General features: G+C 60.1%; 56 protein-coding genes (1 of these 56 running past the window's edge). 29 read left to right on the top strand and 27 right to left on the bottom strand.

From position 1 onward, the window contains the following. The 5 genes from BM110_RS25995 to BM110_RS25975 form a co-directional block, all read left to right on the top strand. Window positions 1-891, top strand: the 3' portion of a protein-coding gene (locus tag BM110_RS25995; protein ID WP_071488502.1) for an EAL domain-containing protein. 273 nt of this gene lie to the left of the window's left edge; the window shows 891 of its 1,164 coding nt (coding positions 274-1,164); the start codon falls outside the window, past its left edge; it ends in the stop codon at window positions 889-891. 71 nt (window positions 892-962) lie between these two features. Continuing rightward, window positions 963-2,294 (top strand): deoxyguanosinetriphosphate triphosphohydrolase, encoded by a 1,332-nt coding sequence (locus BM110_RS25990; protein ID WP_058427944.1) that lies wholly within the window; start codon window positions 963-965, stop codon window positions 2,292-2,294. 171 nt (window positions 2,295-2,465) lie between these two features. Continuing rightward, window positions 2,466-2,867, top strand: a complete 402-nt coding sequence (locus BM110_RS25985; RefSeq protein WP_093123269.1) for a response regulator — start codon at window positions 2,466-2,468, stop codon at window positions 2,865-2,867. A gap of 250 nt (window positions 2,868-3,117) precedes the next feature. Beyond that, window positions 3,118-3,744: a response regulator transcription factor gene (locus tag BM110_RS25980; RefSeq protein WP_092247732.1), complete on the top strand. Its 627-nt coding sequence runs from the start codon at window positions 3,118-3,120 to the stop codon at window positions 3,742-3,744. An 8-nt stretch (window positions 3,745-3,752) separates the two neighbouring features. Beyond that, window positions 3,753-7,388, top strand: coding sequence for a transporter substrate-binding domain-containing protein (locus tag BM110_RS25975; protein WP_093123274.1), 3,636 nt, complete (start codon window positions 3,753-3,755; stop codon window positions 7,386-7,388). A gap of 24 nt (window positions 7,389-7,412) precedes the next feature. Here BM110_RS25975 and BM110_RS25970 read toward each other — a convergent pair whose 3' ends face one another. Continuing rightward, window positions 7,413-7,895, bottom strand: coding sequence for a GAF domain-containing protein (locus BM110_RS25970; RefSeq protein ID WP_092247726.1), 483 nt, complete (start codon window positions 7,893-7,895; stop codon window positions 7,413-7,415). Continuing rightward, window positions 7,892-8,782 (bottom strand): ATP-binding protein, encoded by an 891-nt coding sequence (locus tag BM110_RS25965; protein WP_071488507.1) that lies wholly within the window; start codon window positions 8,780-8,782, stop codon window positions 7,892-7,894. The genes BM110_RS25970 and BM110_RS25965 overlap by 4 nt, the downstream gene beginning before the upstream one ends. A 163-nt stretch (window positions 8,783-8,945) precedes the next feature. Here BM110_RS25965 and BM110_RS25960 point away from each other — a divergent pair, with 163 nt between their 5' ends. Continuing rightward, window positions 8,946-11,255: a hybrid sensor histidine kinase/response regulator gene (locus BM110_RS25960; RefSeq protein WP_071488508.1), complete on the top strand. Its 2,310-nt coding sequence runs from the start codon at window positions 8,946-8,948 to the stop codon at window positions 11,253-11,255. Here the strand turns inward: BM110_RS25960 and BM110_RS25955 are convergent. The 3 genes from BM110_RS25955 to msrB form a co-directional block, all read right to left on the bottom strand. Continuing rightward, a complete protein-coding gene (locus BM110_RS25955; protein WP_092247723.1) occupies window positions 11,209-11,688 on the bottom strand; it encodes a MarR family winged helix-turn-helix transcriptional regulator in 480 nt (159 codons plus the stop codon). The genes BM110_RS25960 and BM110_RS25955 overlap by 47 nt on opposite strands. After that, the gene (locus BM110_RS25950; RefSeq protein WP_058427952.1) at window positions 11,685-12,170 is read right to left on the bottom strand and encodes a glutathione peroxidase; all 486 of its coding nucleotides are present in this window, start codon (window positions 12,168-12,170) and stop codon (window positions 11,685-11,687) included. The genes BM110_RS25955 and BM110_RS25950 overlap by 4 nt, the downstream gene beginning before the upstream one ends. A gap of 151 nt (window positions 12,171-12,321) precedes the next feature. Then, window positions 12,322-12,714 carry a peptide-methionine (R)-S-oxide reductase MsrB gene (gene msrB / locus BM110_RS25945; protein WP_071488511.1) on the bottom strand — a complete coding sequence of 131 codons (393 nt, stop codon included), beginning with the start codon at window positions 12,712-12,714 and terminating at the stop codon, window positions 12,322-12,324. 202 nt (window positions 12,715-12,916) lie between these two features. On the opposite strand from msrB, the gene BM110_RS25940 reads away from it, so the two are divergent. Together BM110_RS25940 and htpX are read left to right on the top strand one after the other, a co-directional pair. Continuing rightward, entirely contained in the window at window positions 12,917-14,128 is a 1,212-nt protein-coding gene (locus tag BM110_RS25940; RefSeq protein WP_016978462.1) for a pyridoxal phosphate-dependent aminotransferase, read from the top strand. Between the two features lie 303 nt (window positions 14,129-14,431). Continuing rightward, window positions 14,432-15,319 carry a protease HtpX gene (gene htpX / locus BM110_RS25935; RefSeq protein ID WP_058427954.1) on the top strand — a complete coding sequence of 296 codons (888 nt, stop codon included), beginning with the start codon at window positions 14,432-14,434 and terminating at the stop codon, window positions 15,317-15,319. Window positions 15,320-15,460: 141 nt separating this feature from the next. On the opposite strand, the gene BM110_RS25930 is transcribed toward htpX, so the two are convergent. Beyond that, window positions 15,461-16,117, bottom strand: coding sequence for a thiopurine S-methyltransferase (locus BM110_RS25930; protein WP_093123289.1), 657 nt, complete (start codon window positions 16,115-16,117; stop codon window positions 15,461-15,463). Between the two features lie 103 nt (window positions 16,118-16,220). Between BM110_RS25930 and BM110_RS25925 the strand changes: the two genes are divergently transcribed. Continuing rightward, window positions 16,221-16,988 (top strand): DODA-type extradiol aromatic ring-opening family dioxygenase, encoded by a 768-nt coding sequence (locus BM110_RS25925; RefSeq protein ID WP_092247717.1) that lies wholly within the window; start codon window positions 16,221-16,223, stop codon window positions 16,986-16,988. A gap of 75 nt (window positions 16,989-17,063) precedes the next feature. Here the strand turns inward: BM110_RS25925 and BM110_RS25920 are convergent, their stop codons facing one another. Continuing rightward, entirely contained in the window at window positions 17,064-18,737 is a 1,674-nt protein-coding gene (locus BM110_RS25920; protein ID WP_058427958.1) for a DEAD/DEAH box helicase, read from the bottom strand. Between the two features lie 423 nt (window positions 18,738-19,160). Here BM110_RS25920 and BM110_RS25915 point away from each other — a divergent pair, with 423 nt between their 5' ends. Further along, window positions 19,161-19,952, top strand: coding sequence for a crotonase/enoyl-CoA hydratase family protein (locus tag BM110_RS25915; RefSeq protein ID WP_071488514.1), 792 nt, complete (start codon window positions 19,161-19,163; stop codon window positions 19,950-19,952). 120 nt (window positions 19,953-20,072) lie between these two features. Here the strand turns inward: BM110_RS25915 and BM110_RS25910 are convergent, their stop codons facing one another. Next, entirely contained in the window at window positions 20,073-20,828 is a 756-nt protein-coding gene (locus BM110_RS25910; RefSeq protein ID WP_092247711.1) for a spermidine synthase, read from the bottom strand. 124 nt (window positions 20,829-20,952) lie between these two features. Between BM110_RS25910 and BM110_RS25905 the strand changes: the two genes are divergently transcribed. Continuing rightward, the gene (locus BM110_RS25905; RefSeq protein WP_071488516.1) at window positions 20,953-22,299 is read left to right on the top strand and encodes a class II 3-deoxy-7-phosphoheptulonate synthase; all 1,347 of its coding nucleotides are present in this window, start codon (window positions 20,953-20,955) and stop codon (window positions 22,297-22,299) included. 67 nt (window positions 22,300-22,366) lie between these two features. Here the strand turns inward: BM110_RS25905 and BM110_RS25900 are convergent, their stop codons facing one another. Beyond that, entirely contained in the window at window positions 22,367-23,632 is a 1,266-nt protein-coding gene (locus BM110_RS25900) for a winged helix-turn-helix domain-containing protein (protein WP_093514410.1), read from the bottom strand. A gap of 45 nt (window positions 23,633-23,677) precedes the next feature. Next, window positions 23,678-23,884 (bottom strand): DUF1127 domain-containing protein, encoded by a 207-nt coding sequence (locus tag BM110_RS25895; protein ID WP_256572969.1) that lies wholly within the window; start codon window positions 23,882-23,884, stop codon window positions 23,678-23,680. Between the two features lie 70 nt (window positions 23,885-23,954). Between BM110_RS25895 and BM110_RS25890 the strand changes: the two genes are divergently transcribed. Further along, on the top strand, window positions 23,955-24,836 hold the full coding sequence (locus BM110_RS25890; protein ID WP_071488519.1) for a LysR substrate-binding domain-containing protein: 882 nt from the start codon (window positions 23,955-23,957) through the stop codon (window positions 24,834-24,836). Here BM110_RS25890 and BM110_RS25885 read toward each other — a convergent pair. Beyond that, a complete protein-coding gene (locus BM110_RS25885) occupies window positions 24,826-25,575 on the bottom strand; it encodes a sulfite exporter TauE/SafE family protein (protein WP_071488520.1) in 750 nt (249 codons plus the stop codon). The genes BM110_RS25890 and BM110_RS25885 overlap by 11 nt on opposite strands. Window positions 25,576-25,684: 109 nt before the next feature. On the opposite strand from BM110_RS25885, the gene BM110_RS25880 reads away from it, so the two are divergent. From BM110_RS25880 to BM110_RS25865, 4 genes are all read left to right on the top strand, one after another. Continuing rightward, entirely contained in the window at window positions 25,685-26,635 is a 951-nt protein-coding gene (locus BM110_RS25880) for a LysR family transcriptional regulator (RefSeq protein ID WP_071488521.1), read from the top strand. Between the two features lie 80 nt (window positions 26,636-26,715). Continuing rightward, window positions 26,716-27,168, top strand: coding sequence for a MarR family winged helix-turn-helix transcriptional regulator (locus BM110_RS25875; protein WP_071488522.1), 453 nt, complete (start codon window positions 26,716-26,718; stop codon window positions 27,166-27,168). Window positions 27,169-27,309: 141 nt separating this feature from the next. Further along, a complete protein-coding gene (locus BM110_RS25870) occupies window positions 27,310-27,729 on the top strand; it encodes an organic hydroperoxide resistance protein (RefSeq protein WP_092247702.1) in 420 nt (139 codons plus the stop codon). A 28-nt stretch (window positions 27,730-27,757) separates the two neighbouring features. Continuing rightward, entirely contained in the window at window positions 27,758-28,774 is a 1,017-nt protein-coding gene (locus BM110_RS25865; RefSeq protein WP_092247699.1) for an alpha/beta hydrolase, read from the top strand. 65 nt (window positions 28,775-28,839) lie between these two features. Here the strand turns inward: BM110_RS25865 and BM110_RS25860 are convergent, their stop codons facing one another. Next, the gene (locus tag BM110_RS25860; protein ID WP_003172723.1) at window positions 28,840-29,412 is read right to left on the bottom strand and encodes an elongation factor P; all 573 of its coding nucleotides are present in this window, start codon (window positions 29,410-29,412) and stop codon (window positions 28,840-28,842) included. Window positions 29,413-29,461: 49 nt separating this feature from the next. Continuing rightward, window positions 29,462-30,595 carry an elongation factor P maturation arginine rhamnosyltransferase EarP gene (gene earP, locus BM110_RS25855; RefSeq protein WP_093514409.1) on the bottom strand — a complete coding sequence of 378 codons (1,134 nt, stop codon included), beginning with the start codon at window positions 30,593-30,595 and terminating at the stop codon, window positions 29,462-29,464. A 132-nt stretch (window positions 30,596-30,727) separates the two neighbouring features. Here earP and BM110_RS25850 point away from each other — a divergent pair, with 132 nt between their 5' ends. Beyond that, window positions 30,728-31,096 carry a hypothetical protein gene (locus BM110_RS25850; RefSeq protein WP_092247693.1) on the top strand — a complete coding sequence of 123 codons (369 nt, stop codon included), beginning with the start codon at window positions 30,728-30,730 and terminating at the stop codon, window positions 31,094-31,096. Between the two features lie 5 nt (window positions 31,097-31,101). Further along, window positions 31,102-31,584, top strand: a complete 483-nt coding sequence (locus BM110_RS25845; RefSeq protein WP_093123384.1) for a GreA/GreB family elongation factor — start codon at window positions 31,102-31,104, stop codon at window positions 31,582-31,584. Window positions 31,585-31,593: 9 nt separating this feature from the next. On the opposite strand, the gene cysB is transcribed toward BM110_RS25845, so the two are convergent. From cysB to BM110_RS25820, 5 genes are all read right to left on the bottom strand, one after another. Beyond that, entirely contained in the window at window positions 31,594-32,568 is a 975-nt protein-coding gene (cysB, locus tag BM110_RS25840) for an HTH-type transcriptional regulator CysB (RefSeq protein ID WP_012722988.1), read from the bottom strand. A gap of 103 nt (window positions 32,569-32,671) precedes the next feature. After that, window positions 32,672-33,172 carry a universal stress protein gene (locus BM110_RS25835; protein WP_071488527.1) on the bottom strand — a complete coding sequence of 167 codons (501 nt, stop codon included), beginning with the start codon at window positions 33,170-33,172 and terminating at the stop codon, window positions 32,672-32,674. A 52-nt stretch (window positions 33,173-33,224) separates the two neighbouring features. Next, window positions 33,225-34,130, bottom strand: coding sequence for a 5'-nucleotidase (locus BM110_RS25830; RefSeq protein ID WP_071488528.1), 906 nt, complete (start codon window positions 34,128-34,130; stop codon window positions 33,225-33,227). A 15-nt stretch (window positions 34,131-34,145) separates the two neighbouring features. Further along, on the bottom strand, window positions 34,146-35,108 hold the full coding sequence (locus tag BM110_RS25825; protein WP_092247690.1) for a putative 2-dehydropantoate 2-reductase: 963 nt from the start codon (window positions 35,106-35,108) through the stop codon (window positions 34,146-34,148). After that, window positions 35,105-35,491: a YbbN family protein gene (locus BM110_RS25820; RefSeq protein ID WP_092247687.1), complete on the bottom strand. Its 387-nt coding sequence runs from the start codon at window positions 35,489-35,491 to the stop codon at window positions 35,105-35,107. The genes BM110_RS25825 and BM110_RS25820 overlap by 4 nt, the downstream gene beginning before the upstream one ends. On the opposite strand from BM110_RS25820, the gene BM110_RS25815 reads away from it, so the two are divergent. Continuing rightward, window positions 35,490-35,924, top strand: coding sequence for a PilZ domain-containing protein (locus tag BM110_RS25815; RefSeq protein WP_093514408.1), 435 nt, complete (start codon window positions 35,490-35,492; stop codon window positions 35,922-35,924). The two genes, BM110_RS25820 and BM110_RS25815, sit on opposite strands and share 2 nt — an antisense overlap. A gap of 131 nt (window positions 35,925-36,055) precedes the next feature. Then, window positions 36,056-37,132 (top strand): 3-deoxy-7-phosphoheptulonate synthase, encoded by a 1,077-nt coding sequence (locus BM110_RS25810; RefSeq protein ID WP_058427976.1) that lies wholly within the window; start codon window positions 36,056-36,058, stop codon window positions 37,130-37,132. 65 nt (window positions 37,133-37,197) lie between these two features. Here the strand turns inward: BM110_RS25810 and BM110_RS25805 are convergent, their stop codons facing one another. Then, entirely contained in the window at window positions 37,198-37,479 is a 282-nt protein-coding gene (locus tag BM110_RS25805; protein ID WP_003189869.1) for a GNAT family N-acetyltransferase, read from the bottom strand. Window positions 37,480-38,089: 610 nt separating this feature from the next. Here BM110_RS25805 and oprI point away from each other — a divergent pair. Continuing rightward, window positions 38,090-38,341 carry an outer membrane lipoprotei OprI gene (gene oprI / locus BM110_RS25800; RefSeq protein WP_003172710.1) on the top strand — a complete coding sequence of 84 codons (252 nt, stop codon included), beginning with the start codon at window positions 38,090-38,092 and terminating at the stop codon, window positions 38,339-38,341. A gap of 134 nt (window positions 38,342-38,475) precedes the next feature. Here the strand turns inward: oprI and BM110_RS25795 are convergent, their stop codons facing one another. From BM110_RS25795 to BM110_RS25785, 3 genes are all read right to left on the bottom strand, one after another. After that, entirely contained in the window at window positions 38,476-39,444 is a 969-nt protein-coding gene (locus tag BM110_RS25795; RefSeq protein ID WP_092247681.1) for a L,D-transpeptidase family protein, read from the bottom strand. A gap of 72 nt (window positions 39,445-39,516) precedes the next feature. Further along, window positions 39,517-39,810, bottom strand: coding sequence for a hypothetical protein (locus BM110_RS25790; RefSeq protein WP_010211879.1), 294 nt, complete (start codon window positions 39,808-39,810; stop codon window positions 39,517-39,519). A 58-nt stretch (window positions 39,811-39,868) separates the two neighbouring features. After that, window positions 39,869-40,474 (bottom strand): arylesterase, encoded by a 606-nt coding sequence (locus tag BM110_RS25785; protein ID WP_092247678.1) that lies wholly within the window; start codon window positions 40,472-40,474, stop codon window positions 39,869-39,871. Window positions 40,475-40,484: 10 nt separating this feature from the next. Between BM110_RS25785 and BM110_RS25780 the strand changes: the two genes are divergently transcribed. Then, a complete protein-coding gene (locus BM110_RS25780; RefSeq protein WP_059397119.1) occupies window positions 40,485-41,168 on the top strand; it encodes an ABC transporter ATP-binding protein in 684 nt (227 codons plus the stop codon). Continuing rightward, window positions 41,168-43,678, top strand: coding sequence for an ABC transporter permease (locus tag BM110_RS25775; RefSeq protein WP_093514407.1), 2,511 nt, complete (start codon window positions 41,168-41,170; stop codon window positions 43,676-43,678). The genes BM110_RS25780 and BM110_RS25775 overlap by 1 nt, the downstream gene beginning before the upstream one ends. A 45-nt stretch (window positions 43,679-43,723) precedes the next feature. Here BM110_RS25775 and greB read toward each other — a convergent pair whose 3' ends face one another. Both greB and BM110_RS25765 read right to left on the bottom strand, forming a co-directional pair. Continuing rightward, a complete protein-coding gene (gene greB, locus BM110_RS25770) occupies window positions 43,724-44,197 on the bottom strand; it encodes a transcription elongation factor GreB (protein ID WP_092248076.1) in 474 nt (157 codons plus the stop codon). A gap of 113 nt (window positions 44,198-44,310) precedes the next feature. Further along, a complete protein-coding gene (locus BM110_RS25765) occupies window positions 44,311-45,297 on the bottom strand; it encodes a hypothetical protein (RefSeq protein ID WP_092247672.1) in 987 nt (328 codons plus the stop codon). 217 nt (window positions 45,298-45,514) lie between these two features. On the opposite strand from BM110_RS25765, the gene BM110_RS25760 reads away from it, so the two are divergent. The 3 genes from BM110_RS25760 to BM110_RS25750 are packed head-to-tail and all read left to right on the top strand — an operon-like array spanning window position 45,515 to window position 48,906. Then, entirely contained in the window at window positions 45,515-46,441 is a 927-nt protein-coding gene (locus BM110_RS25760; RefSeq protein WP_093123345.1) for an ATP-binding cassette domain-containing protein, read from the top strand. Beyond that, on the top strand, window positions 46,438-47,163 hold the full coding sequence (locus BM110_RS25755; protein ID WP_093123348.1) for an ABC transporter permease: 726 nt from the start codon (window positions 46,438-46,440) through the stop codon (window positions 47,161-47,163). Before BM110_RS25760 ends, BM110_RS25755 begins: the two co-directional genes overlap by 4 nt. A gap of 15 nt (window positions 47,164-47,178) precedes the next feature. Next, complete coding sequence (locus BM110_RS25750) at window positions 47,179-48,906, top strand: Gldg family protein (protein ID WP_093514406.1); 1,728 nt, start codon at window positions 47,179-47,181, stop codon at window positions 48,904-48,906. 4 nt (window positions 48,907-48,910) lie between these two features. Here BM110_RS25750 and BM110_RS25745 read toward each other — a convergent pair whose 3' ends face one another. The 3 genes from BM110_RS25745 to BM110_RS25735 all read right to left on the bottom strand — a co-directional run bounded on the left by BM110_RS25745 (window position 48,911) and on the right by BM110_RS25735 (window position 51,428). Further along, window positions 48,911-49,219, bottom strand: a complete 309-nt coding sequence (locus tag BM110_RS25745; RefSeq protein ID WP_092247660.1) for a hypothetical protein — start codon at window positions 49,217-49,219, stop codon at window positions 48,911-48,913. Window positions 49,220-49,469: 250 nt separating this feature from the next. Then, window positions 49,470-49,904, bottom strand: coding sequence for a DoxX family protein (locus BM110_RS25740; protein WP_071488540.1), 435 nt, complete (start codon window positions 49,902-49,904; stop codon window positions 49,470-49,472). Between the two features lie 102 nt (window positions 49,905-50,006). Next, a complete protein-coding gene (locus BM110_RS25735) occupies window positions 50,007-51,428 on the bottom strand; it encodes an MltF family protein (protein ID WP_093514405.1) in 1,422 nt (473 codons plus the stop codon). Between the two features lie 236 nt (window positions 51,429-51,664). Here BM110_RS25735 and BM110_RS25730 point away from each other — a divergent pair, with 236 nt between their 5' ends. From BM110_RS25730 to BM110_RS25720, 3 genes are all read left to right on the top strand, one after another. Further along, window positions 51,665-52,471, top strand: coding sequence for a TatD family hydrolase (locus BM110_RS25730; RefSeq protein WP_071488541.1), 807 nt, complete (start codon window positions 51,665-51,667; stop codon window positions 52,469-52,471). A 96-nt stretch (window positions 52,472-52,567) separates the two neighbouring features. Next, window positions 52,568-54,049 carry a methyl-accepting chemotaxis protein gene (locus BM110_RS25725; protein ID WP_058427988.1) on the top strand — a complete coding sequence of 494 codons (1,482 nt, stop codon included), beginning with the start codon at window positions 52,568-52,570 and terminating at the stop codon, window positions 54,047-54,049. Window positions 54,050-54,247: 198 nt separating this feature from the next. Next, on the top strand, window positions 54,248-55,982 hold a 1,735-nt coding region (locus BM110_RS25720), incomplete at its 3' end, for a DUF6531 domain-containing protein (protein ID WP_256575462.1).

Below are 55,982 nucleotides of genomic sequence, written 5' to 3'. Positions count from 1 at the left end.
CCGGGCCAAGCCCTGCCGAGCCTGAAACAGATTCACAGCCATGGTGTCGACCCGCGACGGATCGTGTTCGAGATCACCGAACTGGGTGGCGACATCCAGCGCCTGGCTGACGTGGTCGCGCGTTACCGCGAGGCCGGTGCGCGTATCGCCATCGATGACTTCGGCGCCGGCTATTCCCAGCTCGACCGGGTGCTGGCATTGCAACCAGACATTCTCAAGCTGGACATGCGCCTGTTCCAGGAAGCCGCCCGCGGCGGGCCGAGCAGCGAAGTGGTGCGGGCGCTGGCGCAGATGGCCGAGAAAACCGGCTGCTGGATCATTGCCGAAGGCGTGGAAACCGAAGCACAGTTGAGCTTCGCCCTGGAGTGCGGCTCGCGTTATGTGCAGGGCTATCTGTTTGCCCAGGCACAGTTGGACTGGTTTGCCGCCGACGCCTTCGTGCCGCGTTTTGCAGAGTTGCGCACCGCCTACGTTCAGCAAAAACTGGCGGAACGCGGGCGCATCATGCAATTGCGCCAGCAATTGGCCGAGCTGATGAAAATCCTACAAACCTGGGCCCAGGCACAGGCGCCGCTGAGCCAATTGCCCCAACTGCCGGCGTTCCCCTGGCTGCTGCGCTTCTACCAATGCGACCGACACGGCACTCAGCTGACGCCCAATTTCGAATGGCGCCAGGACGCCTGGCAGGCCGACAGCCTTTATCTGGGCCATAACTGGTCGTGGCGCCCGTATTTCTATCACCTGTTGGCCGAAGGGTGGGACGAGCGTCGTCTGACCCTCTCCTCGACCTACCGCGACGCGACCACCAACCAGTATTGCCTCACCGCCGGACAGTTCTTTGATAACGGTCAGCGTTTGCTGTTAATCGATATCGACGCGGCCGGGCTGTAGATTTTCGCTTGCCCAGCCCGCGCTGAACCGGGAAGCTGGGAGGGTCATTCACCGCACGGAGAGTACCCGCCTTGGATTGGCCCACCCTGCTGACTCGCGAACGTCTAGGCAAACCGCTGCACAGCCCGGAAGAACTGGGCCGTAGCCCGTTCCACAAAGACCATGACCGTATTATCTTCTCTGGCGCATTTCGCCGCCTGGGCCGCAAGACCCAAGTGCACCCGGTCTCCAGCAACGACCACATTCACACCCGCCTGACCCATTCCCTGGAGGTGAGCTGCGTAGGCCGCTCCCTCGGCATGCGCGTCGGCGAAACGTTGCGCAGCGCCCTGCCCGACTGGTGCGACCCGAGCGACCTGGGCATGGTGGTGCAATCGGCCTGCCTGGCCCATGACATCGGCAACCCCCCGTTCGGGCACTCCGGCGAAGACGCCATCCGCCATTGGTTCCAGCAGGCCGCAGGCCGCGGTTGGCTGGATGACATGAGCAGCGCCGAGCGTAATGACTTCCTCAATTTCGAAGGCAACGCCCAAGGCTTCCGCGTGCTCACCCAGCTTGAATATCACCAGTTCGACGGTGGCACGCGGTTGACCTACGCCACCCTGGGCACTTACCTGAAATACCCTTGGACCGCCCGCCACGCCGACTCCCTGGGCTACAAGAAACACAAGTTCGGCTGTTACCAGAGCGAACTGCCGATCCTCGAGCAGATCGCCCACAAGCTCGGCCTGCCGCAACTCGAAGAACAGCGCTGGGCCCGGCATCCGCTGGTGTATCTGATGGAGGCAGCAGATGACATCTGCTACGCCCTGATCGACCTGGAAGACGGCCTGGAAATGGAGTTGCTGGAGTACACCGAGGTCGAGTCGCTGCTGCTGGACCTGGTAGGCGATGACCTGCCGCAGACCTATCGCCAACTCGGCGCGCAGGACTCCCGGCGGCGCAAGCTGGCGATCCTGCGGGGCAAGGCTATCGAACACCTGACCAACGCGGCCGCGCGGGCCTTTGTCGAACAACAGGATGCCTTGCTCGCCGGTACCCTGCCCGGCGACCTGGTGGAGCACATGCACGGCCCGGCCAAGCGTTGCGTGCTGGACGCCAAGGACATGGCGCGCAAGAAGATCTTCCAGGACAAGCGCAAGACATTGCATGAAATCGGCGCCTACACCACCTTGGAAATTCTGCTGAACGCCTTTTGCGGCGCAGCCCTGGAGCAGCATGGCGGGCGTACGCCGTCGTTCAAGAATCGGCGCATTCTCGACCTGCTGGGTAACAACGCGCCAAATCCCCAATGGCCTTTGCACGCCTCGTTCCTGCGCATGATCGACTTCATCGCCGGCATGACCGACAGCTATGCCACCGAAATGGCCCGGGAAATGACCGGGCGCTCCAGTCCCCAATGACGAGTACGATCAAGCCGCCTGTTATCCGAGAGGAATCGACCTACGAAGGGAACAGAGCGGCCTGATCGAATTCGCACAGGCACCTGCTGAATAATCACGCACGCTCCGGGCGACCCAGGCGAACAGTTCCTACGCGCCCTCCATCGACGCTTGACTCACCGTGTGCCCCCAATGCCCAGTTATCCGCTTCGTATCCTGCTGGTGGAGGATCATCCCTTTCAACTCCTCGCCACCCAGTGCCTGCTCAGAAGCTTCGGCTTTGCACGGGTAACCCCGGCCGAGAACGCCGAACAGGCTATCTGTTTGATGTCGCGGGCCGAGATACCCTTCGACATCATCCTGTGCGATCAATGCCTGCCCGACCTGCCGGGACTCGAGCTGATTGAAATCGCCAGTCGCCGACGCTTTACCACAACTGCCATCCTCCTGAGCGGACTGCCCGCGACAGAACTCGCGGCCCTGATCGCCCAAGCGGTGGACCGTGGCCTGCCATTGCTCGGCTATTTGTCAAAGCCGCTGAACAAAGATGAGCTGGCACGTTTGATCTGCCCATTACTCAGATCGCACATGTAGGATTTTAAACGTCAGGGCCCGAAGAAAAAGCTCTGTGCCGAGCCAGCTAATTCTATAGCGGCACCATTTAATTCATTCACCTCACAAGCGCAGGCATATCACTTCGCACAGCCTGAGCAACGTGTAGGTATTTACCTTTTTTAATGTAGGAACTTTCCTGTTTTATATCTACTCCCCCCTGAGCTCATGCTCCTGCCTCCCCTTCTGAGCTAATGTGCCCGCTTTATTTGCACTTGCACGGAATGTGATCATGAACTCAGTTTTTATTATCGATGACCACCCGGTTATACGGCTTGCCATCCGAATGTTGTTGGAACACGAAGGTTACAAAGTGGTGGGAGAAACAGACAACGGATGCGATGCCATACAAATGGTCCGCGAATGCTTGCCTGACCTCATCATCCTCGATATCAGCATCCCCAAGCTCGACGGGCTCGAGGTGCTCTGCCGGTTCAATGCCATGAACACGCAGATGAAAACCCTGATCCTGACGGCCCAATCCCCCACCTTGTTCGCCACACGCTGCATGCGCTCGGGCGCCGACGGCTACGTGTGCAAGGAAGGCGACCTGAGCGAATTGCTGAGTGCCATCCGCGCGGTGTTGTCCGGCTACAACTACTTCCCCAGCCAGGCGCTGAACAGCAGCGGTGCAGACGGCGTCGAGTCCCAGGAACTTGAACTGTTCAAGAACGTCAACGACCGCGAACTTATGGTTTTGCAACTTTTTGCACAAGGCCGCACCAACAAGGAAATTGCAAAAGGTATGTTTCTGAGCAACAAAACAGTAAGCACTTACAAAAAGAGGCTGATGCAAAAACTTCAAGCCAAATCCTTGGTAGAACTTATCGAGATGGCAAAACGAAACGCGCTAGTGTGAGAAAGCGGATGCCCAGGCGTATAAAGGACTATCTGATTATATTGAGTGCCGGTTTGTGCTTCAGCACCGCCGTGCTCGCGAACCATCAAACGGGCCCGGAACATTTCACCTTGTTGAGCCGTGCAGGCTCCGTTCAACTGGAAACAAACCTTAACAAGACCCAGCGCCAATGGCTGCAAAACAAGCGCGAACTGGTGTTGGGCACTGCGGCCCCTGACTATCCTCCATTCGACCTCACGTCCAGCGGTCGCGACTACGAAGGACTTACCGCTGATTACGCCGGCCTGTTGGCCAAGGCGCTGGCCTTGCCAGTGAAGGTACTGCGCTACCCTTCCCGTGAAGCGGCCATCCGTGCGCTCGAAATCGGGGATATCGATTTACTGGGCTCCTCCAACGGCTTCGAGGCGGCGAACCCGAATCTCACGCTGTCCGAACCCTATGCCGTCGACCAACCGGTGCTGGTCACCCGCGAAGGTGAAACCCGCAGCCTGAACGATGGCCTGGCCGGCATGCGCCTGGCCCTGGTCTACCACTACCTGCCCTTGGCGGAAGTGGAAAAGCTGTACCCCAAGGCAATCATCCGTGCCTACCCCTCTTATCAAAATGCCCTGAATGCGGTGGCGTTCGACCAGGCAGACGTCTTCCTTGGCGATACCATTTCCACCCATTACATGATCAACAAGGGTTACCTGAAGAACATCCGCATGGCCAACTTCGGTAAACACGAAGCCTACGGGTTCAGCTTCGCCATGTCCCAACATCAACGCACCCTCTTGAGTATTGTCGACGCGGTTCTGACCACCGTGCCCATGAACGAACGGGAAATGATCGCCAAGCGCTGGAGTGCCGGCAGCGACATCTTGCTGTCCGACCAGAAGCTGCAACTGACCCAACGTGAAGAGCGCTGGTTGAAAGACCATCCGGTAGTCAAGGTGGTCGTGAATGAAACCTTCGCACCACTGACCTTTTTCGATGCCGATGGCAACTTCCGCGGCATCACCGCCGACCTGCTGGAATTGGTCCGCCTGCGCACCGGGCTGCGCTTCGAGATCCAGCGCGAACGCGACGTCAACGCAATGATCGAGCAGGTGGACACCGGCAAGGCCGACATCATCGGTGCCATCGTGCCCAGCGCCGAGCGGGAGGCGCAACTGAACTTCAGCCGCCCCTACCTGGAAAACTCCTATGTCCTGCTGACACGCAAAGAACCCAATGCACCCTCGAACCTGGAGCAGATGGCCGGCAAACGCCTGGCAATCACGCCAGGCAATCCTCTGGAGGCTATTCTTCGTCGCGATTTTCCCCAGGTCCAACTGGTCAAAGCCAGCGACACCTTCAAGGCTTCGGAACTGTTGGCCCAGGGACACGTGGAAGGCGCGGTGAACTCCCTGGTAGTCGCCAACTACTTCCTGTCGTCCCAGGTGTTCCAGGACAAGCTGCAGATGAGCACGAGCATCGGCACCTTCCCGGCCACGTTTGCCCTGGCCACATCCCGTAGCGCCACCGAACTCAGCTCGATTCTCGACAAGGCCTTGTTGAGCATCGCTCCGGATGAACTGGGGGTGATCAACAGCCGCTGGCGGGGCTACACCGCCGCCTCCGACAGTTATTGGCGCAACTACCACCAACTGATAGCCCGTATCATCATCGGCACCGGGCTGCTACTGCTGATCTCCCTGGCCTGGAACGCCTACATGCGCCGTCAGATCAAGCACCGCAAGATGGCCGAGCGTGCCCTCAACGATCAGTTCGAATTCATGCGCGCGCTGGTCAATGAAACCCCGCACCCCATCTATGTGCGCGATCGTAAAGGCCTGCTGCAGACATGCAATGACAGCTACCTGCAAGTGTTCGAAGTCAAACGGGAGGACGTGATCGGCAAAAGTGCCCTGCAGATGAGCGAAGCCCTCGAGACGGACGCGGAGCAGTACCATGCCGACTACCAGCGGGTAATGGCCGAAGGTAACCCGCTGATCCTGGACCGCACCCTGCATATTCGCGGGAAGAAACTGACGATCTATCATTGGATTCTGCCCTACCGCGACTCTACCGGGGAGGTGCAGGGAATCATCGGTGGCTGGATTGACATCAGCGAGCGCCGCCAATTGTTCGATGAGATCCGCGCGGCCAAAGAGCGCGCCGACGAAGCCAATCGGGCCAAGAGCACCTTCCTCGCTACCATGAGCCATGAAATACGCACGCCGATGAACGCGGTGATCGGCATGCTGGAGCTGACCCTCAAACGCGCCGACCATGGCCACCTGGATCGCCCGGCCATCGAAGTTGCCTACAACTCGGCCAAGGATCTGCTGGAGCTGATCGGCGATATCCTGGACATCGCACGTATCGAATCCGGCCGCCTGAGCCTGGCGCCGGAACGGGTCAACCTGCGCGAGGTGATCGAGTCGGTGGTGCGTGTCTTCGACGGCCTGGCGCGCCAGAAAACCCTCAGCCTGTCCCTAGAGTTCAAGCCCGACCAGGACGACACCGAAGTCCTGATCGACCCGCTGCGCTTCAAGCAGGTGCTGTCGAACCTGATCAGCAATGCCATCAAGTTCACCGAACGTGGCCAGGTAAAAATCCGCGTCGAAGTATTGCGCACCGAACTGGCGCAACAGGTCGAGATGAAGCTGGTGGTGGAGGATACCGGGATAGGTATCAGCCGCGACGATCAGAAACGCCTGTTCGAACCCTTTGCCCAGGCCGACAATTCCGGGCAGCTCGCCAGGAGCGGCGCGGGCCTGGGGCTAGTGATCTGCCGCAGCCTGTGCGCAATGATGGGGGGAGAACTGAGCCTGAGCAGCGTGCCCATGGTGGGCACCCAGGTGCATGTCAACCTGCGAATGCCGCGACTGCTGCCGGAACAGGCAGCCGATGAACAGAAACCCGAGAAGCCCGCAACCACGCCGGTACTCAATGTGCTGGTGGTGGACGACCATCCCGCCAACCGCTTGCTGATGTGCCAGCAACTGGGCTACCTGGGCCACCAGTTCACGGCAGCCCAGAATGGCGCAGCCGGTTTCCAGGCCTGGCGCCAGGAACGCTTCGACCTGGTCATCGCCGACTGCAACATGCCTATCATGAATGGCTACGAGTTGAGTCGTTCGATCCGCGAATACGAACAGCGCGAGCAACTGCCACCGTGCGTGGTGCTTGGGTTTACCGCCAATGCACAGCCTGAAGAGAAACAACGCTGTGCTCAGGCCGGTATGAACGATTGCCTGTTCAAACCCATCAGCCTCACGACTCTGGAGCGACAACTGGCGCAGATCGCCCCTCAAACAGTGGAGTTGCACCTGGACCTTGGCAACTTCGAGGCCTTGACCGGCGGCGACCCACAGCTGAATAGGCGACTGCTGGAGGAGCTGTTGAGCAGCAGCCGGAACGATCGCCAGGCACTGACCGCACTGATAACCGCACACGCCCCGCTTCAGGAGATCATTGAGCAGGCCCACAAGATCAAGGGTGCAGCCCGTATTGTTCAGGCGGCCTCATTGGCCGGGCAGTGTGAAGCCCTCGAACAGGCGTGTGCCCGTGGCGATGACTGGACGTTAATCGAGGCGGGTGCGAAAACCCTGGAAAAGTTCATGTTGGAACTGGAAAGGTTGCTGCAAGTGCAGCTCCACAGCCTAGAGGGTCAGTAAGGGGCATTGCTGCCCCTTGCGTGATCAGCAGTCGGTCAGACGCAGGAAAATCGCCGCCAGCTGTTCAATGCCCGCCTGGTCCTGGAGCGTAAAGCGTGCAAGCGACGGGCTGTCGAGGTCAAGAACGCCAACCAGCTTGCCGTCCTTGACCAAAGGCACCACCAGCTCACTGTTCGATGCGCTGTCGCATGCAATGTGCCCGGGAAACGCATGCACATCCTCCACCCGCTGGGTTTGCCGCGTTACGGCCGCCGCCCCGCAGACCCCGCGACCGAAGGGAATGCGCACACAGGCGATCTGGCCCTGGAACGGTCCGAGCACCAGTTCTTCGTTGCGGTTGAGATAGAAGCCGGCCCAGTTCAAGTCGCCCAGCTGATTGAACAGAAACGCAGAAAACTGCGCACTGTTGGCGATGAAGTCGCGCTCATCGGCCAGCAGCGACTCCAGTTGCGCGCAGAGCATCGGATAGCCATCCAGGTCGGTGCCAGCGCTGTGTAGATTGATCATGGTTGAAGCTCCAACAATTTAAGGCCTACCCAGTAACGGGCAAATTGGTACGCGCAACGGCCGTTGCGGTTACCGCGTCCGGTCGCCCAGCGCACGGCGAGGATGTCGAGGGCTTCATCGCGCTGCCATTGCAAACCAGCCTTGCTCGCCAGCTCGCCGATCCAGTGCTCCACCACATCCAGGAAATGCTCCTGGGTAAACGGATAGAACGACAGCCACAGGCCAAAACGGTCGGACAAGGCAATTTTGTCTTCCACCGCTTCGCTGGGGTGCAACTCGCCATCCACGCGTTTCCAGTTGTCATTGTCGCTTTGGTTCTCCGGGACCAGGTGACGGCGGTTGGAAGTCGCGTACAGCAGTACGTTTTCCGGAGCCTGTTCGAGGGAGCCGTCCAGCACGCTTTTCAGCACGCGGTAATCGCCTTCGCCGGCCTCGAACGACAGGTCATCACAGAACAGGATAAAGCGCTGCGGCAACTTGATCAGTTGCTCGACCACACGCGGCAGATCAGCGAGATGATCACGCTCGATTTCGATCAGGCGCAGGCCCGCCTTGGCGTGCTGGGCCAGCAACGCGCGCACCATGGACGATTTACCCGTGCCGCGCGAACCCCACAGCAGTGCATGGTTGGCGGGCAGGCCATCGATAAATTGCTGGGTATTGCGCGCCAGTGTTTCACGTTGCTTGTCCACGCCAATCAGGTCGGACAGGCGCATGTCCAGGCTCACGTCCAGCGGCAACAGGAAACCACTGCGGCCTTCGCGCTGCCAGCGCGCCGCCAGGCACTGGTTCCAATCGATGGCCTGGCGCGGCGCGGGCAACAATGGCTCCAGGCGGGCGAGCACGGTTTCAGCCCGTTCAAGAAAGGCATTCAATCGAGAGTCCACGATTATTCCTCTGGCAAGTTCTTGCAAAAGATGGCGTATTGGCAACCCTGCGGCAGACCGCACGAGGCTGCGTAAAAAACGATTCATGCCGGGTAAGCCAGAGCTTGTGGATGTTCAGCTATGCTTGCCGGGCGAAGGGAAACGTGAAGTGGTTCAACACTCGATGGATATCAAGTTCGCCCACCGCTTGTCTTATAAACAAGCCAGATTGACTGTGCTGGTCGGTTTCGTCTTGGGAACCTTGCTCAGCCTGATCCAGATCGGTATTGATTATGCCAGCGAAGACGCATCCATCAACCGTGAAATTCGCTCGCTGATCGAAATCAGCCACAACCCCGCGTCACGCATCGCCTACAACATCGACGCCGAACTGGCCCAGGAACTGACCCTGGGCCTTTTGCACTCCCCCGCCATCGTTCACGCCCAGTTGATCGACAACAACGGCGTGGTGCTGGCCGATGTCGACCGACCGCGCAAAGAAAGCACCTACCGCCCTATCAGCGACTTCCTGTTCGGTGCCAACCGTCAGTTTGAGGACCGCCTGTTCCTCAGCCACATGCCCAACGAATCCCTTGGCGTGCTGCGCCTGGATGTGGATACCTACGCCTTTGGCAGCCGCTTTCTGCGCCGTGCCGAGATCACGCTACTCAACGGCTTCGCCCGCAGCCTGTTGCTGACCGGCATCCTGCTGGGCTTGTTCTACGTGATGTTGACCCAGCCTCTGGTGCGCATTATCCGCGAGCTGAGCAATCGCCGGCAGGCCCGCCTGGACTGCCCACCGGGCCACGAGCACGACGAAATCGGCGTGCTCGTGAACGTCGCCAACCAGCAGTTCGAAAACATGGAGACAGAGATCCAGCAACGCCGTCACGCTGAAGATCGGCTGACCGAATACCTGGGGCAACTGGAAGATATCGTCTCTGCCCGCACCCTGGAGCTCAAGGCCAGCAACCAGCGACTGAGCCAGTCCAACGACGAACTGGAAGCCGCAAAGATGCATGCACTGGGCATGGCCCAGGCGCGGGCGGCCTTCCTGGCCAACATGAGCCATGAGATTCGCACCCCGCTCAATGGCCTGCTGGGGATGATCGCGCTGTCGCTGGACAGCCCACTCAACGCCGAGCAACGCCAGCAACTGTCCATTGCCCATGACTCTGGCAAAGTGCTGGTGGAGCTGCTCAACGATATCCTCGACCTCTCCAAGTTCGACGCCGGCCAGTTGGAGCTGGAGCGCATCCCGTTCGATTTGGGCTCACTGGTGGAAGACACCGCCAACCTGTTGTCGCAGAACGCGGCGCCGAGCGTCGAACTGACCTGCCTGATCGACCCGCAGTTTCCCGCCCAGGTCTTGGGCGACCCGACCCGCGTGCGGCAAATCGTCAGTAACCTGCTGTCCAACGCCTTGAAATTCACCCGCTTCGGCCGTGTGGATGTTCGCCTCAGCGCGCAGGAGGGCCGGGTACGCATCGAGGTGTGTGATACCGGCATCGGCATTGCGCAGGAAGCTCAGGTGAAGATCTTCCAACCCTTCACCCAGGCCGGCGCCGGCATCACCCGCCAGTTTGGCGGCACGGGCCTGGGCCTGGCGTTGACGCACAACCTGTGTGAAGCGATGCAGGGCCGCTTGAGCATCAGCTCGGAGGTGGGCTTCGGCAGCCAGTTCTGCGCCGACCTGCCATTGCCGACCCATTTGCCTGCGGTGCAACCGACACCGCTCAAGGGGGAAGTCATCGCCATTACCAGTGCCGGCAGTGGCCTCACAGAGCTGCTCACCACCCTGCTGCCCCACTGGGGGCTGACACCGCACTGCTACACGCAAGACGATGACTTGAGCGGACAAGCCCCGGACCTGCTGATCACCGACTGCCCCGAATGCCTGTTCCGCCTGCGCCCCGCCATTAGCGCGCCGATCCTGCTGGTGACCGCCTATGGCAATTTCATGCCCAGCGAAGAAGTCGCGGCACTGGCGCCGTTGCAGCAACAGGCGCGCCCATTGAGCCGCAACGCGCTGTATCAGATCCTGCAACGCAACCTGCGCAGCGAAGCGCAACTGATCCTCGACCCGATCCAGATGGACGCCGCGCCGCTGATGCACCGGGCGCGCATCCTGCTGGTGGAGGACAACCCGGTCAACCAACTGGTGGCCAAGGGCATGCTCAGCAAACTGGGGTGTGAGGTGATCGTGGCCGCCCACGGTGGCGAAGCACTCAGGTTTCTTGAGGAACAACCCTTCGACATGGTGCTGATGGACTGCAATATGCCAGTGATGGATGGTTACGAGGCCAGCCGACAGATCCGTCGCAGCGGGCGCTGGCCGGACCTGCCGATTGTCGCACTGACCGCCAACGCCCTGTCGGAAGAACGCGAGCGTTGCCGGGCTGCAGGCATGAATGACTACCTGGCCAAGCCATTTCGCCGCGAGGAGCTCAGCGGCTTGCTGGATCTATGGGTGCCGAAGGCGACAAGTCTTTGATCTGCCGGAGCAACTGGTCCAGGCCATCGCGCAACGTGTCGGCCTGGTTCAGGTCGATGCCGCTGTCGCACAGCAGCCGGGTTTTCAGGCCATGGGCCTGGTCGCGCAATTGCACACCGCTTTCGCTCAGGCTCAGGTGCACTTCGCGCTCATCCCTGGCGCTGCGTTGACGCCTGACCCAGCCAAGCTGCTCAAGGCGCTTGAGCAGTGGCGTGAGCGTGCCAGAGTCGAGCATCAGGCGCTCGCCCAAGGCCTTGACCGTGGGTAGCGCCGGCGTTGCGGCGTGCCACTCCCATAGCACCAGCATCACCAGGTACTGCGGGTAGGTCAGGCCCAGTTGATCGAGCATCGGCTTGTAGGCTCGGGTCACCGCCCGGGAAGCTGCGTAGAGCTTGAAACACAGTTGATGGTCGAGCGCCAGGGAGACAGTCATTTGAGCAGGGCTTCGATCTCTTGGGTGAGGTCCTGGGGCTTGGTGGTCGGGGCAAAACGCTTGACCACCTGGCCGTCACGACCGATCAGGAACTTGGTGAAGTTCCACTTGATCCCCTTGGAACCCAGCAGACCCGGTGCCTGCTTTTTCAGCTGTACGAACAAAGGGTGGGCGTCGCTGCCATTCACGTCGATCTTTTTGAACAGCGGGAAGCTGACACCAAAATTCAGCTCGCAGAATTCGGAAATCGCGCCTTCGTTACCGGGCTCTTGCTTGCCGAACTGGTTGCAAGGAAAACCCAATACCACCAAACCCTGGTCCTTGTACTGCTGCCAGAGTTGCTCCAGGCCTTTGTACTGCGGGGTGAAGCCGCACTTGCTGGCGGTGTTGACCACGAGGATGGCCTTGCCGGCGAAATCGGCCAAGGTCTTTTGCTCACCCTTGATGGTGGTGCAAGGAATACTCAGCAGGTTGTTGCTCATGGCAGTGCCTCGGATAGCGGGGAAAGAAGGAAAAAGATAGTCGCCAATTAAATTGCGTGCAATTTAATTGGCGAAATTGATACCTCGCTATTACCCCTCCCTTGCAGGAGCCCGTCTTGCCGGGCTCCTGCAGGGTGCAGCGCGGTTCAATTCAACGCGGAACGAGGTCCAGGCACACCGAGTTGATGCAGTAACGCAAGCCGGTCGGCGGCGGGCCGTCCGGGAACACATGCCCCAGGTGCGCATCGCATTTGGCGCAGGTAACTTCGGTGCGGATCATGCCGTGGCTGACGTCGCGGATCTCGATCATCGCGCTCTCGGCAATCGGCTCGTAGAAGCTAGGCCAGCCACAGCCCGCATCGAACTTGGTGCTGGAATCGAACAGCGGTTCGTTGCAGCAAATGCAGTGGTACACGCCATCCGTGGTGGTGGCGTTGTACTTGCCGGAGAACGGGCGCTCAGTGCCCTTCAGTCGACAGACCTGATATTGCGCGGGGTCGAGCATCTCCCGCCATTCCTCCAGCGTTTTATCCAACTTTTCCATCGGTACACCTCGGCAACTGAAAAAGCCTGATCTGTGTCTTTTCCATGGATCAGGCGGCACGTATGATTGCGCCTCTTCAAAACGCCAGTCTGGCACCCGCGCTACCGGCATTCAAACGTATTTATGGGTGCGGCCTTCGCAGGATTCACAGTACGGTAGTGCCCACACCGTCTGGATCGTTCATTTTCAGGATCACATCGCCATGCAGGTCAGCAAATCGAACAAGCTCGCCAACGTCTGCTACGACATTCGCGGCCCAGTGCTCAAGCACGCCAAACGCCTGGAAGAGGAAGGCCATCGCATCCTCAAGCTGAACATTGGCAACCCGGCGCCCTTTGGTTTCGAAGCGCCGGACGAAATCCTCCAGGACGTGATCCGCAACCTGCCCACCGCCCAGGGCTACAGCGACTCCAAAGGCCTGTTCAGTGCGCGCAAGGCCGTGATGCAGTACTACCAGCAGAAGCAGGTCGAAGGTGTCGGCATCGAAGACATCTACCTGGGCAATGGCGTGTCCGAGCTGATCGTGATGTCCATGCAGGCCCTGCTCAACAATGGCGACGAAGTACTGGTACCGGCGCCGGACTACCCATTGTGGACCGCCGCCGTGACCCTGGCCGGTGGCCACCCGGTGCACTACCTGTGTGACGAAGGCGCCGACTGGTTCCCGGACCTGGCCGACATCAAGGCCAAGATCACCCCGAACACCAAGGCCCTGGTGATCATCAACCCGAACAACCCGACCGGCGCCGTGTATTCCAAGGAAGTGCTGCTGGGCATGCTCGAACTGGCACGCCAGCACAACCTGGTGGTGTTCTCCGACGAGATCTACGACAAGATCCTCTACGATGACGCCGTACACGTGTGCACCGCCTCCCTGGCGCCAGACCTGCTGTGCCTGACCTTCAACGGCCTGTCCAAGTCTTACCGCGTGGCGGGTTTCCGTTCCGGCTGGATCGCCATCTCTGGTCCCAAGCACAACGCCCAGAGTTATATCGAAGGCATCGACATGCTGGCCAACATGCGCCTGTGTGCCAACGTGCCGAGCCAGCACGCCATCCAGACCGCCCTGGGCGGCTACCAGAGCATCAATGATCTGGTATTGCCCCAAGGCCGCCTGCTGGAGCAGCGCAACCGTACTTGGGAACTGCTCAATGCAATCCCGGGCGTCAGTTGCGTGAAACCCATGGGGGCGTTGTACGCGTTCCCGCGGATCGACCCAAAGGTATGCCCGATCCTCAACGACGAAAAGTTCGTGCTCGACCTGTTGCTGTCGGAAAAACTGCTGGTGGTGCAAGGCACCGCGTTCAACTGGCCGTGGCCGGATCACTTCCGTGTGGTGACGTTGCCGCGCGTGGATGACCTGGACATGGCCATCGGTCGTATCGGCAACTTCCTCAAGTCCTATCGCCAGTAAGAGAAACGGCGCCGTACGACCGACAATCGGTCGTACGGCGAGTATCTGGCAACACTTCTCTTCCTCTCCCCTGCCCTGCCACTTCACCGACGCCGCAAAAACCACTCGCCCCCTAAATCAAAGGGCTTCAAGGCAACGATGAACCAATCGAACGATCTTTTCCCCGTCGGAAATTCCCTTCAAGCCTCTACATTCCGGCTGTAGGACACAGTTTGAAATAGTCGCTCGGTTGAATCACCCTATGCGGCACCTTATATACCCCGCAGTACGCGACATATTAAGCATGAGGAGAACTCTACAACCATGATGCGCATCCTGCTGTTCTTGGCCACTAACCTTGCGGTCGTGCTGATTGCCAGCATCACCTTGAGCCTTTTCGGCTTCAACGGGTTCATGGCGGCCAACGGGGTTGACCTGAACCTCAATCAGCTGCTGGTTTTCTGTGCGGTCTTTGGTTTCGCCGGCTCGCTGTTCTCGCTGTTCATCTCCAAGTGGATGGCGAAGATGAGCACCAGCACCCAGGTCATCACCCAGCCACGTACCCGGCATGAGCAATGGTTGCTGCAGACCGTCGAGGAGTTGTCCCGCGAGGCCGGCATCAAGATGCCTGAAGTCGGGATCTTCCCGGCCTATGAAGCCAACGCCTTTGCCACCGGCTGGAACAAGAACGACGCACTCGTTGCAGTCAGCCAGGGCATGCTGGAACGCTTCTCCTACGACGAAGTGAAAGCCGTGCTGGCCCACGAAATCGGCCACGTAGCCAATGGCGACATGGTCACCCTGGCGCTGGTCCAGGGTGTGGTGAACACCTTCGTGATGTTCTTCGCGCGGATCATCGGCAACTTTGTCGACAAGGTGATCTTCAAGAACGAAGGCGGCCGCGGCATTGCCTACTTCGTGGCGACCATCTTTGCCGAGCTGGTGCTGGGTTTCCTGGCCAGCGCAATCACCATGTGGTTTTCGCGCAAACGGGAGTTCCGTGCAGACGAAGCCGGTGCACGCCTGGCCGGTACAGGGGCAATGATCGCAGCGCTGCAACACCTGCGTTCCGAACAAGGCCTGCCGGTGCATATGCCGGACAGCCTGACCGCCTTCGGCATCAACGGCGGTATCAAGCAAGGCATGGCTCGCCTGTTCATGAGCCACCCGCCGCTGGAAGAGCGGATCGACGCGTTGCGTCGTCGGGGCTGACAGGCAACACAAAAAAGGGCGATCTGATCGCCCTTTTTTGCAGGTCTGAAGGCCTCATCGGGGGCAAGCCCCCTCCCACACTTAAAGGTTTTCACAGATCAAAATGTGGGAGGGGGCTTGCCCCCGATAGCGATGGAAAATTCAGCGCCTGGTCAACTGATACACCCGTTCATCCAGCCGCGTGACGCCGTCCTGCACGAACTTCCAGCTCTCGCCCAGGATGTCTTGTTCTTCCAGCACCTCCAAGGCCCAGTGCGCACCCAGCAACACCTTCACCTCGTCATCCGTTACTGCAAACGGTGGTCCGGCTTTTTGCGTCTGGTCGTAATCGAGGGTGATCAACAGCCCCTCGCAACCTGGACGCAACAGACTGTTCAGATGCTCGGCATACCGCACACGCATCAGCGGCGGCAAGGCGATGAGGGCGGCGCGGTCATAAAGCGCAGCGCAATCGGCCAGCGCCTCAGCATCAAGGGTGAAGAAGTCGCCACACCACACCTCGATCAAGCCCGCCTGATACACCGCAAAGGTGCCCCGTTGCGTGATACGGGGCACAAGGTCCTGTTCGTCGAAAAACGCCTCGACCGCCTGCTCCGACAGCTCCACACCCAATACTCGCAGCCCCTGGCTGGCCAGCCACATCAAGTCCAGGCTTTTGCCACACAAGGGCACCAACACCTGCGCGCCCTCGGCCAGGCCCAGTTGCGGCCAATGTCGTTGTAGATACGGATTGACCTTGGGTAGGTGAAAGCCGATCTGGTTGCTTGCCCAGCGGTCCTGCCAAAATTTAGGCTCCATAGATCACCCCGAAAATTCGATCAAAAGGCACTAAAACTTATATTAGATTTAGATCAATGATCTGATTGAAGATGGGCCCATGTTAACGCTCAGGACCCTCCTTATGTTGCCCAGCCTGTTTATCTCCCACGGGTCGCCCATGCTCGCCCTGCAACCCGGCGCCAGCGGCCCGGCGCTGCAACAGCTAGCGGCCGAGCTGCCCCGACCGAAGGCCATCGTGGTGGTGTCGGCGCACTGGGAAAGCCCTGAACTTCTGGTCAGCGGCAGCGCCGCGCCGGAAACCTGGCATGACTTCGGCGGCTTTCCCCGCGAGCTGTTTGCCGTGCAATACCCGGCCCCGGGCGACCCGCAGTTGGCCGGCAAGATTGTCGAGCTGCTGCACGCCGATGGCCTGAATGCGCGCATCGATGACCGTCGCCCCTTTGACCATGGCACCTGGGTCCCGCTGTCGCTGATGTACCCGGCGGCGGATATCCCGGTGGTGCAGGTGTCTTTGCCGAGCCGCATGGGCCCAGCCCTGCAGACCCGCGTCGGGCATGCTCTTGCGGGCCTGCGTGAGCAAGGCGTGTTGTTGATCGGCTCCGGCAGCATCACCCACAACCTGGGCGAGTTGGATTGGCATGCAGGCCCGGAGAGCATCGAGCCATGGGCGCGGAATTTCCGGGACTGGGTGGTGGACAAGCTGGCAGCCAACGATGAAACCGCGCTGCACGACTATCGCCGCCAGGCACCGAATGCCGTGCGTAGCCACCCCAGTGATGAACACTTGCTGCCCCTGTACTTTGCCCGTGGCGCCGGTGGCGAATTCAGCGTGGCGCACCAGGGATTCACCATGGGCGCGCTGGGGATGGACATCTACCGCTTCGGCTAAAGTAAATTTCAGGCAAAAAAAATCCCCGAACCAGTCGGGGATTTTTTATGTGCGATCAATCAGCCCAAGGGCGGATCAATCTTCGCGGTAGCGACGCAGTTTGAGCTGCTTACCGGCAACGCGAGTGTCTTTGAGCTTGGTCAGCAGTTTTTCCAGACCGTCTTCCGGCAGTTCCACCAGGGAGAAGCTGTCACGGACCTGGATGCGACCGATGGCTTCACGTGCCAGACCACCCTCATTGAGGATAGCGCCCAGCAGGTTCTTGGCAGCGATGCCATCACGCGCGCCCAGCGCGGTACGGCAACGCGCACGGCCTTCAGCCAATGGAACCGGAGCGCGACGCTCACGATCACCACGGTCTGGACGGTCGCCGGAACGCTCCGGACGATCACCGCGCGGTGCGCTGTTCGGCACCAGTGGACGTTCTTTCTCGATGGCCGCCAGGGTCAGGGCTTGACCGTTGGTTGCCTTGCGCAGCAGGGCTGCAGCCAGGGCACGCGGGGTGCAACCGATGTCGGCGGTCAGGCGGTCCAGCAGGTCGCCGTGGGTCGATTCAGCGTCAGCCACCAGTGGTGCCAGGCTGTTGGTCAGTTTCTTGATGCGGGCATCGAGGACTGCCTGGGCATCCGGCAGGCGCACTTCAGCGACTTTCTGACCGGTCACACGCTCGATCACTTGCAGCATGCGGCGCTCACGCGGCGTCACCAGCAGCAGTGCACGACCTTCGCGACCGGCACGGCCAGTACGGCCGATACGGTGCACGTAGGACTCCGGGTCGTACGGCATGTCAACGTTGAACACGTGGGTGATACGTGGAACGTCGAGGCCACGGGCAGCAACGTCGGTCGCTACAACGATGTCCAGGCGGCCATCCTTGAGGGAGTCGATCACGCGCTCACGCTGGTTCTGGGCGATGTCACCGTTCAGCGCAGCGGCTTTGTAGCCTTTGGCTTCCAGTGCACTGGCCAAGTCCAGGGTCGCTTGCTTGGTGCGCACGAACATGATCAGGGCGTCGAAGTCTTCGACTTCCAGCAGGCTCAATACAGCCGAGGTCTTCTGGTCAGCGTGAACCAACAGGTGAGCCTGTTCGATCGCGGTAACGGTCTGGGTCTTGGTCTGGATCTTCACGTGTTGCGGATCGCGCAGGTGGCGTTCGGCAATGGCACGGATCGACTGTGGCAGGGTGGCCGAGAACAGTACGGTCTGACGGGTTGGTGGCAGTGCCTTGAAGATGACTTCCAGGTCATCCATGAAGCCCAGCTTCAACATTTCGTCAGCTTCGTCCAGAACCAGGTGGTTCACGGTCGACAGGACTTTCTCGTCACGACGCAGGTGGTCGCACAGGCGGCCCGGGGTGGCGACAACGATCTGTGCGCCATTGCGGATTGCCTTGAGTTGCGGGCCCATAGGCGCGCCGCCGTAAACGGCCACAACGGTTACGCCTGGCATTTGCTTGGCGTAGGTTTCAAAAGCGGTTGCTACTTGCAGCGCCAACTCACGAGTTGGCGCCAGGATCAGGGCTTGCGGTTCGCGCTTGGCAGGATCGATGCAGTGCAGGATAGGCAGGGCGAACGCGGCGGTTTTACCGGTACCGGTTTGCGCCTGGCCAATCATGTCCTGGCCGGCCATGATGATCGGGATCGATTGCTGCTGAATCGCCGAAGGCTCTTCGTAGCCGGTCGCTGCGACGGCTGCAAGAATATTCGGGTTGAGATTAAAAGCGGCGAAGCCGCCGGTTTCCTGGGTCATGGGTCTGCCTCTAAGTGCATCCGCAAAGACCCATGCTCCAAAGCTGCGCATGCCGTGTTGAGACTCAAGAGTCGCCCTGGCTGCTTTGTCGGCGGGGATTTGCGAAAACGAATGAATGAAAAAGATTCGTCAAGGGAGAGTCCGCTGTGCGGACGTGCAGCCGAAGCTGACTTCGGGGAATTGCGCTACCTAAACGCGGCCCGGTTAAAGGCCGGCGCGCACTATACCGGAAATAGCTGAAAAAGGGAGCTTTTTTTATCGCCATGTACCGATAAACCGCGCTGTGTCACAGTCTTTGCAGATAACGCCGGCAGGGTCTATTTTCCAGAGGCCCGGCCCTGCTGGTCATAACGCTTAAACGGTTCACCTGAGCGTTGCGGCCCTTTGGTCCGAAACCTTTCCCCGCGCCCGAGGGCACACCCGATGAATCAAGCCAGCAGCAGCCGCGTCAGCCGTGAACTCCAGGGTCATGTCTTGCTTTTGGGTCTGGACCGGGTGGCCAAACGCAACGCGTTCGACCTCGACCTGCTCAATGAGCTGAGCCTGGCGTATGGCGAATTTGATCGAAATGATGACGCTCGGGTGGCCGTGGTGTTTGCCCATGGCGACCACTTTACCGCCGGGCTGGACCTGGCCAATGTCAGCGGCGTAATGGCCGGTGGCTGGCAGCCGCCTCTGGGCGGTTGTGATCCGTGGGGCGTATTTGCCGGCCCGCGCGTGAGCAAACCGGTGATCGTCGCAGCCCAGGGCTACTGTCTGACCATCGGTATCGAATTGATGCTGGCCGCCGATATCAACTTGTGCGCGAGCAACACGCGCTTTGCGCAGATGGAAGTGCAGCGTGGGATCTTTCCGTTCGGCGGCGCGACACTGCGCCTTCATCAGATCGCCGGCTGGGGCAACGCGATGCGCTGGCTGCTCACCGGCGACGAATTCGATGCCCATGAAGCCCTGCGCCTGGGCCTGGTGCAGGAAGTGATGGCCAGCGAGGACTTGCTGCCCCGCGCCGTCGAACTGGCCAACCGCATTGCGCGCCAGGCACCGCTGGGCGTGCAGGCCACGTTGATGTCGGCACGGCTGGCGCGCATGGAAGGCGAAGCCGTGGCGGCTGAGGCGTTGCCGCCGATGGTGGACAAATTGCTCAACAGTGAGGATGCCAAGGAAGGGGTGCTGGCGATGGTGGAGAAGCGGCCAGGGGTGTTCAAAGGTATTTAGTCGTCGTCAGTGATGGCCTCTTCGCGGGCAAGCCCGCTCCCACAGGGGAATACATTTCAACAGGGGAATGCAGTCCAAATGTGGGAGCGGGCTTGCCCGCGAAAGGGCCAGTTCAGGCAATCAAGTAGCCGGCCGGATCGCCTTGATCAACGCCTGCAACGAATACCCCAGGCGTGGCACCAATGCCTCGGCACGCGCCGTCAACGCTTGCATATCCAGCTCCTGATCCAACTCCGAAGGCACCAGCAAGATCACGTTGCCCTCCTTCACCGGCAGCTCCCAGTAATGCCGGTGATACAACCCGCGCAACAATGCCGCGCCCAACGGCTTGCCGTCATCGGTGGCCCATTGGTTGATCACCAGCCAGCCGCCGGGATTGAGTTTCTTCTGGCAGTTTTCCAGGAAGGTCCAGGCCAGGTGCCCGACGCCGGGACCGACGTCCGTATAGAGGTCCACGAAGATCAAGTCTGCCGATTCGGCGGTTTCCAGCAATTGGAGGGCATCACCAATGCGGATATACAACCGCGGGTCGTCATCCAGCCCCAGGTATTCGATGGCCAGGCGCGGCACGTCGGGGCGCAACTCGATGGCTTCCACATCTTCCAGCGGCAGGAACCTGAGGCACGCCTGCGTCAACGTCCCGGCACCCAGGCCAAGGAACAGCGCGCTCTCAGGCTGTTCATGACACAACGCACCGATCAGCATCGCACGGGTGTAGTCATACTCCAGCCAGCTCGGGTCAGCGGTGAACACGCAGCTCTGCTCGATGGCATCGCCAAACTCGAGAAAACGGTAATCGGCCACTTCGAGCACACGGATCATGCCGAATTCATCATGGACTTCGGCGAGCAGGCGCTCGACACGCTCCTCGGTCATCACAACTCCTAACGGGTTTGCTGCACGGCAAAGGCGCGATTGTCGGCCAACCGGCGGCAACAGGTCACGCACTAATTGCTGATAACATTGGCGCCCCACCGTCAATCAGCCAATCGAGTTCATGATGAGCCAACCCTGGAGCCCCGACAGCTGGCGCGCCCTGCCGATCCAGCAACAACCCCGGTACCCGGACGCTGCACACTTGCTGCAAGTGGAGCAGAACCTGGCCAGCTACCCGCCACTGGTGTTTGCCGGAGAAGCTCGCGAACTGCGCCGCCAGTTTGCCGAGGTGACCCAGGGCCGTGCGTTCCTGCTGCAAGGCGGCGATTGCGCCGAGAGTTTTGCCGAGTTCTCCGCCGCGAAAATCCGCGACACGTTCAAAGTGCTGCTGCAAATGGCTATCGTGATGACCTTCGCCGCCGGCTGCCCGGTGGTCAAGGTCGGGCGCATGGCGGGCCAGTTCGCCAAGCCGCGTTCGGCCAATGATGAAACCATCGACGGTGTCACCCTGCCCGCCTACCGTGGCGACATCGTCAATGGCATCGGTTTCGACGAGAAAAGCCGCGTGCCGGACCCGGACCGCCTGCTGCAGTCCTACCACCAGTCCACCGCTACCCTGAACCTGCTGCGCGCCTTTGCCCAGGGCGGTTTTGCCGACCTGCACCAGGTGCACAAGTGGAACCTGGACTTTATCGCCAACTCTGCGCTGGCCGAAAAATACAGCCAACTGGCCGACCGTATCGACGAAACCCTGGCCTTCATGCGCGCCTGCGGCATGGACAGCTCGCCGCAACTGCGCGAGACCAGCTTCTTCACCGCCCACGAAGCGCTGCTGCTCAACTACGAACAAGCCTTCGTACGCCGTGACAGCCTGACCAACGACTACTACGACTGCTCGGCCCATATGCTGTGGATCGGCGATCGCACTCGCCAACTGGACGGCGCTCACGTCGAGTTCCTGCGCGGGGTGAACAACCCGATCGGGGTCAAGGTCGGGCCGAGCATGAACCCGGATGACCTGATCCGCCTGATCGATATCCTCAACCCGGACAACGACCCCGGCCGCCTCAACCTGATCGCGCGCATGGGCGCGGGCAAGGTCGGCGATCACCTGCCCCACCTGATTCGTGCCGTGCAGCGCGAGGGCAAGCAGGTGCTGTGGAGCTCGGACCCGATGCATGGCAACACCATCAAGGCCAGCAGCGGCTACAAAACCCGCGACTTTGCGCAGATCCTCGGCGAGGTGAAGGAGTTTTTCCAGGTGCACCAGGCCGAAGGCAGCTATGCCGGCGGGATTCACATCGAGATGACCGGGCAGAACGTCACCGAGTGCATCGGCGGCGCACGGCCGATCACCGAGGATGGCTTGTCGGACCGCTATCACACCCACTGCGACCCACGGATGAATGCCGATCAGTCGCTGGAACTGGCGTTTCTGATTGCCGAGACCTTGAAGCAAGTCAAACGCTGAGTTTTCAGTTGCCTTCAGGGCCTCATCGGGGGCGAGCCCCCCTCCCACACTTGAATGTATTCACAGATCAAAATGTGGGAGGGGGCTCGCCCCCGATGAGACCCTGAAGACCAACCCCCATGCTGATCATCGCCACCCGCAGCCGCTCGGCACTCGGCCTTTGGCAATTGAGTTGCACCTGCTCCAGCCCCAGCCAGTCGGCCATTTGCCGCAGGTTTTGCGCCAGCGCCAACATCCCTTGCTCATCCAGCCCCGGCTCTTCTTCGTGCACCGCATGCACCGCCAGGCGCCCATTGGCGCGTTCGGCGCGCAGGTCGACGCGCGCGGCGATCCGCTCGTTGTGCAGGAACGGCAGCACGTAGTAACCGTACACCCGCTTGTCCTGCGGGGTGTAGATCTCCAGCCGGTAACGGAAGTCGAACAGCCGCTCGGTGCGACTGCGCTCCCAGACCAGCGAATCAAACGGTGACAACAAGGCGCTGGCCGGCACTTTGCGCGGCACTTTGGGATCGGGCAGGCAGTACGCCGCCTGTTTCCAGCCTTGTACCTGGCACGTCACCAGTTGACCGTCCTCCACCAGTTCAGCGAGGCGATGGCGGCTGTCGGCCGGGTCGAGACGGAAGTAATCGCGCAGGTCTTTTTCAGTACCGACACCCAACGCGGTGGCGCTGTGCAGCAACAAACCACGCTGGGCCTCGGCTTCGGTCACAGTGGTTTGAAGGATATCGCCGGGAATGACCCGCTCCGGCAAATCATAGAGCCGCTCAAACCCGCGCCGACCGGCGACTGTGACCAAACCAGCAGCAAACAGCCATTCCAACGCGTGCTTTTCGTCGCTCCAGTCCCACCATGGGCCGGCGCGTTCCTCGCGGGTCGACAAGCTGCCGGCACCCAGCGCGCCCTGCTGCTCAACAGTGTGCAGTACACGTTGAATCGTGGCCTGTTGCTCACGCCCAAAACGCGCCATCTGCGAATAAATGCCCTGCCCTTGCCTGGCCCGCTCCATGCGCCAGCGCATCAACGGGAACAATGCCATCGGCAGGAGCGACGCCTCATGCCCCCAGTATTCGAACAGAGAACGCCGCCGCCCCTGGCTCCAGGCAGCCTGTTCGAGCAACAACGGGGAATAGTGACCCAGACGGGAAAACAGCGGCAGGTAATGGGAGCGCACCACCGCATTGACCGAATCGATCTGCAGCACGCCCAGGCGCTCGATCATACGGTTGAGGTGCGCAGCCTTGATCAGTGCAGGCGCCTGGCGCCCGGAAAAACCCTGGGCCGCCAGCGCCATGCGTCGAGCTTGCTTGAGTGAAAACGACTGGTCGGCGGGCATGGGTTTCTCCGTGGGGGCTCGCCGACTACCCTACTGCATCCGCGATCATTTTCGCAGCGGATCTTGCCAGAAATGCAGGTGGAGCTCCTGCTCCACGTCGCCGCGATTGAGGCCGATGTCCTTGAGCGCATCATCGCTCAAGGTCGCCAGCATCTGGCGCTCCTCATGCAGCGTCTGCCAACGGACAATCTTGTGAAGCAGCCCGGTAAACGGACGTTTCGCCAGTAATACAAAACCTCTTTGACCTTTCATCTTCTCGCCCTCCAGTGGGGATGGCGCAAGTGTGTGCGTGGGCTTAAGATCAATCCAACGAATGTTTCTTATGCAATACATCTCGGAGATTGATCAATTGTCCGGCTACCCAAGCATCGACACTGAGGTGCTGCGCACCTTCGTCGCCATCGCCGACCAGGGCGGCTTTACCCGCGCCGGCGAGCTGGTCAACCGCACTCAATCGGCGGTGAGCATGCAGATGAAGCGCCTGGAAGAGGACGTATTGCAGCGCAAGCTGTTCGAGCGCGATGGCCGGCAGGTGCGGCTGACGCCTGAGGGCCAGGTATTGCTGGGCTATGCGCGGCGTATCCTGAAACTGCACAGCGAGGTGTTCAACACCCTGCGCGAGCCGCACATGGTCGGGTTGGTGCGCATCGGCACGCCGGACGACTACGTGATGCGGTTCCTGCCGGGCATTCTCAAGCAGTTCTCCAAGGCGTACCCGCTGATCCAGATCGAGATGCACTGCGAGGCGTCGACGGTATTGATGCAGCGTCGGGATTTGGCACTGACCGTTGTCAGTCGTGAGCCGGGCAATGAGATCGGTGAACTGTTGCGCACGGAGCGCATGGTGTGGGCAGCGGCGCCGTGCTTCTGCGCCGACGAGCACGACGCCCTGCCGCTGGCGATGTCCGGCGCCGATTGCCTTTATACCCAGTGGGCACGCTCGGCACTGGACGCGGCCGGGCGCGATTATCGCCTGGCCTACCACAGCTCCAACGTGTCGGCGATCCAGGCGGTTGTCAATGCAGGCCTGGCGGTGATGGTCAGCATGGAGAGCCTGGTGACCGAAGACCTGCGCGTACTCGGCCGCGACGAGGGTTTCCCGCCGCTGCCGTCAATGAATCTGCATTTGCTGCGTAACCCGCAGATGAATTCGCCCATCACCGACTGCCTGGCGGAATACATCCTCGAAGGTTTCAGACTTTAAAGGTCAACATCACTGCGCACACCACCAGGAAGCCGCAGAACAGACCGCGCAGCACACGTTCCGGCAGTGCATGGGCCACCTTCACGCCCCAACTGATGCTGAGCAAACCGCCCACGGCCAACGGCACACCGATCATCCAGTCCACTTCCTGATGCCAGGCGTAAGTGACCAATGTCACCCCCGTGCTCGGCAAGGCCAAGGCCAGGGACAACCCTTGGGCAACCACCTGGCTCGTGCCGAACACACTGGTCAGCACCGGCGTAGCGACCACTGCGCCGCCGACGCCAAACAAACCGCCCATGGACCCGGAAGCGGCACCGAGCACTCCAAGCCACGGCCAGGAATAGCGCATCTGCGCCGTAGGCGGTGCGTTGCGGGTGAACATGCGCAGCAGGTTGTAGGCAGACAGTGCCAGCAAAAAAGCGATAAAACCGATGCGCATTGCACCCGCGTCCAGCCCCACCGCCCAGATCGAACCCAGCCAGGCAAACGTGAACCCCATGACGCCGAGCGGCAGCGCATGGCGCAACTCGATACGGTTGCGCTGGTGATAGCGCCACAGCGCCAGCATCACGTTGGGCACCACCATCACCAAGGCGGTGCCTTGGGCCAATTGCTGGTCCAGGCCGAACAACACGCCCAGCACCGGGATGGCAATCAACCCACCGCCAATGCCAAACAGGCCGCCCACCGTGCCGAGGGCCGCACCCAAGATCAGGTACATCACTAAATCCAACACCGCTTGTTACTCCGCAATCCCAGGCCTTGCATGCTACGCAGTCGGCTCTGGCGCGGAAACGCACAGCAACGCACAATGGCTGTGCCAATCTCGCATAAGCGACTTTACGATGAACCCCAATCCTCTGACCGATCAACTGAGCCTGTTTCTCGATGTACTGGAGACCGGCAGTTTCTCCGCCGCCGCACGCCGCCATCCGCTGACGCCGTCGGCGGTAGCACGGCGGATCGACAGCCTGGAAAGCTCGGTGGGCAGCCGCTTGTTCCAGCGCAGCACCCATGCCGTGGTGCCGACCCCGGCCGGCCTGGCCTTCGCCGAGCGGGCACGGCGGATCGTCAGCGAGCTGCAACTGGCGCGTGCCGAAGCGGTGTCCCTCAGCCACGCGCCGGAAGGCCTGATCCGGGTAGATGCGCCGGCAGCGTTTGGGCGACGGCATCTGGCGCCGGTGATTGCGGACTTTCTGAATGTCTACCCGGGGCTGGATGTGCACCTGCATTTGATCGACAGCTTTGTGGATATGCAGGGCGCACACCTGGGCAAAGTGGACCTGGTGCTGCGCGCCGGGCATCTCGTCGACACGCGGTTGATCGCCACGCCCTTGGCGAGCATCGTGCGCATCGCGTGCGCCAGCCCGGCCTACCTGAAAAGCCGCGGCACGCCGATCCACCCTCGGGAACTGAGCGAACACGACGGGTTGGACTGGGATGGCCTGGCGCCCACGTTCGCCTGGCGCTTCGAGCTGGATGGGCGCCGCGCTACCTATCGCCCGCAACGCATCCGCATGAGTGCCAATAACGCTGAAGCCTTGTTGTCTGGTGCTTTGGCAGGACTGGGTATCGCTCACCTGCCCACGTGGCTGGCCAGCGAATACCTGGTGCGCGGCGAACTGCTGCCCTTGTTCTGCGAAGACGGCCTGCCCAGCCCCGAGACCACCGGGATCTACGCGCTGCGCCTGGAACAGCAACCCAATGCCCGCAGCCGATTGCTGCTGGAGTATCTGAAATCCCGGTTCAGCCCGGTGCCGCCTTGGGATCTGGCGCTGCAGAGTGGCCTGGTCTAACCATTCGGTCAGAATTATCTGGCGCATTAAAGATTTGCCCGCTAGATTCCAGCCCAGACATGCTTTTTCGAGGTACCGCCATGAGCAAGAACCCTGATCCGTGCGAATCCCTGATGCTGGACAACCAGCTGTGCTTCGCCTTGCACTCCACCTCGCTGCTGATGACCAAGGTCTACAAGCCATTGCTGCAAGCACTTGGCCTGACCTACCCGCAGTACCTGGCCATGATGGTGTTGTGGGAAGAGGATGGTTTGACCGTCGGCGAAATCAGCAGTCGCCTGCTGACCGATCCGGGCTCGCTTACCCCACTGCTCAAGCGCCTGGAAGCCGAAGGTGTGCTCAGCCGTACCCGCAGCCGCGAGGATGAACGCGTCGTGGTTGTAGAACTGACCGAGGCCGGGCGGGCACTGCAGGACAAGGCCCTGGGGATACCGCAGTGCATCCTGGGCGCCAGCGGCCTGGAATTGGACCAACTACGCAAGCTACAAGCTGATTTGATTGCACTGCGCAGCAACTTGCAGAACGCAATTTAGAACGCCCCTCCCACATCGGTTTTGGCTACACGAAAATATTTTATAAATTTATCTTGCGCACTAAACATTAGCGCTATACATTTGCCTCACCAACTACTTAGCGCGCAAACATTTAGCGCTAACGACCAAGAGGAAAACACCATGCAAACGCTCTACACCGCAGTAGCTACCGCCACCGGCGGCCGTGATGGTCGTGCTGTTTCCAGCGACAACATCCTCGACGTCAAACTCTCCACCCCCAAAGAACTGGGCGGTGCCGGCGGCCAGGCCACCAACCCTGAACAACTGTTCGCTGCCGGCTACTCGGCCTGCTTCATCGGTGCCCTGAAATTCGTCGCCAGCCAGACCAAACGCAAAATCCCGGATGACGCCTCGATCACCGCCCACGTTGGCATCGGCCAGATCCCCGGCGGTTTCGGCCTGGACATCGACCTGCACATCAACCTGCCCGGCCTGGCCCAGGACGACGCGCAAAGCCTGGTCGACGCCGCCCACCAAGTCTGCCCGTACTCCAACGCCACCCGTGGCAACGTCGATGTACGCCTGCACGTGATCGTCTAAATGAAACCGGCCGCCCCTGGAGAACGAAATGAACACAATTGGTAAAGCGCTCACCGGCACCCTGCTCGCCTTGTCCATCACCCACGCCTTTGCGGCGACCGGTGAAGTCGAGCACAACACCCAGGCCTTCCTGGATGTGTTGAACGCAGGCAACGGCAAACCGATGGAACAACTGACGCCCAAGGACGCCCGTGCCGTACTGACCGGCGCCCAGGCCGGTGTGAAGCTGACCTTGCCCAAGGCGGATGTGAGCCAGAAGACCATCCAGGTCGACGGCAAGCCGCTGGACCTGACCATCGTGCGGCCAGCCGGGGTCAAGGGCACATTGCCTGTGTTCATGTTCTTCCACGGTGGCGGCTGGGTGCTGGGGGATTACCCGACCCATGAGCGCCTGGTGCGGGATCTGGTGGTGGGTTCGGGGGCGGTGGCGGTATTCGTCAACTACACGCCTTCACCGGAAGCGCATTACCCGGTGGCGATCAACCAGGCCTACGGCGCCACAAAATGGGTGGCCGAGCACGGTAAAGAGATCAATGTCGATGGCAAGCGCCTGGCGGTCGCGGGCAACAGCGTCGGCGGCAACATGGCGGCAGTGGTCAGCCTGATGGCCAAGGATAAGGGCACGCCAGCGATCAAGTTCCAATTGTTGCTATGGCCGGTGACCGACGCCAATTTCGACACCGCGTCCTACAACCAGTACGCCGAAGGGCACTTCCTGACCCGCAACATGATGAAGTGGTTCTGGGACAACTACACCACCGACGCCAACCAGCGCGCCGAGGTCTATGCCTCGCCGCTGCGGGCCACCACCGACCAGCTCAAAGGCTTGCCGCCTGCGCTGATCCAGACCGCCAGCGCCGATGTGCTGCGGGATGAGGGTGAAGCCTACGCCCGCAAGCTGGACGCAGCCGGTGTACCGGTGACTGCCGTGCGCTACAACGGCATGATTCACGACTACGGTCTGCTCAACGTGGTCAGCCAAGTCCCGGCAGTCCGCTCCGCATTGCTCCAGGCCTCGGATGAGCTGAAGCAACACTTGAAGTAAAAAGCAGCGCCCACGAAAAAGCCCGACTCAAGGTCGGGCTTTTTTTCGTATCGGCGGGGCCAGAATTACTTCTTGGCGCGACCTTTGTACGAACCGCCTTCGCGGGTATCGATCTCGATCAGGTCGTCGATTTCGATGAAATCGGCCACTTGCAGTTCGGTACCATTGCTCAGCTTGGCAGGCTTCATCACCTTGCCCGACGTGTCGCCGCGAGCGGAACCTTCGGTGTAGGCCACTTTACGCACGATGGTGGTCGGCAGCTCTACGGAAACCAGGCGCTCTTCGAAGAAAATAGCTTCGCAGACGTCTTCCATACCTTCTTCGATGAACGGCAGAACAGCTTCGATATCTTCAGCGTTCAGCTCGTACATGGTGTAGTCGGTGGTGTCCATGAACGTGTAGGTGTCGCCGCTGATGAAGGACAGGGTCGCTTCTTTGCGGTCGAGGATTACGTCGTCCAGTTTGTCATCGGCGCTGTAGACGATCTCGGTCTTGTAACCGGTCAGCAGGTTCTTCAGCTTGGTCTTCATGATGGCGCTGTTACGACCAGACTTGGTGAACTCAGCTTTCTGAACCAGCCAAGGGTCGTTTTCGAGACGGATCACTGTACCGGGTTTCAGTTCTTTACCAGTTTTCATTGCATATATCCGAAATTTGGATGGGATTTACAAAATTCAAGGTGGCGTATCATATCCAACTTTCATGAAAGTTCACCAGCGCCGTCGCAAGATCGGCCCGCAAGCCCTGTTCCAGACACCACGTTTCGGCGTGCTGGCTGACCTCCGGCCAATGTTCCAGCAGCATTTTCCACGGCTGGGCCATATCGCCCTCCGTGTTCCAGGCTTGCCAGAGCCCGATCAGCGCCGCCCTTGCCGAGGGTGATAAGCCTGCGGTGTACAGCTCCAGGAAGGCATCGAGTTTGTCGAGGTGAATATCTTCGTCCTGTCGATAGATATGCCACAGCAGCGGTCGCCCGGCCCACTGGGCGCGCACGAACGAGTCTTCACCGCGTACGGCATTGAAGTCACAGCACCACAGCAGGCGGTCGTATTGCTCCTGGCGCACGAACGCAATCACCTGCACCGTCAGCGATCCCCGCTGCTGGATATCCCCCGCCACCAGCCGCTCCAAGCCCAACCAACGCTGCACATCGCCAAGAATGCGCCCCTCCGGCACCAATAGATGAGTGGCACGCCCGTCCGTCGATAACACGTCCAGCCAACTTGCGAGCCCGGCATTCTCATAGGCAAACAGTGAGATCAGCCGCGCACCGGCTGTGGGAAACACACCCAAGGTTTGCAGGAAGTCTTGTTGCACGTTCACATCCTGCTGAAAAGCCCGACGCTGTTCCAGCAACCCGGCCTCACGCAAAAGGCCGCCGGTGCCAGGCCGGAATCCGGGGAAGAAGAAGTACTTCTGCACGCCCTTGAACTTCACCGATGGCAGCCGGTGGCAACCGACGACCCATTCCTCGGCGCTGAGATAATCCAGGTTCATCCACACCGGCGTGCGTTCGCGCTCGGCCATGGCCTCCATATACTCAGGTGGCAACTGGCAGGCAAACGCGGCGATTACGACATCCGCTGCAGGCGCGCCCACCCACTCCGTCGGCCAATGACGCACTTCGACACCTTCCTGCCATTGCTGGTCGAGTTGCACATCAATCTCAGGGCACATGCGCTCGAATGCGCGCAGGTCGTCGACCCACAAGCGCACATCACAGGCATGTTCCGCCACCAATTGCCGGGCCAGGCGCCAGGTCACGCCGATGTCGCCGAAGTTGTCGACGACGCTGCAAAAAATATCCCAGCGGGCTTTCATTCCGGGCTCCAACGCTCAAAGGTTCGATTGTCCGCATAAATGCGCGGATGCAGAAGGCTTGATCGCGATTATTCTGCACTGTGGCTGTGCGACAATCGCAGCCACGCCATCAATGCCTGCCAGGAGGGCACCATGTCTGATCGTCCGTTGTCGCTGTTCAAGCTCAGTGCCGCTATTGCGTCTGGCGTATGGCTGGGGTTTATCGCCATCGTGCTGACCACCTGGCTGGCGTCGCGCTACCTGTTTCCCCAGAGCCTGGCGCCAGTGGCCCAGGCCGTACAGCAATTGGGCAAACCTGCTGTGGCGGAGCCTGAACCGCCGAATCGCATGTTCGAGCAATATCAGCAGAACCTGCAGAAGCAGGAACAGCAACAGAGCCTGGAGCAGGCGCGCAACAACGCGCGCAACCTGTCCAACCCCAAATGCCAGTTCTGGCTGCAACAGGACCAGAACGCCCCCAACGAAAAGACCCGGGCCAATGTCCTGCAATTCTGCGATTGATGACCATGAATAAACACGCCGTCCACCTGCTGATCCTGGAAAAGCTCGGCGTCGACCTCGACATCGCACAGCGCGCTGCGCAGACCGCCTACGAAACCGCGACCCACGAAGAAAACATCGCTGAAAACAAATACGACACCCTGGGGCTGGAGGCGTCCTATCTGGCGGCCGGGCAAGCCAAGCGCGTCGAGGAGATCAGGCAGGCGTTGGCGCTGTGCCAGAACATGCCATTACGTGCCTTCGATGATCAGCGCGGCATAGAAGTCGGCGCCCTGCTGGGCCTGGAAGACGAGAACGGTCGCCAGCAATGGCTGTTCCTGGCACCGGATGCGGCCGGTTTAAAGGTGGACGTGGTTGGACAACCGGTGACCGTCATCACCCCGCGCTCACCACTGGGCAAAAGCCTGCTGGGCAAGTTCGAAGGCGATGAGGTGGAGATTCTGGTGGCAGGCGCCCGGCAACATTTTACGGTTACCGAGGCCAAATAAACCGCTGGCTTAATGGACGGGCAATTCAACGCCGTCGAACAGCTCTTCCAGCTCCTGCTTGTTGTGGCACTGGATCGCCTTGGCCATGACTTCGCGGGTCAGGTGCGGCGCAAACTTCTCGATGAAATCGCACATGAAGCCACGCAGGAAGGTGCCACGACGGAAGCCGATCTTGGTCACGCTGGACTCGAACAGCTCGCTGGCATCGAGCACCACCAGGTCTTTGTCGAGGGCCGTGTCGACCGCCATCTTGGCGACGATACCCACGCCCAGGCCCAGGCGTACATAAGTCTTGATCACGTCGGCGTCGGCGGCAGTGAACACCACTTTCGGCGTGAGGCCACGATGGCTGAAGGCTTCGTCGAGCTTGGAACGGCCGGTGAAACCGAACACGTAGGTCACGATCGGGTATTCGGCCAGGGCTTCCAGGGTCAGCTTCGGCAGCTTGGCCAGTGGGTGACCTTGCGGCACGACCACGCAACGGTTCCAGCGGTAGCACGGCATCATCACCAGGTCGCCGAACAGCTCCAGGGCCTCGGTGGCAATGGCGAAATCGACGGTGCCGTCAGCGGCCATCTCGGCGATCTGCATCGGCGAACCCTGGTGCATGTGCAGGGCCACATCCGGGTACTGCTTGATGAAATCACGGATCACCGGCGGCAACGCGTAACGCGCCTGGGTGTGGGTGGTGGCGATGGACAGGGTGCCTTTCTTCTCGTTGGAGAATTCCTGGGCGATCTGCTTGATGCTTTCGACTTTGCGCAGGATCTCGCCGGCGGTGGTGATGATGCGCTCACCGGCGGGGGTGACACGGGTGAGGTGCTTGCCACTGCGCGCGAACACTTCGACGCCCAACTCGTCTTCGAGCAGGCGGATCTGCTTGCTGATACCGGGTTGCGAGGTGTAGAGGCTTTGAGCGGTAGCGGAAACGTTGAGGTCGTGGTGCGCCACTTCCCAGATGTAGCGCAGTTGTTGAAGCTTCATATGTGTCCCTCAAAGCAGATAGACGCCACGGGTATCAGCGACGGTATATAACTATATTAAAGGTTTGATGGATAAATCTAGAACTTTTTATCGTTTTCATCCATCACACGTCATCACTGCGTCGACGTTGCAACGAAGGCACCAGGTAGACCGGCACCGTAGACAGCTGCAGCACCCGTGCAGCGGTGCGACCCAACGGGGTGGCCGCCGCGGTTGCATGGCTATGACTTCCTACGATCAACAGATCCACGGAAAGTTTGCGCAGTTGGTCGAGAATCACCTCGCAGGGGTCCCCCTGGATCACCCGTACCGAGCGAATCAACTTCAGGTCTTGCTCCCCGTCCTCCAATTCCTCGCGAAAACTGTCCAGCACCCGCTGTTCGATCGTCGCCATGACCGTGGTCAGCCCCTGGCTTTGCCATTCACTCAGGGCCTTCTCATCAAGGTAGCTCTGCAACACCGATTCGGCGAACAGGCCGATGGGCTCGACCACATGAATCACATACAGGTCCGCCTTGAACGTTCGGGCCAGCGCCAGCGCATGTTGCATCACATAAGGCGCGTACAGACCGAGGTCCGTGGCGTACAGCATCGAACGGATCATAGAACCTCCTGGACTGCCAGGATGGCGGAGATGAAATCAGCTTAGCAGCGCCCTAGATCTTCACCTCATTACTGATTCCATGGGGCACGTGCCCGGTGGCGACAAATTCCATGGCTTTCTCGCAATGCCCGGCCTGGTCATCGAAAAACACGTCGGCGGCAAACGCTTCCAGGAATGCGGATTTCTCCAGGCCGCCAAGGAACAACGACTCGTCCAGGCGGATATCCCATTCACGCAAGGTGCGAATCACCCGCTCGTGTGACGGCGCCGAACGGGCAGTGACCAAGGCGGTGCGGATCGGGCAGGCCTCATCGGGAAACTCACGCTGCAACAGGTTGAGCGCCGCCAGAAATCCCTTGAAAGGACCGCCGTGCAACGGTTGGCGCGCCGCCTCCCGCTCATTGGCCTGGAACGCGGCCAGGCCACCGGCCTGGTACACACGCTCGGACTCATCGGAAAACAGCACCGCGTCGCCGTCGAAGGCAATGCGCAGTTCTTCGCTGGAAGCGCGGTTCGGGCCGCCTGACAGAATCGTCGCCGCCGCGAACCCCGCATCGAGGGCACTGCGTACATCCTCGGCATGGGTCGAAAGAAACAGATGGCAGCCAAACGCCGCCAGATAAGGATAAGGACTACGCCCGCCTACGAAAGCGGCGCGGGAAATATCCAGGCCGTAATGCTGGATCGAATTGAACACGCGCAAGCCGGTGTCAGCGCTGTTACGCGACACCAGCACCACCTCAACCCGCGCACGGCCCAGGCTGGCGTTCAGGCTCAGCAGTTTCTTGACCAGCGGAAATGCATCGCCGGGTTCGAGGATTTCTTCTTCGTGCTCGATCTGGTACTTGCGGTACGCCTCGACGCCTTGGGCGAGGTAGATCTTGTGGCTGTCACTCAGGTCGAACAGTGCCCGCGACGAAATCGCCAGCACCAGTTTGTCGCCCAATCCCTTTGCCATGGTATGCCCCCCTGCTCAGCGGTTACGCCGATCAATAAAACTCAAGGCCTGATACAGCGCCTGCATCCGTGGCAGCTCACAGCCGGCAGCCCTGGCCGCAGCAAGTGGGCGGGCGTAGATCGCCGCCAGTTCCAGCGGGCGTTTGTGCACGTGGTCGTGGTACATGCTCGGCAGGTAATCGTCCATGGTTTCAGTCAGGGTAAACATCTGTTCGGCGTAGCTTTTGGGAATCTCATGACCACAGGCGTGGGCGCCCTGCACCACTTCGGCCATCAGCGCCTGGATCAGTTCGCGGCTGGATTCGTCCGCCATCATCGCCGTGGTCCCCGCGCCCAATAACACGGACAGGCCGTTATAGGGCACGTTCCACACCAGCTTGTGCCAGCGCGCCAGATGCACATTGGCCATGGCCTGGGACTCGATACCCGCCTGGTGAAACAACGCGGCGCCCGCTTCGACAATCGCTTTCTGGAGGGCGTCATCGTTGGCCGCCGTACCACTGTGATACCCCAGGTTGACCCGCCCCAGCGCCTGGTGCTCGATAACGCCCGGACCCGAACGGTGCACGCCGATATAACACAGGCCACCCAGCAAGTGCAGCGATGCTGGCAAGTGTTCACGCAGGCAATCTTCCACATCGAGGCCGTTTTGCAGCAACACCACCTTGGCATCCGGCGCCGCCACCTGGGCGAGGGTCGGGGCCAATTCGACGTTACCGGTCGACTTGGTGCCCACCAGCAGCCAGTCGCACGGCGGCATATCGGCAGCGCGGGCATAAGCCTGCACGGGATGCAGATGCAATACGCCGTGCACGGTGCTGTTCAAGTGCAGGCCGTGCTCGCTGACCGCCGCGTATTCACTGCGCAACAGAAAGTGCACATCGAAACCGGCACGCGCCAGCATCAGTCCGTAGAAACCACCAATGGCACCGGTGCCGATAATGCCGATGCGGGGTGACTGGAGGTTAACTGCTGTCATGGCAAATCCTCAGGTGAACGGGTGAGTGCCTGTTTTACGGCATCGAAAACGTCATCACGCGTAAGACGTGTCTGTATTTGCCCGAGGAATTGACCCTCGCACACCACGAACAGCGCCGGCAAATGAAAGATCTGGTAGCGCTCGACCGCACCACCGTTGTGCCCGGCGTCCACCCAGCACAACCGGTCCACCGGTAACGACCAGCCCGGCATTTGCTGGCGTGCCCAGCGGCAACTGGAACACCCTGCGCTGGTAAAGATCACCAGAGAAATACCTGGCAATCCCAGCAATTGCTGGTCAATATCCAGGTCGGTCAATTCCAGTTCCTTCACTATACTGCTGCCACCGCCGTCAATTGGACGGTGCTCGGAGTCCGTGTACATGGGTCGTTTTTTACCTCACCCTGATGATGTCGCTGTCGAGTTAATCCAACGTCCCTCTCCCGCTATCCCCCGCCAACGCCTGCACACGATCGGCCTGGGCGGCATCGCCTGCCATTGGCCACGCTCCTGGCGCGAAGGCACGGCGGTTGATCTGCATATCCCGTCCCTGGGTGCCAGCGCGCGTTATCCAGGCTATGTGGCGTGGTGTCGCAAGGTGGAAAACGGCTACCGCGTCGCTGTCTCGTTCACCGATGAACATGCGTTGTTCGGTGCACGCATGGGTGAGCAAGCATGCCGGATAGAACGCTACTGCCGCCAGCACGAAGACGCCGAGCCGACACCCCAGCAACTCGAAGCCCTGGCCCGCGAGTGGGTATCGCGCCATGCCAGCGAGTTCTCCCATGAGGCATTTGTGGCGCCAGCACTGGATTAAAGCGGGCTTTGCCCATTGTCGCGGGCCGGTGTTACGCGCTAAGGTTCCTCCCCCCTGCATTCAAATCATGCTGTGCTCCGCCGCACGGGGATGGCTGGCGGCCGGCACCCGTGACCCTGACGAGTAACACGATGGCTGATTTACCGATCAATGACCTAAACGTTGAATCCAACGAGACCCTGATCACGCCCGATCAGCTCAAGCGCGAAATCCCTTTGAGCGACGCTGCCCTGCAGACCGTCACCAAAGGCCGCGAAGTCATCCGTGACATTCTCGATGGCACCGACCACCGCCTGTTCGTCGTCATCGGGCCTTGCTCGATCCACGATCTCAAGGCTGCCCACGAGTACGCCGAGCGCCTCAAGGTGCTGGCGGCGGAAGTGTCCGACACCCTGTACCTGGTGATGCGCGTCTATTTCGAAAAACCGCGCACCACGGTCGGCTGGAAAGGCTTGATCAACGACCCGTACCTGGACGACTCGTTCAAGATCCAGGACGGCCTGCACATTGGTCGCAAGTTACTGCTGGACTTGGCCGAGATGGGCCTGCCCACCGCCACCGAAGCCCTGGACCCGATCTCCCCGCAGTACCTGCAGGACCTGATCAGCTGGTCGGCCATCGGCGCACGCACCACTGAATCCCAGACGCACCGCGAAATGGCGTCTGGCCTGTCCTCGGCCGTGGGCTTCAAGAACGGCACCGACGGCGGCCTGACTGTGGCGATCAACGCGTTGCAATCGGTTTCCAGCCCGCACCGTTTCCTGGGTATCAACCAGGAAGGTGGCGTGTCCATCGTCACCACCAAGGGCAACGCCTACGGTCACGTAGTACTGCGCGGCGGCAACGGCAAGCCCAACTATGATTCGGTCAGTGTTGCCCTGTGCGAGCAAGCGCTGAACAAGGCCAAGATCAAGCCGAACATCATGGTCGACTGCAGCCACGCCAACTCCAACAAGGACCCGGCCCTGCAGCCGCTGGTGATGGAAAACGTCGCCAACCAGATCCTGGAAGGCAACCAGTCGATCATCGGCCTGATGGTCGAAAGCCACCTGAACTGGGGTTGCCAGGCGATTCCAAAAGACCTGGCCGACTTGCAGTACGGTGTGTCGATCACCGATGCCTGCATCGACTGGGCCGCCACCGAAAATACCCTGCGCAGCATGCACGCCAAGCTCAAGGACGTGTTGCCTAAGCGCAAGCGCACCTGAGTCTGTATCGAGCGCACACAAAAACGCCGGGCTGAGCCCGGCGTTTTTTTCATGCTGTTTATGCCTTACAACTTCGCGGCATGACGCTGGTGGCGCTCCATGTAGCGTTCGACATAGGAGCAGGACGGGATCACCGTGTAGCCCGCCTCCTCGGCAAACTTCAAAGCTTCCTCGGTCAGTGCCGCCGCAATACCACGGCCCCGCAGTGCGTTGGGCACGAAGGTCCGATAGATATCCAGGGTCTGTTTGCCGAGGTCCATATAGGTCAGATAGGCACGATGACCGTCCACATTGGTCTCGAACTGATGACCAGCCTGGTCATGGTGGATGGACAACGCCTCGCTCATCACTACTCCTCGCGGGTCTTGGTTTCTGACCCCTACCTTACCGATGTTTTTCCGGCGAAGGAACATCTACGCCACCCCGTGCCGGTTTCGACAACGAGAAAACCTTGAGCGCTCACACCTGCACGTAGGGAATAGTAGGCACCAATCCTGCAATTGCTCAAGGCGCACTCGTCATCCCCTGCCACGGGTGGATATAGAAAGGGCTTCGATCTACCGATGATCGAAAGCCTGAACATTGCCGGCAGTTGAACCTTGAGACGAACAGGCGCTCTTAAAGTCACCTCTACATGCGCAAAAGATACCGGGCAACGCGAAGCCATGCTGAACGTAAGTGTCAGCGTGGATATATAAAATTTCATCTGTTTACAGGGCTTAACACATGCGGGCCGGCCCTTTCAGCCTGGATCCGATTTGCGCCCGGTTAAAAAAATTGGACAGTTTTTATACAAACCTCAAAAAGATTAGCCAAAATAGATTCGGCACGAGAATTTTTTTTGCTTCTTGCGCTACGTCAGTTTACTTACTACAAGTAATGGGTAGTATGTACGCCGGCTATTGGCTCACTCTGAGATACTAGCCATCTAATAGAAAGTCCTTGAAGGGGAACACGATGAACAACGTTCTGAAATTCTCTGCTCTGGCTCTGGCCGCAGTTCTGGCTACCGGTTGCAGCAGCGTCTCCAAAGAAACCGAAGCTCGTCTGACTGCGACTGAAGACGCAGCAGCTCGCTCCCAGGCCCGTGCAGACGAAGCCTACCGTAAAGCTGATGAGGCGCTGGCTGCTGCTCAAAAGGCACAACAGACTGCTGACGAAGCTAACGAGCGCGCTCTGCGCATGCTTGAAAAAGCTAGCCGCAAGTAATAATCCCTCGGGGTTGTTATCAAGCCGATCCATTTATGGGTCGGCTTTTTTATTGCCTGGGATTTGTGCCTGGATCACGGGCAATAAAAAGCCCGCCGTGGCGCAAGGCCTTGGCGGGCGTTTGATGTCGTGCCTTATTGCTGCAGATCGATCGGCGCGCTGGCGGCGACCGCCGCTGCGCCGGGCACACCGATTTCCGTCGGCAAACCATCTTCCGCCGCGACCACGTCACGTACCTGATCCCAATTGACCCGCAAATTGTTGGCCAGGTCTTCACGCTTGAGCAAGGCGTTGATCACCGCAGTGTGCTTGTCGACCACCGACGGCGTACCGTCATCATTCAACGGCGTATGCGCTTCAAGGTACACCTTGCCGCCACTGCTGCCGAACTTGTAGGCATCGTTGATGATGCGCACCGATGTCCCCACCGGCACCATGCCGGCCATCTCCAGCACATTGTTGTTGAACATGCGGAAGCAGCCGTGGCTTGTACGCGTGCCGATACCAAATTTCATGTTGGAACCGTGGATCAGGTAACCCGGTGTGCCCAGGGTGAACTTGAACGGCCCCAGCGGGTTGTCCGGGCCGGCCGGCACCACGTTGGGCAGCGGGTCGCCGTTGGCGGCGTGCTCGGCCTTGATCGAGGCGGGCGGGGTCCAGGTCGGGTTTGGCGTCTTGGCGATGATGCTGGTATGGGCAATGGGTGAACCCCAGCCTTCACGACCAATTCCCAACGGGAACGTGTAGACCACGTTCTGACCCTTGGGGTAGTAATAGAGCCGGTATTCCGCCAGGTTGATCACGATGCCCTCGCGCGGCCCCGGCGGCAGGATGAAACGCGTCGGCAATACGATCTCGGTACCCGCACCCGGCAACCAGGCATCCACGCCTGGGTTGGCCGCGACCATCTCCGAATAGCCCAGGTCATAGGTGGTGCCCAGGTCGGCAAAGGTGTCTTCGTACTTGGCCTTGATCACCTGGACCTGGCCGACGATGTCTTCACCCGGTGGGGGCAAGGGCAACTGCAAAGCTGACGCAGAACCGGCCGCACATAGCGCAGCGAGAGACAGGCAGCAGGTGACGACGGAAAGGCGCGACAACATCCGGTAAATCCTTCGCAGACGACGGGTAGGTAAACATCGATTGTATACGTGAAGCGCGCTTCTAGCTGCCCCCTACAACTCGAAACGCAGCTCCGGCCAGATCGGCGGCGTGCCGCGCTTCTGGGACTCCAGGATGGCACGGCACAGCGGGCACAGGCGCTGGTCCTGGAAAATCGAACGATCGACTCGCGACCAACGCGGTTGCGCCGGCAACAGGGTGCCGCACAGCGTGCGATCGATAGAGCCCCCCAGTTCCAGTTGACGTGCCACCAGATGCACCCGCACTTCCTGGCAGGCGAACAGATCCAGCTGCTCGTCCGGCTCGATCAGTTGGTAGTTAAACAGGGACCAGGCAGGACGCGACATCAGGGGCTCCAAATCGGGGGGGCGCCACCTTAGCCGAAAGCCTGCCGGTAGAAAAGCGTCATAGCAGCGGTTTTAACGTCGGCCAGACATTTTCCAGCAACTTGCCCTGGGCGCCGACCGCCGGGTGAAGTTGATCGGCCTGCATCAGCTCCGGGTGACCGCCCACACCATCGAGGAAAAACGGCACCAGCGGGACATTCTTTTGCTTGGCCAGCTCGCCATAGACTTCGGCAAACGCGGTGGTGTATCGCGGGCCATAATTGGGGGGCAATTGCATCCCCAACAACAACACCTTGGCGCCACCGGCCCTGGACTGGTCAATCATCGATGCAAGATTTTGTTGCAATTGCGCAGGCGGTTGCCCGCGCAGGCCATCATTGCCCCCCAACTCAATAACCACCACATCCGGCTTGTGCTCTGCAAGCGCCGCCGGCAGCCGCGCCAGGCCTCCGGCACTGGTGTCGCCACTGATGGAGGCATTGACCACTTTATCGTCGAAACCTTCCTGCTTGAGCCGTTGCTGCAGCAGGGCTACCCACCCTTTGCTGGTATCCAGGCCGAAACCGGCACTGATACTATCGCCAACGATCAGGACTGTACCCGCCGCTGCGTTCTGGGCCATGCACATCAAGGCCAGGCCAGCACTCAAAAACCACATTCGCATCGGATTCTCCATGGGCGCAAGCATTCTCACCGCGCGGAACCTTAGCAAAGTGGTTCCCAGCGCGGAAGGTGAACTGACTATCCTGCACGAACTGAGCCTGGAACTGAACAAGGGCGATAGCCTGGCTATCGTCGGCAGCTCCGGCTCCGGCAAATCCACCCTCCTCGGCCTGCTGGCCGGCCTCGACCTGCCCAGCAGCGGCGAAGTCACCCTCGCCGGGCAAGCCCTCAGTGCCCTCGACGAAGACCAGCGCGCGCGCATCCGTGCCGAGCACGTAGGGTTCGTGTTCCAGTCCTTCCAATTGCTCGACAGCCTCAACGCCTTGGAAAACGTCATGCTGCCGCTGGAACTGGACGGCCGCAAAGACGCTCGCGAACGGGCCAGGCACCTGCTCGAGCGCGTAGGCCTGGGCCAACGCCTGACCCATTCGCCACGCCAACTCTCCGGTGGCGAACAGCAACGGGTGGCGATTGCCCGCGCCTTTGCCGCCGAACCGGACGTGCTGTTTGCCGATGAACCCACCGGTAACCTCGACAGCCACACCGGCGAGCGCATCAGCGACCTGCTGTTCGAACTCAATAAGGAGAGCGGCACGACCCTGGTGCTGGTCACCCACGATGAGCGCCTGGCCCACCGTTGCCGACGCCTGATCCGTCTTGAAGCCGGCCTGATGGTCGCGCCCCTGGAGCCTTGATGGCACGTTTGCCGCTGTTGCGCCTGTTCAGCCTGGCAATGCGCCAATTACTGCGCGATGCCCGCGCCGGTGAATTGCACGTATTGTTCTTCGCCTTGTTGGTGGCCGTGGCCGCCAGCACCGCCATCGGTTACTTCGGCGCGCGCCTCAACGGTGCGATGTTGTTGCGCGCCACCGAATTCCTCGGCGCCGACCTGGTGCTTGAAGGCAGCTCGCCAGCCCGCCCCGAGCAGATTCGGTCCGGCACCGAACTGGGCCTGGACCACGCCCGCGTCGTGGAGTTTTCCAGCGTCATTGCCACCGATAACGGCATCCAGCTCTCCAGCATCAAGGCGGTCAACGAGCAGTACCCGCTGCGCGGTGAACTGAAAAGCGCAGCCGCGCCTTTTGGCGATCAAACCCCTGGAGGCGGCCCGAAGCCCGGTGAAGCCTGGGTGGAGGCGCGGCTGCTGACGGCGCTGGACCTCAAGGTCGGCGACAGCATCGATGTGGGCATGAAGACCTTGCGCCTGGCCCGCGTGCTCACCTATGAGCCGGACCGCGCCGGCAACTTCTACAGCCTCACGCCCAGGGTGATGATCAACCTGGCGGACCTGGACGCCACCGGTGTGGTGCAACCCGGCAGCCGCGTCAGCTACCGCGAACTGTGGCGCGGGCCACAGGGCAGCTCAGTGCTGCAAACCTATCGCGATCTGGTCAAGCCGGGGCTCGCCGCCAACCAGCGCCTGCAGGATTCACGGGACGGCAACCAGCAGATCGGCGGCGCCCTGGGCAAGGCAGAACGCTACCTGAACATGGCCAGCCTGGTCGCCGTATTGCTGGCGGGTGTGGCGGTGGCGCTGTCGGCCAATCGCTTTGCCACGCGACGTTTCGACGCCAGTGCATTACTGCGCTGCCTGGGCTTGTCACGACGTGAAGCCATGTTGCTGTTCAGCCTGCAACTGAGCGTCCTGGGGTTTTTCGCCAGCCTGGTCGGCGCCCTGCTTGGCTGGCTGGCGCAGTTTGGCCTGTTCTACTTTCTCCACGACCTGTTACCCGCGGACGTTCCACCCGGCGGGCTGCTACCGGCGGTTGCCGGGATCGGCACCGGGTTGGTCGCCCTCGCCGGCTTCGCCCTGCCCCCGCTGGCCGCATTGGGTCGAGTGCCACCGCTGCGGGTATTGCGCCGTGACCTGCTGCCGATCCCTTCCAGCACCTGGATGGTCTATGGCGCAGCGTTGTTCGCCTTGGGCCTGATCATGTGGCGCCTGAGCCTCGACCTGGTGCTGACCTTCGCCCTGCTCGGTGGCGGAGTGGTTGCGGCACTGGTACTCGGTGGCTTGCTCCTGCTCTTGCTGCAAAGCCTGCGGCGACTGCTGGCCCGCGCCTCCCTGCCGTGGCGCCTGGGTCTGGGCCAACTCCTGCGTCACCCACTGGCGGCGGCCGGTCAATCCCTGGCGTTTGGCTTGATCCTGCTGTCCATGGGTTTGATCGCACTGTTGCGCGGCGAGTTGCTCGACACCTGGCAAAACCAGCTGCCCAAGGACGCACCGAACTATTTCGCCTTGAACATCCTGCCGGCCGACAAGGATGCCTTTGGCGCCCGCCTGCTGGAACTGCAGGCGCAATCCGCACCGCTGTACCCGGTGGTGCCGGGGCGCCTGATCAGTATCAATGGCGAACCGGTACAGGAAATCGTCAGCAAGGACTCCAGCGGCGACCGTGCGGTGCAACGCGACCTGAGCCTGACCTGGGCCGCCGACCTGCCACCAGGCAACGCCCTGACGGCGGGCTCGTGGTGGTCGGCGCAACCTGCCGATGAAATCCCGGGTGTCTCCGTCGAAGCCAAGGTAGCGGAAAGCCTCAAACTCAAGCTCGACGACCACCTGGTCTTCACCGTGGGCGGAGAGAATCGAGAAGCGCGGGTCACCAGCCTGCGCACCATCAACTGGGATAACTTCCAGCCCAACTTCTTCATGATCTTCCAACCGGGTACCTTGAAGGACCTGCCGGCCACCTACCTGACCAGCTTCTATCTGGCGCCCGGGTATGACCAGCAGATCGTCGACCTGTCCCGAGCGTTCCCGGCGGTAACCATCCTGCAAGTCGAGGCGTTGCTGGAGCAATTGCGCAGCATCCTCGCCCAAGTGACCCTGGCGGTGGAGTACGTGTTGCTGTTTGTACTGGCGGCAGGGATGGCGGTGTTGTTCTCAGGCCTGCAAGCCACCCTGGATGAACGCATTCGCCAAGGCGCGCTGCTGCGTGCGTTAGGCGCCGAACGCAAGCTGCTGGTCAAGGCCAGGCGCATCGAGTTCGGTTTGCTGGGTGCCGTCAGTGGGTTGCTGGCGGCGCTGGGCACGGAGCTGGTGACGTTCGTGCTGTACCGCTACGCATTTGACCTGGCCTGGCACCCTCACCCGTGGCTGTTGCTGCTACCGGTGATCGGTGCCGTGCTGATCGGCGGTGCCGGTGTGTTTGGCACCCGCCGCGCGCTGAATGCCAGCCCGTTGACGGTGTTGCGCGAAGGTTGAAATGCGATGGGCCCGGATTCCTTACAGAATACGGGCCCATTTTGCTCACTTCACATATTCGATCCCGGTGATCCACCAGCACACCTCACCGCTTGGGGTCTGCACGATAGCCTCGTCATCCACCTCCTTGCGCAACAGCGCACGGGCCATGGGCGAATCGATGGAGATGTAGTCCATCCGGTCATAAATCTCGTCATAACCGACAATACGAAAACGCTTGGTTTCACCCTGCTCGTTTTCAATATCCACCCAGGCGCCGAAAAACACCTTGCCCTCCTGCTCAGGCATGTACTCCACCACGCGCATGTCTTCCAGGCGTTTGCGCAGGTAGCGCACACGCCGATCAATCTCACGCAACAGTTTCTTGTTGTACTGGTAGTCGGCGTTTTCGCTGCGATCCCCCAGCGAAGCCGCCCACGTCACTTTGCGCGTGGTGTCCGGGCGCTTTTCGCGCCACAGGTAATCCAGCTCCTTTTTCAGCGCTTCATGGCCTTCTTTGGTAATCAGCTTGGTACTCAAACGCTTGCATCCCCAGGCAATGTCCATAGGTGCCGATACGCCTGGGTTTCATGCCCTGGGTTCGGCTGGCTGGCGTTGATGATAAATGAACCGGTGAAAGTAGCCAGGCCGGTCTAGCTGTCCAGCGTGCGATCCAGCTCCAGCAACATGCCCCGCAGGCTTTGCCGCAAGCCCGACACCTGTGACGTCATCACCTTCAAGGCTTCGGTCCTCTGGCTGACGGCAAGCGACTGATCATGCAGTTGAGTGGTGCGCTGTTCCAGCTCTCGAACCTTCTCATCCAGTTGGTTTTGTTCCTGTTGCAGCCGCGCCTGCCACTGCTCAAGTGCAGTCTCCCGCTCGATTGCAGCGAGTTTTTGCTGGGTCAACTCTTGAGCGACACGGGCAAGGTTGGTCAGCGTGCTATCGACTTCGAACAATGTACTGTTGTCGCCTGAAGACATGAACTTCGTTGGCACCGGCGCATCAGGCTCACGTGGAATGGCAGGTGCGGCCTGCGCCATGTCCACTGGCGTGCTCAAGGGTGCCTGCCGGGGCTCCTCAACCGGTTGTTCATGCAGCGGAGGGCGGACCGACTCGGGTGGGCTCGCGCTCTTGGGAGGAGAGATCATTTGTGACGAAAACCGAATGGACGGCACAATCACTGAAGCACTTTCGATCGCTGGCAACGTCGGCGCAGACATGCCCAGGGTGATCACTTTCATCACCAGCGCTTTCTTGATGATCACCGAATGATGATCCTCAGGCCTGGCCGGTGGCAACTTGCAACCTTTCAAATCGACAAAATGATAAGGCACTTGGGTTTCGGTAACACTACCGGGTTTAACGCCCGAAGCGGCTAATGTCAGTATTTGCTTGAAAACATGCAATGCCACCTGCAGGTCTTCCTTGGATTCAACGCTTCCCAGGAAATAACGATCAAGTTTCTTACGCAAGGCCGCGATATAGACCCTGGAACTTCCAGGCTCTATCTCTTCATCCAGGCTATACACAAGGAAGTTTGAGGCCGTCTGACCGACAGCAAACCCACAGAGCAGTGCACCGTTAACCGGAGCATCTTGACCATTGCGTTCAAGAACAAGGGTACGTAGCAGCATCATGCAATCAGGCCTCAATATTCGGAAAGAAAGCTTATATAAACAAAAAATAAACAATCAAAAATTAGACACTCCAAAACACGACACATTGTTTCAGTGGTCCGCCCGCCCTGCACGTAGGACTTGTCTTATTAATGCTGACCGACGTTCCCAAAACCGCGAGCAACCCGTACCCTTTTTTCAACCTCCCTACGTCATACCAAACTTATTCGGTAAAACAATGATCGAAATAAGCAATCTGACAAAACACATGGGTAACAATACTGTTGTCAGCGACTTTTCATTCAGTGCCGGTCAACAGGAATGCCTTGGGTTGTTCGGACAGGATCACACGGCCAAAACAGTCCTGCTCGATGTCATTGCCGGTTCGACACAGCCGTCCAGCGGTCATATAAATATTCAGGGCTTCAACACACAAACCCACCCGCTCGAAGCCAGGCAACTGGTCGGCTATCAACTGTCCAACGACCTCGGCCATCCAACGATGTCGGTCAAGGCGTTCCTGGATTTCATTGCTGCCATTCGTGGCTTTCGCGGTACCGAAAAACGTGACCGCCTGGAACAGTCCGTCGCACGACTGGAGTTGTTTCCGGTGCTCGATGCCCCCCTCGACCTCCTTTCTATCGCCTGGAAACGCAAAGTCGCGATTGCCCAGGCCATCCTGCATGGCCCTGCCCTGTTACTGCTGGACGAACCCACCGAAGGACTCGCGCAGGATCAGAAGCACGCATTCAAGGCACTTATCCAATCATTGACGCAAGAAATGACGGTCATCATTGCCTCGCGTCACTGCGAAGAGTTGTCCGAACTGTGTACACGCGCCCTGGTAATTGCCAACGGTCGCCTGGTGGCCGATACGCCACTGCCCGATCTACAGCGCGACTCGCGTCACTTCCAGGCAGTCACCCTTACCGCCGAGACGCCACTGGACCTGTTGGCACTGGCTGTCCTTCCAGGTGTGGCAGGCATCGAAGAGCATCGAAACGCGCCCGGCACAGTGACGGTTCTCGCCATGCCCGGACACACCATCTATCCCCATATCAACACGCTGATTGCCAGCCGGCGCTGGAAAATCACCTCACTGAACCTGGAGCCAGGTCGCCTGAATGATGTGGTCCACCACCTGACCAAAGAGGCGTCCCATTGAGACTATTGCCCATCATTCTGAGGCGTCAACTCACCAGCTATGCGCGCTACCCCAGCACTTACCTCAACATTGCCATTTTCCTCATACTGTCAGTGACATTAGGGTTGTACGTAAGTCCGTGGCGGGAACAAAACGGCAGTGACTTACAGGTATTTTTCCGGTTCCACCCTTCGCTTTACTTATTGCTGATTCCCGCCCTGACCACTCAACTTTGGTCCGATGAAACCAACGCAGGTTTTTTCAGCCTGATGAAAACCCTGCCCATCACGACGTTGGAATGGGTTGTCGGAAAATTCCTGGCCGCCTGGCTGGTGGCCAGCACCGCCCTGTTTCTGATGTTCCCCCTGGTGATCATTGCGAACTATCTGGGCAACGCCGACAACGGTGTCATTGCCTCGCAATTTCTGGCGAGTTGGTTGCTGGCAGGCAGTTACTTATCCGCAGGCTGTTTTATTTGCGCACTGGTCCATCACCGCACTGTTATTTTCGTATTGACACTGGGCTTGTTACTGACAACAAGTGGCCTTTCTTATGTACTGGACTCACTTGAACACCACACCCCTATATGGCTGATCGACAGCCTGACATCCCTCAGCCCTACCTGGCGATTCAGCAGTATCGATGATGGAAAACTCACACTGCGCAACATACTCTATTTTATTAGCATGATCCTCGCCTTTCTCACCGCGACGACAGTCACACTCAACTACAAACACAGATGAGAAGGGAACCCCTTAATGCGGTCCATTCTGCGCACCGGTATGACGCTTTGCGTCACCTTTTTGCTTTTCCTGGCTTTCAACCTGGTGTGGATAGGTAAACTTCCTGATATACGCTGGGATCTTTCTCAACAAAAAATCCACACTTTATCGCCCCCCGTATATCCACTGCTCGCAACGCTCGAAAGCCCGGTGGACATGTATTACTTCAATTCAAATAACGACCCGAAACGAAGCTACGCCGTGAAACGCTATGGCAAACGTATTGAGGACCTGCTCAAGGAGTACGAAAAGAAGGCTCGGGGCATGATCAACCTGCACGTGATTGAACCCGCTCCCTATTCGGAAGACGCCTATAAGGCACGGCTGTCAGGGCTCGACGAGAACACAGGGTTTCTCGGTCTCATCAGCACGAGCCCCGGTCATGGCGTGCGCCGTATCGGTTCTTTCAGCCTCGAGCGCGAGCCCTTGCTCGAATATGAAATAAGCCACCTGCTCTACAAGTTGCAGCACCCGGAGCGACCGGTTGTTGGGCTGCTGTCGGGGCTGCCGATGGACGAATCCGCAGGTCGGCTCCTGCAGGCGGTGCGGCGAGAATTCGAACTGGTCGCTCTGGAGCCGAATGTCGCTCTAATCCCCGAACACATCAAAACGCTGATGGTTGTACAGCCACGGATACTGCCGGAACGGACCTTGTATGGGATTGAGCAATTTGTCTTGAGGGGCGGTAGATTGATGATGTTCATCGACCCGTTGAGCGAACAACGCTCAACCCCATTCCCAGCCAATAGCCGACTGGACGAGGTGCTTGCCGCCTGGGGTATCCGGATGCCGACGGACAAGCTGGTGGTCGACTCTCTCTACACGCCCTGGGAGACGCCAGATATGCCCAATCGAGTCAGGCTGAACTTGCCACGACAGGCAATGAACCTGAACGACATCAGCACCTGGAACCTCAACAGGGTGACAGTATCGAGTAGTGGGGCGCTGGTGCAGTTGAACAAAAGCCGCACAACCTTCACCCCGATCCTGCAAAGTTCCGAGCAATCCGTGCTGTTGGAGGCCAACCAATCCCCTCGCGCAACAAAGTCCGATTCCGTGATTGAAGAGGCTTCGAGCCGAGAACGGCGCCATGTCATTGCTGCACGCATCGAAGGGCCGAGCTACTCAGTCTTTTCCGGTGGTATCAAGGGCCTGCCGCCCGGGTTGCAAACAGCCGCGCAGATTCATGTTGTGGTCATCGCTGACACCGACATGCTCACCGATAAGGTCAGCGACGCGGCGCCCGATGGCAACGCGCTGTTTGTTCTGAATACACTGGATAACCTGTCCGCCCCCGACATGCTCGTCGCGATTCGCCCAAGGGCAACGCAGGACATGCCGACGGTGCTGGAGGGTATGCGCGAGGTCGCAAGACAGGCCTATCGTTCGAAAGCCAGCGAACTGGAGCGACGCTTGCAACGAACAGAGCAGGAATGGCAACGGCTGAGCCCATGGACAACCACCCTCGGCACCCAGGCAGTGGAGACCAATACCCAGCTGCAAGCACTCAACAAGGAACGACTGCGCCTACCCATGGAGCTGAATACCCTGCAGCGCGAAGCCTACGCCCAAGTGCGTCGTCTGGAGTTGGCGATAACGCTGGTGGCGATCTTTGCCATGCCGCTGACGTTATGCCTGATCGCCTGGATGGTCTTTCTTGGAGAGCGCCGACGCCGGTTGCAAGCCGGCGGCATGATTCACTGAATGTTCAGCGACGGGCTATCAGTCCCTGTCGTGCAATACGGGTCAACTGGCGGATGACTTCGGTGGCATTGTCGGCGCTTGGAGCCTGGATAACCGCAAGGTCAAAGCTGTTGCTGGCAAAACGCGCAAGTGAGTCGCCATCTTCGACAAACTGGATCAGGAACGCCGAAGGTCGGCCAGTGCGACGCGGCCAACCATCCAGGTAACGCAATAGCGTGGGCTGGTGCTTGCCGCCAAGAAGAATTTTCGGGTTGCGTTGAGTGAGGTCCGCAGTGATCGGGGCCAGGCGTATCAGGGGGCGTAATGCATTCATCGTGTCGTGTCTCTGCCTCAAAAGTCTGCGGGCAGGTGAGAGGCAACACCGAACCAGCGCTTTAGCGGAATTTCGAAGCATGGAACACGCTTCTGTCGGGACCGATGACGATCACCCATGGCGCCCCGCAATTAGCTGTTTAAATCGGCGCATGAGCGGCATCCTAGAGAAGCCGGTGGGGCGGTGTCAAGAATCCCGAGCAACGAAAAGGCCCGCACAGGGCGGGCCGATTCAAGGTGTTGCAGCGCAATCAGTGGGCGATGGCGCGGTCTGCGGACAGTTTGCCAGCACCCTCCAGCAGTACCGCCAGTGAGCCGCCGAGCAGGGCCAGGGCGAACTCATAACCGTTGTTGGCCATGAACAGGCCGTTATGGATGTGCACCGAGAAGATCGCCACCAGCGACAGGAAAGTCAGGCCCAATGCCGCAGGGCGAACCAGCAGGCCGATGATCAACGCCAGGCCGGCAAAGAACTCGGTACCGCCCGACAGCAGCGCCATCAGCGTACCCGGCGCCAGGCCGATGCTTTCCATCCACTGGGCAGTGCCCGCCAGACCGTAGCCGCCAAACCAGCCAAAGAGCTTTTGCGAACCGTGGGCGGCGAAGATGATGCCTACCACAATGCGCAGGATAGTCAGGCCGTAACCGGCGCGAGTGGAGAGAATACGGTTGATCAGTGGGCTCATGGTGCAGATCCTTTTCAAAGTAGGGTTGGTTGGCCGCTATATTAATCAGTTAAAACAATGATAAAAGCCGAAAAAATGCCTGATTAATATCGATAAAATCGATTACTTCCGTGAAGCGATTTTCGGCGCTGGCGGTTCCAGGGACTCCCGCTCCCGATCGAACGCCAAGAAATACTTGTTGACGCTATTAACATAGCTGACGCCGCCCATCCCTACCTGCTCCATGGCAATGCGTTCAACCTGGAAAAACCACTGGTTGGGGTTGAGCCCCCGCCGCTTGGCTTCAGTACGCATGCCCTGCACCCGCTCCGGCCCCATGTTGTAAGCCGCCAGCACAAAGGCCATGCGCTCGCGCTCGTTGAGCTTGGGGCTGGCGAAGAACTTGCGACGGATCATTGCCAGGTACCGCGCGCCGGCCTGCACGTTGCTGTCGAGCCTTTCGATGTTGTTGACCCCCACGCGTTGCGCCGCCGATGGCGTGATCTGCATCAAGCCGGTAGGGCCGCCGCTGTTGCGCGCGCCAGGGTCAAGCGCCGATTCCTTGAAGGCCAGTGCGGCGAGGTTCAACCAGTCCATGCCCTGCTCGCGGGCGTGTTTCTGCAAGACCGGGCGCAGTTTTTCCAGGCGCTGTCGGTCGACGCGGGCCAATGGGTTGCGCACTTGGTAAAGGCGACGGTAGATACGCTGGAATGCCACATCCTGATCGGACGGGGTTCGATAGGTCTTGAGGAATCGATCAATGCTGGCCCGCAGCATCGAGGCATCCTGGCGCACGAACCAGTATTCGTCGCCCGGCTCGCTGATCGCCACCTGCTTATCGAAACGCAACTTGGGCAGGATCTTCGACCAGCGCTCGGCAATCGGCTTTTCGACAATAGTCAGGTGGAAAATACCGGCCTGCACCATCTCCAGCACATCCTCCACGGCAAGGGTCGGGTCCACCCACTCCACTTTCACCGGCGGCTGCTTGTGCAGCGCGAGCTTTTGATTGACCTGGTTGATGGCATCCGCCGCGGCGCTACCGGTGGTCAGCGCCAGGGTGCGGCCGGACAATTGTTCCAACTTGGTAAACCGTCGCTCGCCCTTAACCCCCACCAGCCACAACGGCACATCGCTGGCAATCGGGTCGCTGGTGCTGATCTTGTGCCCCGCTTTTACATCGAGCAGTTCACCGGGCGCCACCAAATCACCTTCGCCACGGGCCAGTGCGCCAAGCAACTGGTCCTTGGCCTTGGGAATGATCTTGAGGTTGATCTCCTGGCCATCACGGGCATGGCCATTGAGGTACTGCTCGAAGGCGCGCAGGCGATGGTATTCAACACCGATGGCCTGGCCTTGCACCTCACCGGAGCTGTTACGGCTCTGGTTGACCAATACGCGCAACGTGCGGCTTGAACGAATCTCCGCCAAATCACGTACCTTGCCGGGCTTGGTCACTTCCAGCGGCCCGTCAAGACGCGCAACCGCCGCCATGGGCAGCAGCATCGTCAGGCACAACATAAGCAACGCCGAGGGTCGGATCATCCGCTCTCCGGAAAGAATACTGGCCAACGCCCTCGCGAAAAACGAGGCGGTGGGGGTCAGAAACAGAGCGCTTTATGCGCTGGCAAGGTACGCAACGGCGGCATGATGAAAGGCGGCGAGCCAACCACAATGTCGCTTGCGACGTTCAAAGACAGCTATAACTCGTTGTAGTTCTTCGTTTTTCTTATAAATCTACAGCTCTGATATGCTTTCCGGCCGCAGGCGGAGATAGCACCATGCAACTCATTGATATCGGCGTCAACCTGACCAACCCCAGTTTCGACGAGAAGCACCAGGCCGTGCTCGAGCGTGCCTATGCTGCCGGCGTGCAACAATTAGTACTCACCGGCACCAGCATCGAGGGCAGCGAACAGGCCCTGGCGCTGTGCGAAAAACTCGATGAAAGCAGCCAACGCCTGTTCAGCACGGCGGGTATCCACCCCCACTCCGCCAGTGACTGGAACGGCGATAGCGCATCACGTTTGCGCGGGTTGCTGAAAGAAAACCGCGTACGCGCAGTCGGAGAATGCGGGCTGGATTTCAACCGGGATTTTTCACCGCGTCCGCAGCAGGAAAAAGTCCTCGAAGAACACCTGGTGCTGGCCATCGAGCTGAAACTGCCGGTATTCCTCCACGAACGTGATGCCAACCAGCGCCTGTTGGATATCCTCAAGGACTACCGCGACCACCTCACCGCCGCCGTGGTGCACTGCTTCACGGGCGAACAACAGGCGCTGTTCAGCTACCTCGACCTCGACTTGCACATCGGCATCACCGGCTGGATTTGTGACGAACGCCGTGGGACACACCTGCACCCCCTGGTCAGGGAAATTCCCCGTGGCCGCCTGATGCTGGAAAGCGACGCGCCCTACCTGCTACCGCGCACCTTGCGTCCGAAGCCGAAAAACGGTCGCAACGAGCCCGCGTATCTACCCGAAGTTCTGCGCGAAGTCGCCCTGCACCGCAACGAGAGCGTGGAAGATCTGGCACGCCACAGCACGGCCTGCGCCCGTCGCTTTTTTGGGCTGCCTGCCGTGGATTGATGCGGCGCATTGACCCATGTCAAAACCGTTTTCCTGGATAGCGGCACAATAATGGCACCTTGCCAATGCTGTTTCCGCTATCAGAGAAAACCTTCCATGGGTGCCTGGCTTAGCAATATCTCGCTGAAGTACAAATTCTGGGCCGTCAATGCGGTCGCCTTCATTACCACCCTGCTGCTGGTGCTCTATGCCGTGCAGCTTGAGCAACAGTCCCGCAGCGATGCATCCCGGGCTTCGGCACAGGCGCAGGCACACTTGTTCAATGCGTGGCCGACTGGCGAAGCTTTGCCCAAGGGCGAGCACTGGCTGACGTTCAAGCGCGGCCAGGTCCCACAACTGGCGGAGCAGGATCTGTCAGCCCTTGGCAGCAACCTGGGCTGGGTCGAACTCAATCACATGCCGTGGTTCGGCGAAAACCCGCTGATGGGTGCCGAAGTCATCGCCCGCCCTGACGGTCAATACGTCGCCGTGCTTGCCTACGCGCCAAGCCTGAGCCAGGTGTTCGAAGAACGCTTCGCCAACTATGCAGTGGCGGTCTTGATCCTGATGCTGGCGATGCTCGGCGCCTCGCAACTGCTGATCCGCTTCCTGCTCAGCCAACTCAACACCCTGAAAGACGTGATGCTGCACGTAGAGAAAACCGGCGACCTGTCGGCCCGCGTGCCGTTGGCCTGCAAGGATGAAGTTGGCCAGATGGCCAGCGCCTTCAACGCCATGCAAGCGGGCTACCAGCGCGTCGTCAACACCGTGGCACGCACGGCCCAGCAACTCGACGATGGCGCCGCACGGTTGGCCAGCAGCATGAACGACGTGCAGCACGGCATGCTCGGCCAGCAAAGCGAAACCGACCAGGCCGCCACTGCCATCAACGAAATGACCGCCACCGTCTACCACATCGCCCAGCACGCCGGCGCCACCCGCGACCTGTCCCAGACCGCCGACACCCTGGCGGGCAGCGGCCAGGAAGTGGTCACCCGCGTACAACGCTCGATTGCCGGCCTCTCCACGGGCGTGCAGCAGACCGCCGAGATGATCCAGAAGCTCGCCGAGGACAGTCAGAAAATCAATGGCGTGGTCAGCGTGATCCATAGCATCGCCGAGCAAACCAACCTGCTCGCCCTCAACGCCGCCATCGAAGCCGCCCGCGCCGGGGAAATGGGCCGGGGTTTTGCCGTGGTTGCCGACGAAGTGCGCAACCTGGCCAAACGCGTACAAAGCTCCACCGACGAAATCACCCGCATGGTCTCGGCGCTGCAGGCCGGCACCCGCGACGCGGTGGACTTCATGCAGGAAAGCTCGTTCAAGGCTGACGACTGCGTGCAGCAAGCCCAGGAAGCCGGCGCGGCCCTCGCCGAAATCACCAGTGCCGTGGCGCAGATGCGTGAAAGCAACACCCAGATCGCCGTCGCTGCCGAGCAGCAAAGCCACGTCGCCGAAGAGATGAACCGTGCGGTGGTGAGCATTCGGGATGTGACCGAGAACACCGTGCAGCAAACCGTGGATTCGGCGACGACCAGTAATGAACTGGCAACCTTGGCCGGTGAACTGAGCAAGGCGATTGGGCAGTTGAAGCTGTAGGACTGTTCAACCCGTAATCCCATACCTACAACAAAGCCTCGGTTTGCCCGAGGTTTTGGCGAAACGTCCTAACCCTCCCGGCGAATAACGCCGACTTCTTTTCCCTGGCAACCTCTTCAAAGTCTCTCGCCTGTTCAATCAGCGCGAGGGACCGCCGATGCACTTCTCCAGCCGTGCCCCACTCAATGGGGCTGCCTCATGACTCCAGTTATTGCCCGGTTCATCCTGGCGCCCATGGATGCCAAGGCGCCGGACGTTGAAGGCGTCCTGCGTGACTTGCGTGAATGCCTCAACACGTTTGACGAGTGGGCCGAAAGCTTCTGGAGCGGCTCGGCGCTGGAAGTCGAGCAGGTGTTCAAGGTCGGCGACGAGGTTTCCCTCGTCGCTCCGGCGTCCTCCAAGAAACCGAATCGCACGGTTGCCACCTGCAAGGCCCAGGGTTCGTTGACCCTGGTGCATATGTTCGAGAGCACGCAATTCGTGCCTATCGGCAATACGCCGGTGATGCTGCAGGCCATTGCTGCGGACGGCAGCCCGATGGGCCCGCCGATCCATCACACCATCGACCCCAGCGGCATTCTTGAAGTCAGCGACTGCACCCGCGATCAGCGCTACCAGATCACCTTTTATCCCGACGTTTCCAAGGATCACATCAAGGCGCTGTATGCGTCTTATCAGTCGGTGATCGCGGGGCTGGAAATGGGCCTGCGTGATGAGTGGGCGAAGACTTTCAAGCCACAATGGAGCGACTTTGCCAACGCCATATCCTTGGAACGCAGTGCGATGCAAGGCATGGCGTTTTCCAGCGGCATGGCCAAGGCGCTCTACAACCTATGGGACAACTTCACACAACTGTACGACCTGCTGGCGGACCTCAAGAGCAATAGCCAGAAACTGCTGCAGTACGTCACCCAGGCCGAACTGGATGAACTGTTGAAACTGGGCAGGGACACCATTGCCCAGGGCCTGCTCGTGCTCAGCGATGAGCCGCTGATGTTTATCTATCTGTCGGCCCTGGTTGCCTGGGTACGCATGCTGCCGCCGCCGCAGATGTACGAGCTGCTGGGCGAGATGACCGGCGAGGTGCTGATCAATCTGTTTCTGATCTGGGCCACGCGGGGCATGGGGGTTCAGCTTCGTTTGGGTATGCAGGTGCTGGGGCACATCAAGTCCGAACGCGTGCGTAGATGGCTGCAAATGCTGGCGGACCAGTTGGTCGGGCCTCGGTTGGAGGCGCATGTCGAGGCGGCCAGGCCGTTGCTGCTGGGTAGCTCCGCGACGCCGGTCCGGGTGATTCCGAATGCGCCGTTGAAGGCTGGGGATCAGGTGGTCTCCAACGCGGTGCCGGTGGTGCGCAGCAAGTCCCAGCGAACCGCGTTGGTGCGGCAGGAGACCGTGGATGACGTGCCGGTTTCTGCTCGCAACCCGAATGGGGATGCGGCGGCATCTTCGGACAAGACCGCGACCAATGGGTGCCCGGTGTCGATGGTCACCGGCGAGGAACTCCTGAGCCTCACCGATGGGACGCTGGACGGGATCTTGCCGTTTGAGTGGACGCGGTTGTATCGCACCAGTGCGGTGGAAGTGGATGTCGGGCTGGGGTTTGGCTGGAGTCACTCGCTGGCGCATCGGCTGGTGGTTGTGGGTGATGCGGTGGTGTGGACCGATCATGAAAACCGCTCCACCACCCTGCCCTTGCCGTCGACTTTTCGCCCCGCAATCACCAACAGCCTGGCCGAAGCGGCGATCTATTTGGGTTCTGTGCCTGATGAACTGGTGCTGGCCCAAGCGTCACGTTTCTACCACTTCCGCGACGGTGTGCTGACAGCAATCAGCGACGCGTATGACAACCGCCTGCGCATTACCCGGGATTTTCTGGGGCGTGTTGAGCGGGTGGATAACGGTGTCGGGCGCTCGTTGTGGTTGCGCTATG

It is taken from the genome of Pseudomonas sp. NFPP28, from assembly GCF_900115535.1.
GTDB lineage: Bacteria > Pseudomonadota > Gammaproteobacteria > Pseudomonadales > Pseudomonadaceae > Aquipseudomonas > Aquipseudomonas extremorientalis.
Note: the sequence above shows the minus strand (reverse complement) of the source record. Positions and strands in the feature narration are given on the sequence as shown.

What these genes read in the sequence shown, in the direction of transcription:
- BM110_RS25820 (WP_092247687.1), bottom strand. Translation starts at nt 35,491, where the DNA reads ATGTACACGGACTCCGAGCACCGTCCAATTGACGGCGGTGGCAGCAGT.
- cysB (WP_012722988.1), bottom strand. Translation starts at nt 32,568, where the DNA reads ATGAAGCTTCAACAACTGCGCTACATCTGGGAAGTGGCGCACCACGAC.
- BM110_RS25975 (WP_093123274.1), top strand. Translation starts at nt 3,753, where the DNA reads ATGCCCAGGCGTATAAAGGACTATCTGATTATATTGAGTGCCGGTTTG.
- earP (WP_093514409.1), bottom strand. Translation starts at nt 30,595, where the DNA reads ATGAAAGCCCGCTGGGATATTTTTTGCAGCGTCGTCGACAACTTCGGC.
- BM110_RS25955 (WP_092247723.1), bottom strand. Translation starts at nt 11,688, where the DNA reads ATGACTGTCTCCCTGGCGCTCGACCATCAACTGTGTTTCAAGCTCTAC.
- BM110_RS25920 (WP_058427958.1), bottom strand. Translation starts at nt 18,737, where the DNA reads ATGACCCAGGAAACCGGCGGCTTCGCCGCTTTTAATCTCAACCCGAAT.
- BM110_RS25980 (WP_092247732.1), top strand. Translation starts at nt 3,118, where the DNA reads ATGAACTCAGTTTTTATTATCGATGACCACCCGGTTATACGGCTTGCC.
- BM110_RS25780 (WP_059397119.1), top strand. Translation starts at nt 40,485, where the DNA reads ATGGGCGCAAGCATTCTCACCGCGCGGAACCTTAGCAAAGTGGTTCCC.
- BM110_RS25970 (WP_092247726.1), bottom strand. Translation starts at nt 7,895, where the DNA reads ATGATCAATCTACACAGCGCTGGCACCGACCTGGATGGCTATCCGATG.
- BM110_RS25860 (WP_003172723.1), bottom strand. Translation starts at nt 29,412, where the DNA reads ATGAAAACTGGTAAAGAACTGAAACCCGGTACAGTGATCCGTCTCGAA.
- BM110_RS25905 (WP_071488516.1), top strand. Translation starts at nt 20,953, where the DNA reads ATGAGCCAACCCTGGAGCCCCGACAGCTGGCGCGCCCTGCCGATCCAG.
- BM110_RS25765 (WP_092247672.1), bottom strand. Translation starts at nt 45,297, where the DNA reads ATGATGCTGCTACGTACCCTTGTTCTTGAACGCAATGGTCAAGATGCT.
- BM110_RS25950 (WP_058427952.1), bottom strand. Translation starts at nt 12,170, where the DNA reads ATGAGCAACAACCTGCTGAGTATTCCTTGCACCACCATCAAGGGTGAG.
- BM110_RS25750 (WP_093514406.1), top strand. Translation starts at nt 47,179, where the DNA reads ATGCGGTCCATTCTGCGCACCGGTATGACGCTTTGCGTCACCTTTTTG.
- BM110_RS25825 (WP_092247690.1), bottom strand. Translation starts at nt 35,108, where the DNA reads ATGACAGCAGTTAACCTCCAGTCACCCCGCATCGGCATTATCGGCACC.
- BM110_RS25890 (WP_071488519.1), top strand. Translation starts at nt 23,955, where the DNA reads ATGCAATACATCTCGGAGATTGATCAATTGTCCGGCTACCCAAGCATC.
- BM110_RS25810 (WP_058427976.1), top strand. Translation starts at nt 36,056, where the DNA reads ATGGCTGATTTACCGATCAATGACCTAAACGTTGAATCCAACGAGACC.
- BM110_RS25805 (WP_003189869.1), bottom strand. Translation starts at nt 37,479, where the DNA reads ATGAGCGAGGCGTTGTCCATCCACCATGACCAGGCTGGTCATCAGTTC.
- BM110_RS25790 (WP_010211879.1), bottom strand. Translation starts at nt 39,810, where the DNA reads ATGTCGCGTCCTGCCTGGTCCCTGTTTAACTACCAACTGATCGAGCCG.
- BM110_RS25760 (WP_093123345.1), top strand. Translation starts at nt 45,515, where the DNA reads ATGATCGAAATAAGCAATCTGACAAAACACATGGGTAACAATACTGTT.
- BM110_RS25985 (WP_093123269.1), top strand. Translation starts at nt 2,466, where the DNA reads ATGCCCAGTTATCCGCTTCGTATCCTGCTGGTGGAGGATCATCCCTTT.
- BM110_RS25865 (WP_092247699.1), top strand. Translation starts at nt 27,758, where the DNA reads ATGAACACAATTGGTAAAGCGCTCACCGGCACCCTGCTCGCCTTGTCC.
- BM110_RS25835 (WP_071488527.1), bottom strand. Translation starts at nt 33,172, where the DNA reads ATGATCCGTTCGATGCTGTACGCCACGGACCTCGGTCTGTACGCGCCT.
- BM110_RS25870 (WP_092247702.1), top strand. Translation starts at nt 27,310, where the DNA reads ATGCAAACGCTCTACACCGCAGTAGCTACCGCCACCGGCGGCCGTGAT.
- BM110_RS25875 (WP_071488522.1), top strand. Translation starts at nt 26,716, where the DNA reads ATGAGCAAGAACCCTGATCCGTGCGAATCCCTGATGCTGGACAACCAG.
- BM110_RS25735 (WP_093514405.1), bottom strand. Translation starts at nt 51,428, where the DNA reads ATGATCCGACCCTCGGCGTTGCTTATGTTGTGCCTGACGATGCTGCTG.
- BM110_RS25850 (WP_092247693.1), top strand. Translation starts at nt 30,728, where the DNA reads ATGTCTGATCGTCCGTTGTCGCTGTTCAAGCTCAGTGCCGCTATTGCG.
- BM110_RS25925 (WP_092247717.1), top strand. Translation starts at nt 16,221, where the DNA reads ATGTTGCCCAGCCTGTTTATCTCCCACGGGTCGCCCATGCTCGCCCTG.
- BM110_RS25915 (WP_071488514.1), top strand. Translation starts at nt 19,161, where the DNA reads ATGAATCAAGCCAGCAGCAGCCGCGTCAGCCGTGAACTCCAGGGTCAT.
- BM110_RS25815 (WP_093514408.1), top strand. Translation starts at nt 35,490, where the DNA reads ATGGGTCGTTTTTTACCTCACCCTGATGATGTCGCTGTCGAGTTAATC.
- BM110_RS25730 (WP_071488541.1), top strand. Translation starts at nt 51,665, where the DNA reads ATGCAACTCATTGATATCGGCGTCAACCTGACCAACCCCAGTTTCGAC.
- BM110_RS25740 (WP_071488540.1), bottom strand. Translation starts at nt 49,904, where the DNA reads ATGAGCCCACTGATCAACCGTATTCTCTCCACTCGCGCCGGTTACGGC.
- msrB (WP_071488511.1), bottom strand. Translation starts at nt 12,714, where the DNA reads ATGGAAAAGTTGGATAAAACGCTGGAGGAATGGCGGGAGATGCTCGAC.
- oprI (WP_003172710.1), top strand. Translation starts at nt 38,090, where the DNA reads ATGAACAACGTTCTGAAATTCTCTGCTCTGGCTCTGGCCGCAGTTCTG.
- BM110_RS25960 (WP_071488508.1), top strand. Translation starts at nt 8,946, where the DNA reads ATGGATATCAAGTTCGCCCACCGCTTGTCTTATAAACAAGCCAGATTG.
- BM110_RS25795 (WP_092247681.1), bottom strand. Translation starts at nt 39,444, where the DNA reads ATGTTGTCGCGCCTTTCCGTCGTCACCTGCTGCCTGTCTCTCGCTGCG.
- BM110_RS25895 (WP_256572969.1), bottom strand. Translation starts at nt 23,884, where the DNA reads ATGAAAGGTCAAAGAGGTTTTGTATTACTGGCGAAACGTCCGTTTACC.
- BM110_RS25910 (WP_092247711.1), bottom strand. Translation starts at nt 20,828, where the DNA reads ATGACCGAGGAGCGTGTCGAGCGCCTGCTCGCCGAAGTCCATGATGAA.
- BM110_RS25725 (WP_058427988.1), top strand. Translation starts at nt 52,568, where the DNA reads ATGGGTGCCTGGCTTAGCAATATCTCGCTGAAGTACAAATTCTGGGCC.
- BM110_RS25880 (WP_071488521.1), top strand. Translation starts at nt 25,685, where the DNA reads ATGAACCCCAATCCTCTGACCGATCAACTGAGCCTGTTTCTCGATGTA.
- BM110_RS25830 (WP_071488528.1), bottom strand. Translation starts at nt 34,130, where the DNA reads ATGGCAAAGGGATTGGGCGACAAACTGGTGCTGGCGATTTCGTCGCGG.
- BM110_RS25930 (WP_093123289.1), bottom strand. Translation starts at nt 16,117, where the DNA reads ATGGAGCCTAAATTTTGGCAGGACCGCTGGGCAAGCAACCAGATCGGC.
- BM110_RS25845 (WP_093123384.1), top strand. Translation starts at nt 31,102, where the DNA reads ATGAATAAACACGCCGTCCACCTGCTGATCCTGGAAAAGCTCGGCGTC.
- BM110_RS25785 (WP_092247678.1), bottom strand. Translation starts at nt 40,474, where the DNA reads ATGCGAATGTGGTTTTTGAGTGCTGGCCTGGCCTTGATGTGCATGGCC.
- BM110_RS25900 (WP_093514410.1), bottom strand. Translation starts at nt 23,632, where the DNA reads ATGCCCGCCGACCAGTCGTTTTCACTCAAGCAAGCTCGACGCATGGCG.
- BM110_RS25745 (WP_092247660.1), bottom strand. Translation starts at nt 49,219, where the DNA reads ATGAATGCATTACGCCCCCTGATACGCCTGGCCCCGATCACTGCGGAC.
- BM110_RS25940 (WP_016978462.1), top strand. Translation starts at nt 12,917, where the DNA reads ATGCAGGTCAGCAAATCGAACAAGCTCGCCAACGTCTGCTACGACATT.
- htpX (WP_058427954.1), top strand. Translation starts at nt 14,432, where the DNA reads ATGATGCGCATCCTGCTGTTCTTGGCCACTAACCTTGCGGTCGTGCTG.
- BM110_RS25775 (WP_093514407.1), top strand. Translation starts at nt 41,168, where the DNA reads ATGGCACGTTTGCCGCTGTTGCGCCTGTTCAGCCTGGCAATGCGCCAA.